The sequence below is a fragment of the Janthinobacterium sp. TPC_1 genome (genome assembly GCF_056037845.1).
Map to the genome: position 1 here is coordinate 400,295 of NZ_CP195157.1, position 57,460 is coordinate 457,754.

The 57,460-nt window shown below is 64.4% G+C and carries 48 protein-coding genes, 1 tRNA gene and 8 pseudogenes (2 of these 57 cut by a window edge); 34 read left to right on the plus strand and 23 right to left on the minus strand.

Translation table 11 applies throughout. From position 1 onward, the window contains the following. The 6 genes and pseudogenes from ACQVLG_RS01955 to ACQVLG_RS01980 all read right to left on the minus strand — a co-directional run. On the minus strand, positions 1-64 hold the start of the coding sequence (locus ACQVLG_RS01955) for a tetratricopeptide repeat protein (protein WP_474292592.1). Its footprint begins 677 nt before the window's first position; only the first 64 of its 741 coding nucleotides appear in the window; the start codon lies at positions 62-64; the stop codon falls past the left edge of the window. A 95-nt stretch (positions 65-159) separates the two neighbouring features. Next, a complete protein-coding gene (locus tag ACQVLG_RS01960) occupies positions 160-1,044 on the minus strand; it encodes an efflux transporter outer membrane subunit (protein ID WP_474292594.1) in 885 nt (294 codons plus the stop codon). A 55-nt stretch (positions 1,045-1,099) separates the two neighbouring features. Next, positions 1,100-1,537, minus strand: a pseudogene (locus tag ACQVLG_RS01965) (TolC family protein); the annotation flags it as partial. 24 nt (positions 1,538-1,561) lie between these two features. Then, complete coding sequence (locus ACQVLG_RS01970; RefSeq protein WP_474292595.1) at positions 1,562-2,731, minus strand: HlyD family secretion protein; 1,170 nt, start codon at positions 2,729-2,731, stop codon at positions 1,562-1,564. Beyond that, complete coding sequence (locus ACQVLG_RS01975) at positions 2,718-4,259, minus strand: MFS transporter (RefSeq protein ID WP_474292597.1); 1,542 nt, start codon at positions 4,257-4,259, stop codon at positions 2,718-2,720. Before ACQVLG_RS01975 ends, ACQVLG_RS01970 begins: the two co-directional genes overlap by 14 nt. A gap of 345 nt (positions 4,260-4,604) precedes the next feature. Beyond that, on the minus strand, positions 4,605-7,016 hold the full coding sequence (locus ACQVLG_RS01980) for a catalase (RefSeq protein WP_474292598.1): 2,412 nt from the start codon (positions 7,014-7,016) through the stop codon (positions 4,605-4,607). A 271-nt stretch (positions 7,017-7,287) separates the two neighbouring features. Here ACQVLG_RS01980 and ACQVLG_RS01985 point away from each other — a divergent pair, with 271 nt between their 5' ends. The 3 genes and pseudogenes from ACQVLG_RS01985 to ACQVLG_RS01995 all read left to right on the plus strand — a co-directional run bounded on the left by ACQVLG_RS01985 (position 7,288) and on the right by ACQVLG_RS01995 (position 10,743). Beyond that, the gene (locus ACQVLG_RS01985; protein WP_474295499.1) at positions 7,288-7,629 is read left to right on the plus strand and encodes a hypothetical protein; all 342 of its coding nucleotides are present in this window, start codon (positions 7,288-7,290) and stop codon (positions 7,627-7,629) included. A gap of 1,007 nt (positions 7,630-8,636) precedes the next feature. Then, positions 8,637-9,053, plus strand: a pseudogene (locus tag ACQVLG_RS01990) (winged helix-turn-helix domain-containing protein); the annotation flags it as partial. Positions 9,054-10,440: 1,387 nt separating this feature from the next. Next, positions 10,441-10,743 (plus strand): response regulator transcription factor, encoded by a 303-nt coding sequence (locus ACQVLG_RS01995; protein ID WP_474295501.1) that lies wholly within the window; start codon positions 10,441-10,443, stop codon positions 10,741-10,743. Positions 10,744-10,775: 32 nt separating this feature from the next. Here the strand turns inward: ACQVLG_RS01995 and ACQVLG_RS02000 are convergent, their stop codons facing one another. Next, positions 10,776-11,597 carry a substrate-binding periplasmic protein gene (locus ACQVLG_RS02000; protein ID WP_474292599.1) on the minus strand — a complete coding sequence of 274 codons (822 nt, stop codon included), beginning with the start codon at positions 11,595-11,597 and terminating at the stop codon, positions 10,776-10,778. Between the two features lie 887 nt (positions 11,598-12,484). Here ACQVLG_RS02000 and ACQVLG_RS02005 point away from each other — a divergent pair. The 7 genes and pseudogenes from ACQVLG_RS02005 to ACQVLG_RS02035 form a co-directional block, all read left to right on the plus strand. Continuing rightward, a pseudogene (locus ACQVLG_RS02005) lies at positions 12,485-12,607 on the plus strand (hypothetical protein); the annotation flags it as partial. 79 nt (positions 12,608-12,686) lie between these two features. After that, complete coding sequence (locus ACQVLG_RS02010) at positions 12,687-14,456, plus strand: LuxR C-terminal-related transcriptional regulator (RefSeq protein WP_474292601.1); 1,770 nt, start codon at positions 12,687-12,689, stop codon at positions 14,454-14,456. Between the two features lie 357 nt (positions 14,457-14,813). Beyond that, a complete protein-coding gene (locus ACQVLG_RS02015) occupies positions 14,814-15,614 on the plus strand; it encodes a GGDEF domain-containing protein (protein ID WP_474292603.1) in 801 nt (266 codons plus the stop codon). Positions 15,615-15,643: 29 nt separating this feature from the next. Beyond that, positions 15,644-16,324: a Crp/Fnr family transcriptional regulator gene (locus ACQVLG_RS02020; protein ID WP_230539847.1), complete on the plus strand. Its 681-nt coding sequence runs from the start codon at positions 15,644-15,646 to the stop codon at positions 16,322-16,324. A 106-nt stretch (positions 16,325-16,430) separates the two neighbouring features. After that, on the plus strand, positions 16,431-19,100 hold the full coding sequence (locus ACQVLG_RS02025) for a bifunctional diguanylate cyclase/phosphodiesterase (protein ID WP_474292605.1): 2,670 nt from the start codon (positions 16,431-16,433) through the stop codon (positions 19,098-19,100). Positions 19,101-19,179: 79 nt separating this feature from the next. Then, positions 19,180-19,458 carry a hypothetical protein gene (locus tag ACQVLG_RS02030; protein ID WP_474292607.1) on the plus strand — a complete coding sequence of 93 codons (279 nt, stop codon included), beginning with the start codon at positions 19,180-19,182 and terminating at the stop codon, positions 19,456-19,458. Then, positions 19,455-21,260, plus strand: coding sequence for a methyl-accepting chemotaxis protein (locus ACQVLG_RS02035; RefSeq protein ID WP_474292609.1), 1,806 nt, complete (start codon positions 19,455-19,457; stop codon positions 21,258-21,260). The genes ACQVLG_RS02030 and ACQVLG_RS02035 overlap by 4 nt, the downstream gene beginning before the upstream one ends. Before the next feature lie 83 nt (positions 21,261-21,343). Here ACQVLG_RS02035 and ACQVLG_RS02040 read toward each other — a convergent pair. The 3 genes and pseudogenes from ACQVLG_RS02040 to pepN form a co-directional block, all read right to left on the minus strand. After that, positions 21,344-21,419: transfer RNA gene (locus ACQVLG_RS02040), tRNA-Thr, on the minus strand. Positions 21,420-21,534: 115 nt separating this feature from the next. Beyond that, on the minus strand, positions 21,535-22,536 hold the full coding sequence (locus ACQVLG_RS02045) for a class 1 fructose-bisphosphatase (RefSeq protein WP_034747152.1): 1,002 nt from the start codon (positions 22,534-22,536) through the stop codon (positions 21,535-21,537). Between the two features lie 34 nt (positions 22,537-22,570). Further along, positions 22,571-25,224 (minus strand): annotated as a pseudogene (gene pepN, locus ACQVLG_RS02050) (aminopeptidase N). 198 nt (positions 25,225-25,422) lie between these two features. Here pepN and ACQVLG_RS02055 point away from each other — a divergent pair. After that, positions 25,423-26,052: a DUF4136 domain-containing protein gene (locus tag ACQVLG_RS02055; protein ID WP_474292611.1), complete on the plus strand. Its 630-nt coding sequence runs from the start codon at positions 25,423-25,425 to the stop codon at positions 26,050-26,052. 170 nt (positions 26,053-26,222) lie between these two features. Here ACQVLG_RS02055 and ACQVLG_RS02060 read toward each other — a convergent pair whose 3' ends face one another. The 5 genes from ACQVLG_RS02060 to ACQVLG_RS02080 all read right to left on the minus strand — a co-directional run bounded on the left by ACQVLG_RS02060 (position 26,223) and on the right by ACQVLG_RS02080 (position 31,177). Then, positions 26,223-27,212: a quinone oxidoreductase family protein gene (locus tag ACQVLG_RS02060; protein ID WP_474292613.1), complete on the minus strand. Its 990-nt coding sequence runs from the start codon at positions 27,210-27,212 to the stop codon at positions 26,223-26,225. A gap of 23 nt (positions 27,213-27,235) precedes the next feature. Beyond that, positions 27,236-27,625 (minus strand): methylglyoxal synthase, encoded by a 390-nt coding sequence (locus ACQVLG_RS02065; protein WP_230539855.1) that lies wholly within the window; start codon positions 27,623-27,625, stop codon positions 27,236-27,238. 29 nt (positions 27,626-27,654) lie between these two features. Next, positions 27,655-28,575, minus strand: coding sequence for a DMT family transporter (locus tag ACQVLG_RS02070; RefSeq protein WP_230539856.1), 921 nt, complete (start codon positions 28,573-28,575; stop codon positions 27,655-27,657). 117 nt (positions 28,576-28,692) lie between these two features. Further along, on the minus strand, positions 28,693-30,759 hold the full coding sequence (locus tag ACQVLG_RS02075) for an alkaline phosphatase D family protein (RefSeq protein WP_474292615.1): 2,067 nt from the start codon (positions 30,757-30,759) through the stop codon (positions 28,693-28,695). Further along, a complete protein-coding gene (locus ACQVLG_RS02080; protein ID WP_474292617.1) occupies positions 30,680-31,177 on the minus strand; it encodes a PhoD-like phosphatase N-terminal domain-containing protein in 498 nt (165 codons plus the stop codon). The genes ACQVLG_RS02075 and ACQVLG_RS02080 overlap by 80 nt, the downstream gene beginning before the upstream one ends. Positions 31,178-31,318: 141 nt before the next feature. On the opposite strand from ACQVLG_RS02080, the gene ACQVLG_RS02085 reads away from it, so the two are divergent. The 15 genes from ACQVLG_RS02085 (at position 31,319) to ACQVLG_RS02155 (ending at position 43,518) form a co-directional block, all read left to right on the plus strand. Further along, positions 31,319-32,047, plus strand: coding sequence for a YebC/PmpR family DNA-binding transcriptional regulator (locus ACQVLG_RS02085; protein ID WP_474292618.1), 729 nt, complete (start codon positions 31,319-31,321; stop codon positions 32,045-32,047). Positions 32,048-32,107: 60 nt separating this feature from the next. Beyond that, positions 32,108-33,376 carry a phosphoribosylamine--glycine ligase gene (gene purD, locus ACQVLG_RS02090; RefSeq protein WP_474292620.1) on the plus strand — a complete coding sequence of 423 codons (1,269 nt, stop codon included), beginning with the start codon at positions 32,108-32,110 and terminating at the stop codon, positions 33,374-33,376. Between the two features lie 129 nt (positions 33,377-33,505). Further along, positions 33,506-34,207, plus strand: a complete 702-nt coding sequence (locus tag ACQVLG_RS02095; RefSeq protein ID WP_474292622.1) for a hypothetical protein — start codon at positions 33,506-33,508, stop codon at positions 34,205-34,207. A 64-nt stretch (positions 34,208-34,271) separates the two neighbouring features. Beyond that, entirely contained in the window at positions 34,272-35,564 is a 1,293-nt protein-coding gene (locus tag ACQVLG_RS02100; RefSeq protein ID WP_474292624.1) for a hypothetical protein, read from the plus strand. A 4-nt stretch (positions 35,565-35,568) separates the two neighbouring features. Next, positions 35,569-36,216, plus strand: coding sequence for a hypothetical protein (locus ACQVLG_RS02105; RefSeq protein WP_474292626.1), 648 nt, complete (start codon positions 35,569-35,571; stop codon positions 36,214-36,216). Between the two features lie 142 nt (positions 36,217-36,358). Next, positions 36,359-36,823, plus strand: a complete 465-nt coding sequence (locus tag ACQVLG_RS02110) for a hypothetical protein (RefSeq protein WP_474292627.1) — start codon at positions 36,359-36,361, stop codon at positions 36,821-36,823. Next, entirely contained in the window at positions 36,793-37,023 is a 231-nt protein-coding gene (locus ACQVLG_RS02115; RefSeq protein WP_474292629.1) for a hypothetical protein, read from the plus strand. The genes ACQVLG_RS02110 and ACQVLG_RS02115 overlap by 31 nt, the downstream gene beginning before the upstream one ends. Positions 37,024-37,124: 101 nt before the next feature. Then, positions 37,125-38,039: an oxygen-dependent coproporphyrinogen oxidase gene (gene hemF / locus ACQVLG_RS02120; RefSeq protein ID WP_474292631.1), complete on the plus strand. Its 915-nt coding sequence runs from the start codon at positions 37,125-37,127 to the stop codon at positions 38,037-38,039. A 23-nt stretch (positions 38,040-38,062) separates the two neighbouring features. Continuing rightward, positions 38,063-38,719: a nicotinate (nicotinamide) nucleotide adenylyltransferase gene (gene nadD / locus ACQVLG_RS02125; RefSeq protein WP_474292632.1), complete on the plus strand. Its 657-nt coding sequence runs from the start codon at positions 38,063-38,065 to the stop codon at positions 38,717-38,719. After that, a complete protein-coding gene (gene rsfS, locus ACQVLG_RS02130) occupies positions 38,720-39,409 on the plus strand; it encodes a ribosome silencing factor (protein ID WP_230539865.1) in 690 nt (229 codons plus the stop codon). It abuts the gene before it with no gap. Between the two features lie 6 nt (positions 39,410-39,415). After that, positions 39,416-39,886, plus strand: coding sequence for a 23S rRNA (pseudouridine(1915)-N(3))-methyltransferase RlmH (rlmH, locus tag ACQVLG_RS02135; protein ID WP_034747108.1), 471 nt, complete (start codon positions 39,416-39,418; stop codon positions 39,884-39,886). 7 nt (positions 39,887-39,893) lie between these two features. Continuing rightward, positions 39,894-40,514: a Maf family protein gene (locus tag ACQVLG_RS02140; protein WP_230539866.1), complete on the plus strand. Its 621-nt coding sequence runs from the start codon at positions 39,894-39,896 to the stop codon at positions 40,512-40,514. A 43-nt stretch (positions 40,515-40,557) separates the two neighbouring features. Next, on the plus strand, positions 40,558-42,021 hold the full coding sequence (rng, locus tag ACQVLG_RS02145) for a ribonuclease G (RefSeq protein WP_086143927.1): 1,464 nt from the start codon (positions 40,558-40,560) through the stop codon (positions 42,019-42,021). A 2-nt stretch (positions 42,022-42,023) separates the two neighbouring features. Then, positions 42,024-42,815 carry an AraC family transcriptional regulator gene (locus ACQVLG_RS02150; protein WP_474292635.1) on the plus strand — a complete coding sequence of 264 codons (792 nt, stop codon included), beginning with the start codon at positions 42,024-42,026 and terminating at the stop codon, positions 42,813-42,815. 79 nt (positions 42,816-42,894) lie between these two features. Continuing rightward, positions 42,895-43,518: a LysE family translocator gene (locus ACQVLG_RS02155; protein WP_474292637.1), complete on the plus strand. Its 624-nt coding sequence runs from the start codon at positions 42,895-42,897 to the stop codon at positions 43,516-43,518. Here the strand turns inward: ACQVLG_RS02155 and ACQVLG_RS02160 are convergent. The 3 genes and pseudogenes from ACQVLG_RS02160 to ACQVLG_RS02170 all read right to left on the minus strand — a co-directional run bounded on the left by ACQVLG_RS02160 (position 43,494) and on the right by ACQVLG_RS02170 (position 45,128). Then, entirely contained in the window at positions 43,494-43,748 is a 255-nt protein-coding gene (locus ACQVLG_RS02160; protein ID WP_474292639.1) for a hypothetical protein, read from the minus strand. The two genes, ACQVLG_RS02155 and ACQVLG_RS02160, sit on opposite strands and share 25 nt — an antisense overlap. A 356-nt stretch (positions 43,749-44,104) precedes the next feature. Then, positions 44,105-44,715, minus strand: a pseudogene (locus ACQVLG_RS02165) (LacI family DNA-binding transcriptional regulator). Between the two features lie 38 nt (positions 44,716-44,753). After that, entirely contained in the window at positions 44,754-45,128 is a 375-nt protein-coding gene (locus ACQVLG_RS02170) for a LacI family DNA-binding transcriptional regulator (protein WP_474292640.1), read from the minus strand. Between the two features lie 207 nt (positions 45,129-45,335). Here ACQVLG_RS02170 and ACQVLG_RS02175 point away from each other — a divergent pair. From ACQVLG_RS02175 to ACQVLG_RS02195, 5 genes and pseudogenes are all read left to right on the plus strand, one after another. Next, positions 45,336-46,574: pseudogene (locus ACQVLG_RS02175) on the plus strand (malic enzyme-like NAD(P)-binding protein); the annotation flags it as partial. 254 nt (positions 46,575-46,828) lie between these two features. Further along, on the plus strand, positions 46,829-48,040 hold the full coding sequence (locus ACQVLG_RS02180; RefSeq protein WP_474292642.1) for an O-antigen ligase family protein: 1,212 nt from the start codon (positions 46,829-46,831) through the stop codon (positions 48,038-48,040). A 51-nt stretch (positions 48,041-48,091) separates the two neighbouring features. Further along, a complete protein-coding gene (gene msbA / locus ACQVLG_RS02185; protein ID WP_474292643.1) occupies positions 48,092-49,825 on the plus strand; it encodes a lipid A export permease/ATP-binding protein MsbA in 1,734 nt (577 codons plus the stop codon). 35 nt (positions 49,826-49,860) lie between these two features. Next, positions 49,861-50,403, plus strand: coding sequence for a hypothetical protein (locus ACQVLG_RS02190; protein ID WP_474292645.1), 543 nt, complete (start codon positions 49,861-49,863; stop codon positions 50,401-50,403). Next, a complete protein-coding gene (locus tag ACQVLG_RS02195; protein ID WP_474292647.1) occupies positions 50,376-50,960 on the plus strand; it encodes a glycosyltransferase family 9 protein in 585 nt (194 codons plus the stop codon). The genes ACQVLG_RS02190 and ACQVLG_RS02195 overlap by 28 nt, the downstream gene beginning before the upstream one ends. Positions 50,961-50,975: 15 nt before the next feature. Here ACQVLG_RS02195 and ACQVLG_RS02200 read toward each other — a convergent pair whose 3' ends face one another. The 5 genes and pseudogenes from ACQVLG_RS02200 to ACQVLG_RS02220 all read right to left on the minus strand — a co-directional run bounded on the left by ACQVLG_RS02200 (position 50,976) and on the right by ACQVLG_RS02220 (position 55,364). Continuing rightward, positions 50,976-51,587 (minus strand): response regulator transcription factor, encoded by a 612-nt coding sequence (locus ACQVLG_RS02200; RefSeq protein ID WP_230539874.1) that lies wholly within the window; start codon positions 51,585-51,587, stop codon positions 50,976-50,978. Then, positions 51,574-51,708, minus strand: a complete 135-nt coding sequence (locus ACQVLG_RS02205) for a hypothetical protein (protein ID WP_474292649.1) — start codon at positions 51,706-51,708, stop codon at positions 51,574-51,576. Before ACQVLG_RS02205 ends, ACQVLG_RS02200 begins: the two co-directional genes overlap by 14 nt. A gap of 118 nt (positions 51,709-51,826) precedes the next feature. Then, a pseudogene (locus ACQVLG_RS02210) lies at positions 51,827-53,173 on the minus strand (MASE1 domain-containing protein); the annotation flags it as partial. Between the two features lie 120 nt (positions 53,174-53,293). Then, a complete protein-coding gene (locus ACQVLG_RS02215) occupies positions 53,294-54,682 on the minus strand; it encodes an ATP-binding protein (protein ID WP_474292651.1) in 1,389 nt (462 codons plus the stop codon). Further along, positions 54,679-55,364, minus strand: a pseudogene (locus ACQVLG_RS02220) (response regulator). Before ACQVLG_RS02220 ends, ACQVLG_RS02215 begins: the two are co-directional and overlap by 4 nt. Positions 55,365-55,521: 157 nt before the next feature. Here ACQVLG_RS02220 and ACQVLG_RS02225 point away from each other — a divergent pair. The 3 genes from ACQVLG_RS02225 to ACQVLG_RS02235 all read left to right on the plus strand — a co-directional run. Continuing rightward, entirely contained in the window at positions 55,522-56,358 is an 837-nt protein-coding gene (locus tag ACQVLG_RS02225) for a MipA/OmpV family protein (protein WP_474292652.1), read from the plus strand. Between the two features lie 86 nt (positions 56,359-56,444). Further along, entirely contained in the window at positions 56,445-56,984 is a 540-nt protein-coding gene (locus tag ACQVLG_RS02230; protein ID WP_474292653.1) for a universal stress protein, read from the plus strand. Positions 56,985-57,033: 49 nt separating this feature from the next. After that, on the plus strand, positions 57,034-57,460 hold the start of the coding sequence (locus tag ACQVLG_RS02235) for a VirK/YbjX family protein (protein WP_230539880.1). The gene runs 569 nt beyond the window's last position; the window shows 427 of its 996 coding nt (coding positions 1-427); its start codon is at positions 57,034-57,036; its stop codon lies beyond the right edge, outside the window.

Genomic DNA, 57,460 nt, shown 5'->3' on the forward strand with positions numbered 1-57,460 from the left:
GCACCACATGAATCGCAAAGAATACCGCGATCAGGATGTGAATGCCTATGCCAAAAATCGTCATGCTGCGACCTCGTTCGTTCGTGATGGAAGCGGCTGGCACCATGCCGCCGCTTTTCCTGGTGAGAATATTACACTGGCCGCGCCATGCACACGCCCCTATTGCGCCTTGGCCGACCAGCCGCCGCCCATGGCGCGGTACAGGTCGACCGAGGCGACGAGGATGCGCGTCTTCAGCTGCAGCAGTCCCACGTCGGCGCTGTACAGGGTGCGCTGGGCGTCGAGTTCTTCCAGGTACGAGGCGTAGCCATTGCGGTAGCGGTTATGCGCGATGCGCAGGGTGTCCACCGCCGCGGCGCGGCGCGCGTCGTTTTCCACGGCTTGCTGCTGCAGCCGGTAGAGGGCGCCCAGGCTGTTCTCCGTTTCGGCAAAGGCGTTGCGCACCACGTTTTCATACGCGTACACGAGCTGGTCGCGCTGCGCGCCGGCAGCATCCGTCTGCGCCTGTACCCGCCCGCCATCGAACAAGGGACCGGCCGCCAAGGCCGTCAGGCGCCACAGGGCGGTCGGCGCATGCAGGAAATCGGTGAGGGTCGTGGCCTGCCCGCCGCCCACGGCCGTCAGCTTGAACGAGGGCAGCAGCTGGTCGCGCGTGGCGGCCAGGCTGGCGTTGGCGGCCGCCAGGTTGTGTTCCGCGCGCGCGATGTCGGGCCGCCGGCGCAGCAGTTCGGACGGCAGGCCGGCCGGCACGCCAGGCGCCGCCAGTTCGGCCAGGGGCAAGCCGCGCGCGATGGGGCCGGGATTGCCGCCGACGAGGACGGCCAGCGCGTTTTCCTGCTCAAAAATCTGCCGCTGCAGCTGCGGCACCTGCTCGGCTGCCGCATGGTATTCCGATTGCGCCTGCAGCCATTCCAGGCGCGAGCTGTAGCCCACCTCGAACTGCTTGCGCGCCAGTTCGCGCGACTGTTCGCGCAGCTGCAGGGTCGATTGCGTCAGCGCCAGCTGCGCGTCGAGTCCCCGCAGGTTCAGGTAACTCGTTGCCACGCACGCTGGCGGCGATCGACAGCGCCGCGGCATCGAGGCTGGCCTGCTCGGCGCGGTAGCTTTCCCCGGCCGCATCGCTCAGACTGGCCAGCCGGCCCCACACGTCGATTTCATAGCTGGCCTGCAGTTCGGCCTGGAAGACATTCGTCACGTACGGCTTGCCGCTGGAGGCCAGGGTGCGCGTGCGCGTGGGCGAACCGTCGAAGGCCAGGTTGGGCGCGCGGTTCGCGTCGGCCTGCGCCAGGCGCGCGCGGTACTCCTGCACGCGGGCGCGCGCCACGCGCAAGTCGCCATTGCGCGCCAGCGCTTCGCCCACCAGGTCGCTCAGCACGGGGTCGCCGAAGGCTTGCCACCACAGCTGCTCCACCTGGGCCTCAGTCGCCACCGGTGCGCCGATCGCTTGCGCGCGCCAGCCCGACGGCAGCTGCAGTGCCGATGCAGGCTGCGGCGGCGCTTTGGCGGCGCAGCCTGCCAGCGCCAGCGCGGCGGCCATCAGCAGGTGACAGGTGACGGCGCTTCATGGCTTGGCCTTCTTCGGCGGTGGCGGCGGCGCGGGATTGTCCGCCGAGTCGTTCAGCACGGCCGACGTGTCGACGCTGACCACCACCGACATGCCGGGCACGAGGCGGCGCGCATTCGCCTGGCCCGGATCGATGCGGATGCGCACGGGAATGCGCTGGGCAATTTTGAGGTAGTTGCCGGTCGCATTATCGGCCGGCAGCACGGAAAACTCGGACCCGGTGGCCGGCGAAATGCGCTCCACCTGGCCCGTCAGCACGGCGCCGTCGAGCGCGTCGACGTGGAAGGTGGCGCTCTGCCCTTCCTGCACGCCGTTCATCTGCGTTTCCTTGAAATTGGCGATCACCCACATCTGGCGCGGCACCAGCGCCATCAGCTGCGCGCCCGAATTCACGTATGCGCCCTGGCGCACCGTCACCTGGCCCAGCTGGCCATCCGAGGGCGCCACGATGCGCGTGTTATCGAGGTCGATCTTCGCCGCCTTGACGGCCGCTTGCGCGTTGGCCACGGCAGCCTCCAGCGCCTGCTTGTTGACCACCACCGAATGCACGCTTTGCTGGGCGATGTCGAGATTAGCCCTGGCTTGCGCCAGCGCGGCCGCCATCTGCGCCTGCATGGCACGCGACTGGTCGTGTTCGCGCTGCGACAGCGAACCGTCGGCCACCAGCTGCTCCACCCGGCTCAAGTCCGCGCTGGCCTTGCGCGCCTGCGCTTCCGCGTTGGCCAGCGCCGCCTCGCTGACGGAAATGCCCGCCTGCGCGCTGGCCTTCTGCTGCGCCCAGTTCGACAGGGCCGCCTGCTGCGCGGCCAATTGGGCCTGCGCCTGCTCGTAGCGCTGCTGGTAGATGCGGTCGTCGATGCGCACCAGCAGCTGGCCTTCCTTGACGTCCATGAAGTCCTGCACCGTCACTTCCACCACATAGCCCGACAGCTGCGTGCCGATGATCGTCACCTGCCCCCGCACGGTGGCGTTTTCCGTCGTCACGATGGGGCTGGTGAACGGCGGCAAACGCCATGCATACAGCACGATCAGCACGCCCACCAGGGCCACGGCGGCAAAGGCCAGCGCGGACAGCCACTGGTGGCGCCGGTCCGGCTGTGCCGTCGAAGGGGCGGCGGGTGCGGGTGCGGTGGGCGGTACTGGCGGCGTGGTGTTATTTTCTGTCATTGCTCGGTTCCGAATTGGTAATGGGGACGATGGCCATGGCCGTCTGCGCATCGCGCACGGGGCCGACCAGGCGGCGCGCGCCGTTGGTGATGCGGGTCCAGGACTGGCTGACCAGCATCCAGATCAGGGTGGCGATGGCGACGCCGGCGATCATCAAAAAGACGTCGTTGTAGGCCAGCACATTGGCTTCGCGCGTAGCGACGGCGCCCAGGCGCGCCACGCCCTGGGCGCTGCGCAGGGCCGGGTCCATCAGCACGCCGCCGTAGCTTGCGGCGCCGGACTGCACGCGCGCGGCCACCTGCGGGTCGAGCATGGTGAGGTGCTCAACCAGGTAGCTGGAATGGTATTTCTCGCGCGCCGTCTGGATGGTGCCGACGATGGCCGAGCCAAGGAGTCCACCCAGGTTCTGCGTCATGGTAAACATCACGGAAAAACTCACCAGGTTGCGCGGTTCGGCGATCACCGCGCCCATGCCGGCCACCATGGTGGGACCGAGGAAGTACGTGCCGCCAAAGGCCAGCAGAAACTGGCTGACGTACATGTTGACGGGGCGCGTCTGGCTGGTGGCGTGCGCGTCGATCAGGGCGCCGGCAGCGATCAGCAACAGCGCGAACATCAGCGAGCGGTGCAAGGTGGCCGGATTGATCGTCAGCGCGCTGACCACCAGGCCCGCCACGCTGCCCAGCAAGACCACGATGAACAGGTTCTGCATCTGGTCCGTGTTCAGGCCCAGCGCCTGCAAAAAGCCCACGGCGCCCGTCGATTCGGACAGCACGATGCGAAACAGCAGCACGGATAAAAACAGCTTGGCGATCTTGCCCGTGGTGAGCCAGCGCGTGTTGAGCAGCGGACGCGCGCGGTTATGCTCGATGGCCAGCGAGGCGGCGATCAGCACGATGGAGCCCGCCAGGCACACGCCCACCCACTCCGATTCCATCCACCACGCCGTGCGCCCCTGCGCCAGCACGGCGCACAGCAGGGCCACGCCGGGCGCGAACAACATAAAGGTGAGGAAATCGAGCGGCTCGAACGTCTGCACGCGGTCGCCGGGCGGCAGTTTCAGGGCCAGCACGCAGCCCAGCGCCAGCAGGGCCAGCCCCAGCTCGAACAGGTACAGGCCGTGCCATTCGCCGATCTGCAGCAGTTCGGACGTGAAGATGCGCGCCAGCGGCAGCGCCAGCTGGGCAAAGCCCAGGCCCAGCACCACGCCCTTCAGGCGGTGCCGCGCGGGAAACGCCTGCAAGGTGTAGTACAGCCCCAGCACGCCCAGCGCACCGCCCACCATGCCATGCGCGGCGCGCACGGCGATCGCCGACGGCAAGGTATTCGCATACAGGTGGGCGAAGGTGACGAGCGCATACAGCACCAGGAACGCTTCCGTAAACAGGCGCAGGCCGAACTGCTGGCGGAACTTCACCAGCAGCAGATTCATGGACACGATGGTCATCACGTAGGCGGCCGGCAGCCACTGCATCTGGTAGGCATAGGCGGCCAGCGAACCTTGCAGGTTCAGCAAATTGGCCGTCACCAGGCCGTTCCGAGTCCCCCCCCCGTCAGCGCGACGATCAGGCCGACGATGAAATACGCGACACGCTTGGGCGTCGAATGCTCGGGCATCGATGGCGACCCGGGCAAGGTCGGGCGTTCGCCCGGCCCCCAGGTGCGAGGTGTGTACTTGTCCATGCGGTAATCGCGATCCGGTTTGCTGAAGCCGTTCTTTTCTGCAGTGATAGAAATAGTTGCAAATGAACAGTTCTAGTCAGCAGCATATCATCGCAGGACGTTTTTATTGTTTACATTGTTGCGCACCGTCGTCGCACACGGTGACGCCAGCGGGGCAAGCCAGGCCTGCCCCCTGACGCTCACGCGGACATCATATGCGCGGCGGGTCCGTCTCGCGCGCAAACGCCCGGTGCGCGGCCAGTGCCTTTTTAAAGGCCGCCACGCCTTTCACTACGTCGCTCGAAGGCACGACGATGACGGCGGGATCGGGCTTGCCGTCAGGCAGGGTCACCGGCACGCCGGCCTTGTCCAGCAAGCCCTTGCCGGCGCCGATGGCCAGTAGCGGCTTGCAGTGGCGGTATTGCAGGCGCAGGAAGTCAAGCGCATTGGCGTCGCTGCCCAGCTGCTGCACGGCGCCCTGGCCATCCGGTACCACGACGGCGTCGAACAGCACGGACGGTCCCGTTTCCAGCGAGATTTCCACGGCCAGCGGCGCGCCGCCGCTCGTGTCGACTTTCCCCAGGTTGCTGCCCACCAGGCGCGGCACGGCGCCGTCCGCCAGCAGCGAGGCATAGATGCTGCGCACCTGCGCGCCATCGCTGCCCGGCCCCACGAGGATGGCCACGCGCAGGGTGTGGATGCCCGTCTTGCCAGGGCGGAAAAAGAGCGACAGCGCCGGCGACGGCGGATACGTGGGAATCGGCAGCATGGACACGGGCGGCATGACGGGCGGCAGCGCCAGGCCCAGCGCGTCGGCCAGGCGCTGCGCCAGGGTCTCGTCGACGTTGCGCAGCATGGCGACGATGCGCTTGCGGATGGCCACCGTCTGCACCTTGCTCAGTTCAAAGCGGAACGCATGCACGATATGGTCTTGTTCGACCGGCGTCTGGCTGATCCAGAACAGCCGCGCCTGGCCAAAGTGCTCGGCGAATTTCTCGGGCTTGCCGCGCACCTTGTCGCCTTCGGTCGGCGCGGGAAAACTGTTGAAGCCCTTCGCGCCCGCCTGGAACGGACAGCCGCCCGCCAGCGAATTGGGCTCGTACGCGACCCGGCCCCGGTTGATGGCCTGGCGGTGGATGCCGTCGCGCTGGTTGTTGTGCACGGGCGCCAGCGGAGAGTTGATGGGGATTTCATGGAAGTTGGCGCCGCCCAGGCGCGTGATCTGCGTGTCCACGTACGAGTGGATGCGGCCCTGCAGCAGCGGGTCGTTGGAAAAATCGATGCCGGGCACGATGTGCGCCGTGCAAAAGGCCACCTGCTCCGTCTCGGCAAAAAAATTGTCGGGATTGCGGTTCAAGACCATTTTCCCGACGGGGACCAGCGGCACCAGTTCTTCGGGAATCAGCTTGGTGGGGTCGAGCACGTCGAAGGCAAACGCTTCGGCCTGCGCTTCCGTGAAGACCTGGAAGGACAATTCATATTCGGGATATTCGCCGCACTCGATGGCTTCCCACAGGTCGCGGCGGTGGAAATCGGCATCGGCGCCGCTGAGCTTGACGGCTTCGTCCCACACCAGCGAGTGCGTGCCGGCCATGGGCGACCAGTGGAATTTGCAGAAGACGGACTGGCCCTTGGCGTTCACGAGGCGGAAGGTGTGCACGCCGAAGCCCTGCATCATGCGAAAACTGCGCGGGATGGCGCGGTCGGACATGACCCACATCAGCATGTGCGTGATTTCCGGCGACAGCGAGGCGAAATCCCAGAACGTGTCGTGCGCGCTGGCCGCCTGCGGAATGCCGTTATTGGGTTCGGGCTTGACGGAGTGGATCAGGTCGGGGAACTTCATCGCATCCTGGATGAAGAAGACGGGGATGTTGTTGCCGACCAGGTCCCAGTTGCCCTCGTCCGTATAAAACTTCACGGCGAAGCCGCGCACGTCGCGCGCCGTGTCGGTCGAGCCGCGCTCGCCGGCCACCGTGGAAAAGCGCACGAAGACGGGCGTGCGCTTGCCCGCCTTGGCGAACGGCGCGGCGCGCGTCAGCTTGCTTTGCTCCTTGTAGCATTCGAAATAGCCGTGGGCGGCGGAGCCGCGCGCATGCACGACGCGCTCGGGGATGCGCTCATGGTCGAAATGCGTGAGCTTTTCACGCAAAATAAAATCTTCCATCAGGGTGGGGCCGCGCAAGCCCGCCTTCAGCGAGTTCTGGTTGTCGCCCACGGGCACGCCCTGGTTGGTCGTCAGCACGCAGCCGCTGTCATCGCTGCGGGCGCCGTCGAGCGAGGCATTGCGCGCATTCTCGCCCAGGGCCGGCTGGCCATCGCCCGTCTTCGGCGAGGGTATCGTTTCACCCGTCGTGCTGGCCGTGGCCAGCGCTTCGCCCGACGCCACATGCACGCCTTCGGCCGGCGCGCGCGCCGCGTCGCCATACTGGCCGGCGAGATTCGGATTGTCGGGCATGCCGGCGGCCAGCGCCTGTCCGGCGGCAGCCTTTTTCAACAGCGCCTGCGCGGTGTCGCTATCGCTGCCCAGGCTGTGCGGCGGATCGCTCTCGGATGGGCCGGACATGCTGCTCAGTACTGAACCCGCACCGTCCGTGGACGGCGTTTTTTTATTGGTAGCCATTACGTCTCCTGTGAGTAGTTTGCCCCGGGAGAACGCTACAACTCCCTCATTCAGCGCACGAACAGGGCAATCAAAACAATGATGGGAATAGGTACACCAATCAACCACAACAAAATGGAGCGCATCTTCACTCTCCTTTACTGCCTGCTACTACCTTGTGCGCGTGGGCACTGTTTCCTCCGCCATGACGGCGAAGGGAACAGCGCCCACGACAAATACTTCCAGGAAAGCGTAAAACTTATTTACGCGAACCCAGCAGCTTCGACAGGCCATAACCGGCCGCTGCCGCAATCAGCAAGGACACGGCCGGGCGTTCGCGCACATAGCCGCGGCCCGTTTCGCCGGCGCGCTGGCAGGCGGCGCCCAATTGCTTGCCGCGCGCCATCAGGCGTTCGGAAGCCTTCGACATCGTGTCGCTGACTTGGTCGATGCGCTCGCCCACCTGGTCCACGCCGTCATGGGCACGCGTGGCGACCTTGTCGGCCAGGGGCTGGGCCTGGCTCGCCACCTTGTCGATGGCACGGTGCAATTCCTGGCGGGTATCCTGGGCGGCGCCGTTCATCTCGGAGCTGGTTTTTTCAATCGCGTTCATGATGGTTTCCTTCAAAGGTGAATAAATCAACCATGCTCGATGCCGTGACCGAATCATGATTCTCCTCGCTTCCGGGAAAAAGAAGCGGCTAAACGCTGCCGGGCTGAGCCATATCAAATGCTGGATCAGCAGCAAGCTGTTGCCACCACCTTAACCGCGCCCGCCGGGTGCCACCGTGCGGTGCCACACCTTGAAGCACAGACTTACATTCCTGATGGAAATAACCATCCCCGCCGGCCTGGCGGGGCGGGCGAATGCCTTGACAAAGCTGTCCCTGCTGCTGGCGCACAAGCCGGCCGTGCGACGCGAGTTCGTGTATAAGCCGACAAGGCAGGGGCAGGCAAGACCGTCCCCTGCCTCCCGCGCCGTGCTCCATCCTGTGGCAAAACGTCCACGGAAAACCCATGCCTGCCCCCTTGCCGACAATTTGATTGCTTGTCCGAATAGTTCTATGCGACGATACAAACCGCTTTGACCGTCCGCCCGGATGGCCGATTGCAGGCGCTTTCTTGCCAGCGGGGGACATGAATAAATTGTTAGACCTCAACACCCTCAAGCTTGCGCCCCCCTCTACCGCCCGCCCCCTGATGGAGCGGGAACAGGTGTTGCGCAAGCTCTCCTCCCTTGGCGCCTTCCGCCTGGTGCTGCTGCGCGCGCCGGCTGGCTACGGCAAGACGTCGCTGATGCGCATGATCCGCGCCGATGCCAGCGCGGCCGGAGGGAACGTGGCCTGGCTGACCTTCGACAGCAGCGACAACGATCCCGCCCGCCTGCTGCTGGGCATGCGCGCCGCCCTGCTCGTCACACCCGAGCCGCCGCAGGACAACTATGTCCGACTCGGCGATACGCGCGTCACCCACCTCTTCCTCGACGACGTGGAACTGCTCGACACAAGCAATATCGCCCTCGTGTTCACGCTGATCGCCGACGTGCTGCCGGCGCCGATGAGCGTGTTCATCGGCGCCCGCTCGCTGCGCGGCCACAGCGTGGCGGCGCTGAAAGCCAATGGCGCGCTGCTCGAGCTGGACATGGAAGACCTGCAGTTCAGCCAGGCCGAGACGGCCAGCTACCTGCAGCGCGCCCAGTTCGACCTGTCCGCGGCCGACGTGTCCCTGCTGCAGCGGACCAGCGAAGGCTGGCCCGCCGCCGTCGAGCTCATCGGCCTGGCCTGGAAACGGCTGCAAGGCCGCGGCCATGTTGCGTTGCCGCAATTGCCGGGCCTGCGCGACCTGGGCGAATACCTGGCCGAGGAAGTGTTCGAAGCGCAGAGCGACGACATCAAGGAATTTCTCATCGCGACGGCGGCGCTGAGCTCCTTCCACGCCGAACTGGCCGACTGCGTGCGCGCCAGCGGCGACAGCGCGCGGCTGATCGCCGCCATCCGCGCGGCCGGCCTGCCGATCCAGCCGCTGCAAAACAACTGGTTCCGCTACCACCCGCTGTTCGCCGAGCACATCGTGCTGCACCACCGGCCGCCGCCGGCCATCTATGTGCGGGCGGCGGAATGGCTGACGGGCCATGGTTACGCCTTCGAGGCGATCGATTACTTCCTCAAGGGCGGCGAATACGAACAGGCGGCCGATACCCTCGAAAGCATCGTCGGCCAGCTGCGCCTGCACGGCCAGTTCCCCAGCATCATCCAGTGGTGCGACCAGCTGCCCGACGCGCTGCTGCTGAAGCGCCGCCCGGCCCTCACCAGCGCGCTCGTGGTGGGCATGGTGTACTCGTCGCGGCGCGACGACCTGGCGCGCTGGCTCGACTACTTCCGCCAGCAGGCAGGCAAGCCGGACGCCGACCCGCTCTACGGCGAAGGCTTGCGCGCGCTCGACCCCGTGCTGGCCTTTCTCGACGGAGATACCGCGCGCACCATCGCGCTGGCGGACCGCGACTGGCCGCAGCAGCGCCAGGCCAATCCGAACGACCGCGCCACCCTGGCCTACGTGGCGGCCTACACCTGCCTGTGGCGCGGCATGCTCGACGAGGCAGCCGCGCTGCTCATCGAGGCGCGCCGCGCCTGCCGCGAATCGGGCACCATTTCCGGCCTGGCCATCGTCTACTTCCTGCAAGCCTACCTCGATGCGATCCAGGGCAATTTTGACGCCGCGCTGCAGCAACTGGCGGCCATCGACGCGCTGGCCCAGCGCCACAGCGACAAGATCTCGCCGGCCCTGCTGTACCCGTTCAGCGCGGGCCTGATCCTGCTGATCGACTATGAGCGCAACGCCCTCGACCTGGTGGCCTCGCGCCTGACCTTCGCCCGCAGCCTGATCCCGCTGGGCTTGCCATGGGACTCGCTGAGCGCCGTCTCCATCGTGCAGGCGCGCATGCTGGCCATCAAGGAAAATTCCGCCGCCGCGACGCGCTGGCTGGAAGGGCAGATCATGCAGGGCCATCCGCGCTCCGCCTCGCCCGCGCGCGCGGCGCTCGAGGGCGAACTGTCGCGCATGGCAATCCAGACGGTGCGCCCCGAATCGGTGGCCGGCTACGCCGCCCTGCTGCTCGATGCCAGCTGGCCCGGGCACGAACGCTGCATCGTTTCCTGCCAGGAAATCGACGGCGCCGGCATCGTCCAGGCGCGCCTGATGATCCATGCGGCGCCCGGCGAAGCGCTGGCGCGCATCGGCCAGTTGCTGGCGCACGCGCTGGCGGCCGGCGCTGCCTGTGGCGCGCACCACCAAGCTGCGCGTGCTGCTGGCGATCGCCTTGCAACGCAGCGGCTTGCCCAAGGACGCGCAGCGGGAACTGGCGCTGGCGCTGGAGCAGGCGGCGCGCTCGGGCATGGTGCGCAGCTTTCTCGACGAAGGCCCCGACATCCTTCCGCTGCTGGCGCACATGCAGGCCAAGTCGCGCCACCTGCTCAGCATCGCCGCCGCCGCCCACCTCGATGCCGTGCTACGGGCGGGCGGCGCGGCCACCGACGCCGCGCCGCCGGCGGTGACGCTGACGCAGACCGAGTACGCGCTGCTGTCACTGGTGGCGCAGGGCAAATCGAACCAGGAAATCGGCGCCAACCTGTTCCTCTCCGTGAGCACGGTGAAGTGGCATCTGGGGCAGATCTTCCGCAAGCTGGACGCCGGCAACCGGGGCCAGGCCGTCTTCAACGCGCGCCAGCTGGGCCTGCTGCCCCAGCAATAGCCTGTCCGCCCTGCCCCGGGAATCCGTCCGCCTCACTTCGCCGCCGTGCCGAGCCAGCGCCGCGCGATGGCATCATAGGCGCCGTCGCGCTTCATGCGCTCGAGCGTGCGCTGCCAGCGCAGCACCAGGGCAGGATCGGTCGACAGGGGGAAAGTGAGATAGCTGCCGATCGAAAAGATCGGGTACGCGAGTTCGACGGCATCGGCCGCCACGCCCGCCTGCTCCAGCAGGGCCGGCAGCTGTTCCTGGTCCAGCGCCATCAGCGGGTGCCGGCCGGCCAGCAGCATGGCCAGCATGGTGGCCGAGTTGTTCACCGCTTCCAGGTTGGCAAAACCGGCCTGCTGCAAGTAGCTATAGGAATAAAAGGCACGCGGCGCCATCACGCCCGACAGGGCCTTGGCGTCGTTCACACTGCCCAGATGGATGCCCGCGCCGCGCCTGGCATAAAAATTCGTTTGCGACACCAGCAGCGGCCCCACCCATTGGAATTGCCGCTCGCGCTCGGCAGTGCGCTTGGGGCACACCAGCACCACGTTGGCGCCGCTCTGCGCCATCAGATAGGCGCGCGCCCACGGCATCAGGCGCATCGGCGAGCGGTCGCCGAGGCGGCGCTGGATTTCCGCCACCACCTCGACGCAAAAGCCCGTCACCTTGCCATCCTTGCTGAAGGCCAGGGGCGCAATCTCGGCCGTCAGTATCTCCAGCGCCTGCGCGCGCGCAGCGCCGCACAGCGCCGCCGCCAGCAGCACGGGAGCCAATAACCACGTCGGCAACATCGCGTCCTCCTTTCCGCCGGCTCGCCGCCGGCAGAGACCGGCGCAGGCCGGCTTGCGCCACTGCCCACGCCCTCGCATCCATGATAGCAGCGTGGCCGGCGCGGCGCCAGGCGCGCCAAAAACCGTACTTTAGTAGGGCGCAAAGGACGCCGCATTTGACTATATTCGTCGCTTTTTCATCTGTCTGCCGCCACCTTGCTTCCCTGGAGCGCACACCTTGCCGTATCCCCATTTACTGAAGCTGACGCCGCCATTCGCAACGTCCCCCAGATGGAACGCGAAGTACCATTGCGCGAACTGTCCGCGGACGGCGCCTTCCGCCCGCCTGCGTGCTGCTGCGCGCCCCCGCCGGCTACGGCAAGACGGCGCTGCTGCGCGCCGCCCATGCCCGGCGCGCACGCGCGGGCGCCCACGTCGCCTGGCTGAACCTGGACCACGCCGACAACGATCCGGCCACGCTGCGCCGCAGCCTGCACGCCGCGCTGCGCCTCGCTCCAGTGCTCGCGCCCGACAACGACGCCCTGTTGGCCAGTTCAAGCGTCACCCATCTGTACCTTGATGCCGTCGAGCATCTCGACGGCGCGGCCATCCGCGACCTGTTCGCCCTGATTGCGTGTGTCCTGCCGCCCTCGATGCGCATCTACCTGGCGGCCCGCGCGCTGCACCACGGCGGCATCGCCGCGCTGAAGGTGGCCGGTACGCTGGTCGAGCTCGATATGGACGATCTGCAGTTCTCGCCGGCGGAAACGGCAAGCTACCTGCAGCAGCAAACGATCGATATTCCGCCCGATGATGTTGCCCTTTTGCAACGCGTCAGCGAAGGCTGGCCAGCGGCTATTGCACTGATCGCGCCGGCATGGAAAAAGCTGCGCCGCCACGAGGGGGCGGACAGGTTCATCCTTTCCGCCTTGCCCGAATTTAACGCTTACCTGCAGCGCGAAGTGCTGGGCGCGCTGGACGAGCCGATGCGCCGCCTGCTGACCACGGCAGCGCCGCTGGCCACCTTTTGCGCCAGCCTGCTCGAGGCGGCACTGGGAAGCGGCGACGGCGGACAACAGATGGCATGGCTGCAAGCGGCCGGCCTGCCCCTGCGGCAACTGCCGGGCGGCTGGCTGCGCTGCCATCCGCTGCTGGCCGGCCACCTGGCCCTGCGCCAGCCTGTGCCCAGTGCCGTGTACGCCAAGGCGGGAACCTGGCTGGCGCGCCAAGGCCACGTCGAGCAAGCCATCGATTGCTTCCTCATGGCCGGCGCCACACGCGCAGGCGGCAGACGCACTCGAGCGCGTCATCGCCGCGCTGTCCGCCGGCGGCCAGTTCGAGCGCATCGTGCACTGCTGCGAACAGTTGCCTACTGCAATGCTGCAACAGCGCCCGGCGCTGTCGGGCGCCTTGCTGGTCGGGTTGCTGTGCGCGGCGCGCGGCACCGAACTGGCAAACTGGCTGCATTTCTACCGCCGCCGCAGCGCCCTCATCGGCGCCGACCCGCGCTACGCCGCCAGCCTCGACGGCATCGCTCCGCTGCTGGCCTTTCTGGCCGGCGACACCGACCGCTGCATCGCACTTGCCGCAGGACACAAGTCGCACGCGACGATGGCGCCACCCGCCCCGGCCGATCCGCGCCACCTGGCCGTCTATACCTGCCTGTGGCGCGGCGAGCTGGCCGAGGCGGCGGCACTGCTGGTGACGGCGCGGCGCGATTGCGCCGCTTCCGGCTCGCCCATCGGCATGGCCCTGGTCGGCTTCCTGCAAGCGTATCTGGATGCCATCGGCGGCAATTTTGACGCGGCGCTGCAACAACTGACGGCGGCCGATGCGCTGGCGCAACAGCACGCCGAGCAGATTCCCCCCTTCTTCTTCCATGGCTACAGCGTCGGGCTGGCCCTGCTGATCGCCTACGAGTGCAACCGCCTCGACCTGGTGACGGCCCGCCTCGCGCTGGCGCGCAGCCTGCCCGCCGCCGGACTGCCCTGGGACGCGCGCGCCGCCATGCTGGTGATGCAGGCCCGGATGCTGGCGCTGCAACAGGGCCAGACGGCCGCGCGGCAATGGCTGGAAGCCGCCTGCCGCCAAGGGCGCGCACGGCTGCCGGCCCCCGCACGCGCACTGCTCGAAGCCGAACAGTCGCGCATGGCGCTACTTGCCGGCAACCACGATGCCGTCTCCTGGCACGCCTCGATCCTGCTGCAGCCCGTCTGGGCCGGCGATGAACGCTGCATCCTGCCCAGCCAGGAAATCGATGGCGCCGGCATCGCCCAGGCGCGCCTGCTGATACGGCTGGGGCCCTTGCCCGAAGCCGAGGCCCTGATCGGCCGCCTGCTGACGCATGCGCTGGCCACCGGGCGCCGCTGGCGCGCCACCAAGCTGCGCGTGCTGCTGGCCATCGCCCTGGCCCAACTGGGCAAGGCCAGGGAAGCGGAAGCCGAAATGGCCCTGGCGCTGGAACAGGCGGCCGCTTCCGGCATGCTGCGCCTGTTCCTGGACGAAGGCAGCGATGCGCTCGGCTTGCTGCGCATCATGCGCGGCAAGGCACGCCGCCTGCTCAGCACCCAGGCCGCCACGCACCTGGACGTGCTGCTGCGCGGCGCCGACACCCCCGCCGCCGCCTTGCCTGCGGCACAGCTCACGCCCACCGAAGCCACCCTGCTGACCCTGGTGGCGCTGGGCCGCACCAACGGCGCCATCGCCGACCTGCTGGACTTGTCCGTCAATACCGTGAAATGGCACCTGGGGCAAATCTTCCGCAAGCTCAGCGTCAGACAACCGCGGCCAGGCCGTCTGCAAGGCGCGCCGCACCGGTGTGTTGCCAATGCAATAGATGTTGCGGATCACGCAACAGATAGCGCAAATCCATACTTAAGTATGGTGACCCCCTACCGCCTGACAAATATGATTTCAATCACTTGCTGGCCAGTGCCAGCCGCCCCGCATCGCACTTAGTTCCTGAAAGAAACATGTCAAAAAAGACCACCATTCAAACGCGCCCGGCCGGTGCCGTCCAGCGGCCGCCGGCCGCCGCTGCGCCGCCGTCACCGGACGCGGCGAAGATGGAGCATCCTCCTGCCGCCCGGCCGCTGCCCGGCCTGCTCAAGAAGCTGGGCACCATGACAGCCATCCGTGACATGCAACTGGTAGAGAAGAGCTTGCTGCGCACGCTCGGGCCGATGCTGGGCGTGCTGCAGACATCGCTCTACCGCACCGACGAAAACCGCGACGTCGTGCGCGTGCTGCGCCATTCGCGCAGCAGCGGCCCGACCGCCCGACGGCACCGAACGCATCACCGAGCAGGTCGAAGAGGTGCGCAGCGGCGCCCATGTGCCGCCGCACGTGGCGCAATTGCTGGCCGACATGCGCCTGTTGGGCCGTTCCTGCAGCCGGGCGCTGGAGTCGCATCTGATGATCGGCTACCCCTTACATGGAGGCAACGAACTGTGCGGCTATCTGATCTTCGAGCGCAGCCACGCCGTCACCCCGGTCGAGGACGCCGTCATCCACGGCGTGCTGGAAGTGTTTTCCAACTATTACGCCTTGCTCGATACGAGCCAGCGCGACCGCCTGACGGGCTTGCGCAACCGCCATTCGCTGGAACTGAACCTGGAACGCCTGTGGGATGAACTGGCGGCGCAATCGGGCGACGCCGCCGAGGTGCCCGAAACCTATTGGCTGGGCTTGCTTGACATCGACCACTTCAAGCGCATCAACGACAACTACGGCCACATGATCGGCGACGAAGTACTGTTGCTGGTGGCGCGCCTGCTCGACGGCGCATTCCGCAGCAGCGACCTGCTGTACCGCTACGGCGGCGAGGAATTCATCGCCGTCATCGCCGCCAGCGACCTGGAGCAGGCCACGCTGGCATTCGAACGGGCACGCCTGACGATTGCGCAATTCAACTTTCCGCGCGTGGGTGCCGTGACGATCAGTGGCGGCTTTTGCCTGGCCAGTTCCGCGGTCCTGGCCAACGCCATCGTCAGCCGCGCCGACCAGACCCTGTACGAAGCCAAGCGCGCCGGACGCAACCGGATACTCCACTACGGCAGCCTGGTCGACGCCGGCATCCTCACGGAAGTCGAAGCCGGCACCATCGAGCTCTTTTGAGCCCGTTCCCCCGTTCTCATGGAGACACAATGAATAATTCTCAGCAAGCCTTCCTGGCGCAGCGCAAGCGCTTCGAGGCAGACATGCTTGCCCGCTACGACATCGATGCGGCCACCTACGCGGCCGTCAGCATCCTGCTGGCGCCGCTCGCCGTCGCCGTCTCGCTGGACAAGGGCGACTATCTGCAGCGCGCCGGCTCGCCGGCCAGGCACGTGTACTGGATTACCTCCGGCATCGTCTGCTGCGGCGTCAACACGCCTTCCGGCGACGATATCACGGCGGCCTTTTCCACCGAAGGCCACAACGCCACGCCCTACCACGACCTGCTGCAGGGCGCCAGCGGCTTGCCCGCGCTGCACTCGCTGACGGCCGAAACGGCGGTGGAAGCCTTTCGCCTCGATTGGGACAAGGTCGTCACCCTGCGCGCCAGCCACAGCGTGCTCGACGCTTATCACCTCAAGGTGATCGAATACATGCTCAAGCAGCAGTCGCGGCGCAGCCATGCCCAGTACGGCGCGTCGGCGCAAACCCGGCTTGCCTCGTTCCTGCGCGACTACCCCGGACTCGAGAGGCGCATCTCGCAAAAGACGCTGTCCTCGTATCTGGAGATCACGCCGCAATACCTGTCCCAGCTCTTGAACAAGGGCAGGCGCAAGGATGAACCCAGGCAAGACAGTCCCATCCGGCCCATGGCCAGGCTGATGGCATGACGCGCGCCGGCGCGCCAGCGCGACCGCGCTGAACCGCCGCCCGGGCTCCACGGAGACGACAAGGATGAACGCAAACAAATGGCGCAGTTGGACCGGTTCGCCTTACATGCGCAAGGTACTGAAGGTTTCCTTCAGCAACATTGCGTTTTATGCGCTGGCGGCCCTGACCCTGTTCCACAGCGCACGGCACTACGAAGAACAGGCCGCCCTCGCCACGCAAAACCTCGCCTACGCGCTCGAAACGAGCGTCGCCGAGGTCTTCGGCAAGGTCGACCTCGTCCTGCTCGGCATCCAGAGCGAGGCGCAACAGCAGCTCGCCGCGCACGGCATCGACGCCGCGACACTGCATGCCAGCATGCTGCAGCAGCGCGCGCAGATCCATGAAGTCGAAACGGTCGGCGTGGCCGACGCCAGCGGTGCCATCCTGTACGGCCCGCAGGCGCCGGCCGGGCAGCCGCCGCTGCGCCTGCGCGACGATATCCTGCGCGCCGCGCGCGACCCGCAGTCGCAGCTGATCATCGCCGCGCCGGGCAGCAGCAGCGCCAGCGGCAAGCGCGTAGTGCTGATGGCGCGGCGCCTGAGCCACAGCGATGGCAGTTTCGCCGGCGTCGTCTACGCGGAGCTGCCGCTGGACTACCTGGCACGCCTGATCGCCGCCTTCGACGTCGGCCGCCACGGCATCATTTCCCTGCGCAGCGCCGACATGGCGCTGGTGGCGCGCTTTCCCGAACAGGCGTGGAATCGGCTGGTCATCGGCAGCCGCACGGTTTCGCCGGCCACGCGCGCCCACATCGCGGCGGCGCCGGCGGCAGGCAGCTACCGCACCGTGGTCGCGCTGGACGGCATCGCGCGGCGCATGGCTTACCGCAAGAGTCCGCGCCAGCCCTTCTACATCTTCGTCGGCCTGGCCACGCAGGACTATCTGCAGCCCTGGTGGCAGCAACTGGCGGTGCTGTCGCTGCTGGCCGCCGCCTTCACCGCCTCGACCATCATCCAGGGACGCAAGGCTTACCGCCGGCGCAAGGCCGAACTGGCGGCGATGGCCGAGCTGCGCGGCAACCGGGAAGAGCTGCAGCACTCCGAATTGAAATTGCGCACCTTGTACAACTCGATCAGCGACGCCGTCTGGCTGGTCGACGCACGCGGCCTGCTCGACTGCAACCGCGCCACTCTGGACGTCTTCGGCTGCGGCAGCAAGCCCGCCTTCCTGGCCAACAGTCCCGGCGACCTGTCGCCCGCGCAGCAGCCATGTGGCAGCGGCTCGGTGGCCCTGTTCGAATCGCAGATCGCGGTGGCGCTGGCGCAGCGCGTCGTGCGCTACGACTGGGTCTACCGCCGCCTCGACACGGGCCGCGACTTCCACGCCGAAGTGCTGCTGAGCGCGATAGAACTGGAAGGCGCGCCGGTCGTCCAGGCCGTCGTGCGCGATATCAGCGAGCGCAAGCTGGCCGAAGAACGCATCCGCCACCTGGCTTACTATGACGGCCTGACCGATTTGCCGAACCGGCGCATGATAATGGAGCGCCTGGGCCAGGCCGTGGCCGTCAATCAGCAGGCCTACGGCGCCATGCTCGTCATCAACCTCGACAGTTTCAGGAGCCTCAATGACATCGAGGGGCGCGCCGCCGGCGACCGCCTGCTGTGCGAGGTGGCGCAGCGTCTGCGCGACTGCGCCACCCCGGCCGATACGGTTGCGCGCGTGGGCGCCGATGAATTCATCATCCTGCTGGCCAATCTCGCGTGCGACGAAGCGGACGCTGCCGCACAGGCCGGTGCCGTGGCGCAGCGCATCCGTGGCGAACTGTGCCACCCTTACCAGTTCTGCGCCGACGCCCAGTTCTGCCATGCCACGGCCGGCATCGGCATCACGCTGTACCGCGGCCAGCGCCTGTCCATCGACGACATCCTGCGCCAGGGCGAAGCGGCGCTGGCGCATGCCAAGCAGGGAGGACGCAATGGCATCTGCTTTTTCAACACGGCGATGCTGGCGGAGATCGAATCGCGCGCGCTGCTCGAGGCGGCGCTCGGCAAGGGCCTGCACCGCGATGAATTCCAGCTGTATTACCAGCCCCAGGTGGACCTGGCCGGCCGCCTGGTCGGGGCCGAAGCGCTGCTGCGCTGGCTGCCGCCGGACCGGCCGTCGGTGTCGCCAGCCCAATTCATTCCGCTGGCCGAGGAAAGCGGCCTGATCGTGCCGCTGGGCCTGTGGGTGCTGCATACGGCCTGCGCCCAATTGCAAGCCTGGGCCGGCGCGCCGGACAGCGCGCAACTGACCCTGTCCATCAACGTCAGCGCACGCCAGTTCCGCCGCCGCGACTTCGTCGAGCAGGTGCGCGAGGCGCTGCAGCAGTACCAGGTGCGGCCGGCGCTGCTGAAGCTGGAACTGACCGAGAGCGTGCTGCTCGACAGTGTCGACGACGTCATCGAACGCATGCACGACATCCGCGCGCTCGGCGTCAGGATGTCGATGGACGACTTCGGCACCGGCTTTTCCTCGCTGTCCTACTTGCGCCGCCTGCCACTGGACCAGTTGAAAATCGACCAATCCTTCGTGTGCGACGTCACCGCCAACGCCAGCGACGCCGCCATCGTCCACGCCATCATCGTCATGAGCCAGTCGCTCGGCCTGCACGTGATCGCCGAAGGCGTCGAGACCGAACCGCAGTACCGCTTCCTCGCGGAAAAAGGCTGCCATGCCTTCCAGGGCTATCTGTTCGGCAAACCAGTGCCCATCGCTCAGTGGCCCGCGCGGCAATTGATTCCCAACTTCAACTAGTTGATTTTTACCACGCCCAATTCTATTTAGACTGGGCAATACCACAGCGCCATGCGCGCCATCGTTACAGGAGAATGCATTGACAGACCATACGCAGAAGGCCATGCCAGGCCCGCCCACCGACCTCGAGGCGACGATCAGCCATCTGCTGCGCTTGCGCGACACGCTGGTCACCGCCGCGCAGACCCTGCGCGACATGCACTTTGAACAGAATACGCCGGCGCGCCGCGCCGCGCTGGAAGACACCAGCATGCTACTGGACAAACTGTCGCGCATGTATGGCGCGCCACCCGTTCAACAACAACAACAACAACAACAACAACAACAACAACAACAACAACAAGGAAGAAAACCATGAAATCGTCCAGCATCAAGTTCATGTTCGCCACGGCCCTGGCCGTCGTCGGCCTCGTCATTGCCCTGGTGGGTTTCGGCATCTACCGCGTCAGCCTGGCATCGGCGGCCGTCAGCGCCGCCCACGATTCGCGCTATGCCTCCTACCTGCTGGCGGACGAAATGCGTCAAAGTTCCGACGACCTGACCCGCCTGGCGCGTACCTATGTCGTGTCGGGCGAGCCGAAATGGGAACAGCAATACCTGGAAATTCTCGCTATCCGCAGCGGCAAGAAGGCGCGCCCCGCGCAGTACGAAAAAATCTACTGGGACTTCCGCGCCGCGGACATCGACCCGGGCAAGGGCTCGGACAAGGCCATCGCGCTGACGAGCCTGATGAAGGCGGCCGGCTTCAGTGAGGCCGAATTCGCCAAGCTCAAGGAAGCGGAAGTCAATTCCAACGAGCTGGTACGCACTGAAACGGTGGCCATGAACATGGTCAAGGGCCTGTACGCGGACCAGAGCGGCGCCTTCACGCGCCAGGATGCCCCCGACCTGGCCAAGGCGCGCAGCATGATGCACGACGCGGCCTACCATGCAGCCAAGGCCCGCATCATGCGCCCGGTCGACGAGTTCCTCGGCATGCTGGACCGCCGCACGAGCCAGGCCATTGAAGAAGCGGAGCAGGCCAAGCACTTCTGGTTCGGCGCGCTGAGCGCCGTCGCCGTGCTGCTGATCGCCACGCTGGCGGCGGCCCTCTGGTATGTGTATCGCCAGATCGCCGTTTCGCTCGACCACGCGGTACGCCTGTCCGACGTGATGGCTTCGGGCGACCTGTCGGCCGACATCCGGCGCCAGGGGCCGGCCGAAGTGGCCCGGCTGCTGGGGGCACTGGCCAGCATGCGCGACAGCCTGACTGCCGTGGTCGCGACGGTGCGCCACAACTCGGAAAGCGTGGCGCTGGGCAGCGCCGAAATCGCCGCTGGCAACCAGGACCTGAGCGCCCGCACCGAAAGCCAGGCCAGTGCACTCGAGCAGACCGCCGCCTCGATGGAAGAACTCAGCTCCACCGTCAACCAGAATGCCGATAACGCGCGCCAGGCCAACACCCTGGCGCAGCAGGCATCGCAGGTGGCACTGGCCGGCGGCGCCGTGGTCGCCCAGGTAGTAGAGACCATGCGCGGCATCCACGCCGCCAGCAAGCGCATCGCCGACATCATCAACGTCATCGACGGCATCGCCTTCCAGACGAATATCCTGGCGCTCAATGCGGCAGTGGAAGCAGCACGCGCCGGCGAGCAGGGACGCGGCTTTGCCGTCGTCGCTACGGAGGTACGCAGCCTGGCCGGACGCAGCGCCGAAGCGGCCAAGGAAATCAAGTTGCTGATCAACGACAGCGTGGCCCGCGTCGAACAGGGCACGACCCTGGTCGACCAGGCCGGCAGCACCATGACGCGGGTCGTCGACAGCATCACCCGCGTCACCGACATCATGGCCGAAATCAGCTCGGCCAGCGTCGAGCAGAGCGCCGGCGTTGCACAGATCGGCGAGGCGGTGACGCAGATGGATGAAGTGACGCAGCAGAACGCAGCCCTGGTGGAACAGATGGCGGCGGCAGCCATCAGCCTGAAGCAGCAGGCCGGGGAACTGGTGCAGGCCGTCAGCGTGTTCCGCCTGGCGGCGCCCGCTGCTGCCTCCACGCCGCAAACGAACGCCGTCCCTGCCCGGCGCCCCGGCACCACGCCCGGGACGCAGGTGGCGCGTATCAGCAGCGCCAGGCCGGCCACGCGCCGCAAGACCACGGAGCCTGACTGGGAAGAGTTTTAAGCGGCGGCAGCGATGAAGTGCCGATGGCCGGCAAACAAAAAACCCGCTGACCTTTGCAGGTAAGCGGGTTTTCTGATGAAACTTGGTGCCGTTGGCCGGAATCGAACTGGCGACCTTCACATTACGAATGTGCTGCTCTACCAACTGAGCTACAACGGCGAAGACCCACATTCTACAAACAATGCACAAAATTTGCTAGTGTCAACGCGAACTTTTTTCATTTTTTTTAGCGGCCCGGCTGCGGGCCGCTGAAAATCGCGGAAAAGTGCGGCTTTTACTCGGCGTGATACGCCGTCACGCGGGCCACTTCGTCCTTCGAGCCGAGGAAGACGGGCACGCGCTGGTGCAGCTTGTGCGGAGCGATGTCCATGATGCGCTGCTGGCCGTCGGTGGCCGCGCCGCCGGCTTGCTCGACGATGAAGGCCATCGGGTTCGCTTCGTACATCAGGCGCAGCTTGCCGGGCATCGAGGTGTCGCGCAGGTCGGCCGGGTACATGAAGATGCCGCCGCGGTTCAGGATGCGGTGCACGTCGGCCACCATCGAGGCGATCCAGCGCATGTTGAAATTGGTGCCGCGCGGGCCCGTGTCGCCGGCCAGCAGTTCATCGACATAGCGCTTCACGGGCGGATGCCAGTGGCGTGCGTTCGACATATTGATGGCAAATTCCTTCGTCGTCGGCGGAATCTGCATATTGCTTTGCGTGAGCACCCACGAACCCATTTCGCGGTCCAGGGTGAAGCAGTTCACGCCATTGCCGAAAGTCAGCACCAGCATGGTTTGCGGGCCGTACACGGCGTAGCCGGCCGCCACTTGCTTGCTACCTGCCTGCATGAAGTCCTGCTCGGTCGGCTGGCCCATGCCGTCCGGCGCCTTCAGCACCGAGAAGATGGTGCCGATAGAGACGTTGACGTCGATGTTCGACGAGCCATCCAATGGGTCGAACAGCAGCATGTATTCGCCCTTCGGATAGCGGTTCGGGATCGGATGGATCGATTCCATCTCTTCCGACGCCATGGCCGCCAGGTGGCCGCCCCATTCGTTCGCTTCCAGCAGGATCTCGTTGGAGATGATGTCGAGTTTTTTCTGTACTTCGCCCTGCACGTTTTCCGTGTCGGCCGTGCCCAGCACTTCACCGAGGGCGCCCTTGCCGACGGCGTGGCTGATGGTTTTGCAGGCGCGCGCGACGACTTCGATCAGCAGGCGCAGTTCGGCCGGAATGCTGTTGTTCGAGCGCTGCTCTTCAACCAGGTATTGCGTAAGACTGATGCGTTTCATGAAATCCCTTTTATTTTAATGAGTTATTGCAGTGTTAATTGGCCAATGCCTTGCTGACGACTTCCATCACGTCATTCGACAGGCTGGCCTGGCCGGCGACTTTTTCCAGCGCGTCGCGCATGTGGCTTTGCAGCGCCGGCACGTAACGGCGCCAGCGGTCCATGGAGCGCGCCAGGCGCGCGGCCACCTGCGGGTTCAGGGCGTCGAGCGCAATCACCTGCTCGGCCCAGAAGGCGTGCCGCTGCCGTCAGCCGCATGGAACTGCGATGGATTGCCGTTGGTGAAATTGAAGATCAGGCTGCGCGCGCGGTTCGGATTTTTCAAGGTGAAGGCCGGATGCGTCATCAGTTGGCGCACGGCTTGCACGTCGGTCGTCGGCGCGGCCGCCTGCATGGCGAACCACTTGTCGACCACCAGCGCCTCGTTCTCGAAGTCGGCATAGAAACTGCTCAAGGCAGCCTGCGCGTGCGGCTGCGAGCCGGAATGAATCAGCGCCGCCAGCGCCGCGGCGCGGTCCGTCATGTTGCCGGCATTATCGAACTGCAGCCGCGCCAGGTCCAGCTCCGCCGCTTCGGGCGCGATCAGCAAATACGACAGGGCCAGGTTTTTCAAGCCGCGCTTGCCGGCCGACAGGGCGTCCGGGCTGTATTCGCCCGGCGTCTGGTTGGCGTGGTACTGCGCCAGCAATTCAGGTTTCAGGGCTGCAGCGATGGTAGTGCGCATGAACTGGCGCGCCGCATGGATCGCCTGCGGGTCGACTTGCGCCATGCGCTCGGCGATGATGGTTTCCGACGGCAGGATCAGGGCCAGCTCGCGGAAGGCAGGATCGAGCGTCTCATCGGCCAGCAGGGCGCGCTGCGCTGCGATGAAGGTGTCGTCCAGCGCCAGGGCCTCGCCGGTGGCGACGGCGGCGGTCAGTTTCAGCAGGCGCTCCATGGCCAGGCGCTGGCCCGCTTCCCAGCGGTTGACGGGATCGCTGTCGTGGCGGAACAGGTGCAGCAGCTGTTCATCGGTGTAATCGTATTCCAGCACCACGGGCGCGGAAAAGTCGCGCAGCAGCGATGGCACTGGCGCTTCTGCCACGTTATTGAAGCGGAAAGTCTGCGACGCCTGCGTCAATTCCAGCACGACGCTGGTGGCGCCGTCCGACGCCACGCCATCCACGTGCAGCGGCAGGTCGCGGCCATCGGCAGCCAGCAAGCCGACGGTGACGGGAATGTGGAACGGCAGTTTTTTCGGCTGGCCCGGCGTTGCAGGACAGCTTTGCGCCAGGGTCAGCTCGAACGTCCGGCTGGCGGCGTCGTAGCGCGTAGAAGCGGTGACGACGGGCGTGCCGGCCTGGCTGTACCAGCGCTCGAACTGGGTGAAGTCGCGGCCATTCGCGTCCGCCATGGCGGCGCGGAAGTCGTCGCACTGGACGGCCTGGCCATCGTGGCGTTCAAAATACAGGTCCATGCCCTTGCGGAAACCGTCGCGGCCCACCAGGGTCTGGTACATGCGCACCACTTCGGCGCCCTTTTCGTAGATGGTGACCGTATAAAAGTTATTGATCTCCACAAAAGAGTCGGGACGCACGGGATGCGCCATCGGGCCTGCGTCTTCCGGGAACTGCGCCTGGCGCAAGGTGCGCACCTGGTCGATGCGCGTGACGGCGCGGCCCGTGTCCGTGCCGATCATGTCGGCCGAGAATTCCTGGTCGCGGAACACGGTCAAGCCTTCCTTCAGCGACAGCTGGAACCAGTCGCGGCACGTGACCCTGTTGCCGGTCCAGTTATGGAAGTATTCGTGGCCCACCACCGCTTCGATGCCCGCGTAATCGACGTCCGTTGCCACGCGCGGATTGGCCAGCACGTACTTGGTATTGAAGATGTTCAGGCCCTTGTTTTCCATGGCGCCCATATTAAAATCGCCCACGGCGACGATCATGAAGCGGTCCAGGTCCAGTTCCAGGCCGAAGCGCTCCTCGTCCCAGCGGATGGAGTTTTTCAGCGACTGCATGGCGTAGTCGGTCTTATCGAGGTTGCCCTCTTCCACCCACACTTGCAGCAGCACTTCGCGGCCCGACTTCAAGGTGTAGCGCTCTTCCTGGCACACCAGGCGCGCCGCCACCAGGGCGAACAGGTAGGACGGCTTCTTGAACGGGTCTTCCCACTTGGCGTAATGGCGGCCGTCGCCCAGGTCGCCCTCTTCGATCAGGTTGCCGTTCGATAGCAGCACCGGATAGTGTTCCTTGTCGGCGCGCAGCATGACCGTATATTTGGCCATCACGTCCGGACGATCCGGGAAGAAGGTGATGCGGCGGAAGCCCTCCGCTTCGCACTGCGTGAAGAAATTATGGTTCGACACGTACAGGCCGGACAGCGAGGTATTGTCCTGCGGCGCCAGCACGGTCTCGATATCGAGCAGCACCTCGTCCGGCGCCTTGGGGATGGTCAGCATGCCGGCCGTCAGCTTGTATTGCGACGGTTTCAGCTGCTTGCCATTCAGGCGCACCAGCACCAGCTCGATGTGTTCGCCGTGCAATTCGATGCTGCGGCTGGAGCTGGCCGGGTTGTGGCGCATGCGGATCCGGCTCGCCACCACTGTGCGGGCGGGATCGAGATCGAAACCAAGTTCGACGCTGTCGACCAGGAAGCTGGGCGGCGTGTAATCTTTGCGGTAAATCGTCTGAGGGCTGTCTGTGCGCATAGGGATTTGGGTGGGAGCGGAGGCAAAAGCCTATTTTACCAACACCAGCCCCCGATCGTCGCGATTCAGCGCAGGAATGTTGGATTCCCTTACACGGCGACATACCAGGTAACATTCTGTAATAATGAATGGAAACAAATAGAACTATTCTTATAATACTAAGCGATGAATTGCGTCTACTAATCAGGAGGTCATGCAATGAAACGATATCTCACCATCATGATGGCCGCATTGACCGTGTTGCTCACCGGATGTGCCACCACCATACGCAGCGATGTGACCGTTTTCCATGAGTGGCCTGCGCAATTGCAGGACAAATCGTACGTCTTCGAAGCGCCAGCGGCGGAAAACGACACGCTGGAATACCGCAGCTACCAGAACCTGGTGCGCGCGGAACTGGCCAAACACGGCTTCGGCGAAGCATCCGGCCCTGCGGCAGCCAATTTGCGCGTGGCGATGCATTTTTCCACCGTCGACTATCCTGAACGCGTGCTGCAAGCCACCGACCCATTCTGGTATGGCCCCGGCTACTGGCCTGGCCGCTATGGCTACCGCTACGGCGCATGGCCAGGCTATGGCCGCTTCGGCTACAACCCCTATTGGTATGGTCCGATGGATGTCGAGGAAAGCGTGCGCCACAAATACGAACGCGAATTGCGCGTGACGATCAATGACCGCAACGGCAAGAAACTGTACGACGTGACTGTGCAATCGACCAGCAACAAGCGCGCCACGCCGCAAGTGATGCCGGCCATGGTGGCGAGCGCCTTTGCCGACTTCCCCGGCCAGAGCGGCGTGCCCCGCAAGGTCGAAGTGAAAATAGAATAATTTCGTGGCAAGACAAAAAAGCCGGCTGGTGCAGCGATGCGCCAGCCGGTTTTTTTATGCCTACGAATAATACGCCTCGGCCGCAAAGGTCAGCGCGCCGATCAGGGCCACGGCCAACACCAGCACGATCAGCAGGCGGCCGAATTTCGGCGTGCCGTCATGTGGGCCGCTCATGGCACGATGACGGTCGAACCGGTCGTCTTGCGCCCTTCCAGATCCGTGTGCGCCTGGGCGATGTTGGCCAGGCTGTAGCGCTGGTTGATCTCGATCTGCACTTCACCGCTGCTGACGACGCCGAACAGCGAAGTGGCCATCTCTTCCAGGTTGGCGCGGTTCGAGGCATAGCTGAACAGGGCCGGGCGCGTGATGAAGAGCGAACCGCGCGATGCCAGTTCGCTGAGCGTGAAGGCCGGCACGGGACCGGAGGCGTTGCCGAAGCTGACCATCATGCCCAGCGGCGCCAGGCAGTCGAGCGAACCAATGAACGTGTCCTTGCCGATGGAATCGTAGACCACGGAGACGCCCTTGCCGCCCGTGATCTCGCGCACGCGCTCGACGAAGTTTTCCGTGTTGTAGTTGATGACGTGGGCCGCGCCGTGCGCCTTGGCCAGCGCCGCCTTTTCATCGGAACCGGCCGTGCCGATCAGGTTCACGCCCAGCACCTTGGCCCACTGGCAGGCGATCAGGCCCACGCCGCCCGCGGCCGCGTGGAACAGGATGGTGTCGCCCGCCTTCAGCGCCACCGTGCGGTGGAACAGGTATTGCACCGTCAAGCCTTGCAGCATCATGGCGGCGGCCGTATCGAAACCGATGCGCTCGGGCAGCACCAGCAGCAGGGCCGCCGGCAGGTTGCGCTGCTGCGCATACGCGCCATTGATGCGCGCCGCGTAGGCCACCCGGTCGCCGACCTTCACGTCCGTGACGCCCTCGCCCACCGCCTCGACGATGCCCGCGCCCTCGACGCCCAAGCCATTCGGCAGCGGTTGCGGATACAAGCCGGTGCGGAAATACACGTCGATGAAATTGAGGCCGATGGCCTCGTGTTTCACGCGCGCCTCGCCGAGCCCCGGCGGCGGCAGTTCCACATCCACGTATTCCATCACATCCGGGCCGCCCACGCGCTGTACGCGGATGGCTTTGGTGGTAATCGTTGCGCTCATGCTTATCTCCTTGTCTGGGTAAATCAGGCGGCAGCAACGGCCCGCGCCTGCAGCTGCGACAGCACCAGGTGCGCCGACGACAGATTCGTTGCGCACGCCACGTTGTGCACGTCGCAGGCGCGCACCAGGGCATTGATGTCCGGCTCGTGCGGCTGCGGCGTCATCGGGTCGCGCAGGAAGATCACGCAATCGATCAAGCCTTCCACCAGCAGCGAGCCAATCTGCAAGTCGCCGCCGAACGGACCGGAATGCTTGCGCTCGACCGCCAGGCCCAGCTCGTTGATCAGGCGGCCGCCCGTGGTGCCCGTGGCCGACAGTTCACAGCCCTTGAGAAAATCCAGGTATTCGCCCGCCAGGGTAATCATGTCATCTTTTTTCTTGTCGTGGGCAATCAGGGCGATGCGTGTTTTCATGGTGAGAACATTTTCAGTGGGTGGAGGAATTATTTCTTTTTCGACAGCAAGTAAATACCGGCCAATACCAGGCTGGTGCCAGCCAGTTGCCAATTGGTGATCGGTTCATCGAGGATCATGGCGCCCAGGAACAGGGTCGACACGGGGCCGATCATGCCGGCCTGCGAGGCGACGGGCGCCCCGATGCGCTCGACGGCGATCATCGTCATGAAGACGGGCATCACGGTACAAAAGATGCCATTGAGCAAGGACAAGCCATACACGGGCATGGGCTGGATCAGCAATTCGACGGGGCGCAAAATAAAAAATTGAGCGATGCAGGCAAAACTGGCCACGCACATCGCATAGCTGACCAGGCGCATCGAGCCGATGCGTTTCACCAGCTCACCGGAACCGAGCAGATACACGGCATACGAACAGGCCGAGCCCAGCACAAGGGTGGAACCGAGCGCCACATTGCTGGCGCCGCCCTGCAAGTCGTGCACGAACACCAGCACGATGCCGCAATACGAGGTGAACAGGGCCATCCATTGCAGGCGGCTGATGCGCTGCTTGAAGTACACAGTGGTAATCAGCAGCACGAAAGTGGGCGTGAGGAACAGGATCAGCCGTTCCAGACCCACGGAAATGTATTGCAGGCCAAGGAAGTCCAGATAGCTGGACAGGTAATAGCCGACCAGGCCCAGCCCGACCAGGCGCCAGCGGTCGCTGGTCGACAGCGGCGGCTCCGTGCGCATCTTCCACCAGGCGATGACGGCGAACACGGGCAGCGAAAAGATCATCCTGAAGGCGATCAGGGTGACGGCGTCGATCTGGTAGCGGTACAGCAGCTTGGCGACGATGGCCTTGGTGGAAAACAATACCGCCCCGCCCACGGCGATGGCCAGGCCACCGAGGTAGACGGAACGGGGAATAGATGGAGGGGTTGCTTGCGGGGAACTGGAGCTCATGCCCAGATTGTAATGGCAAAAGCGAAAGCAAGCTGATAACCCCAACGGCAAATACCGGGGTCGAACCCTGAGGATCCGACCCCAGCCTTCTTTGGGGTTGACGTTTAAGAAATAAGTTTAAGAAATGACCACCGCCGCCGCACCCGCCGTCACCGTCGCCGTCGTCACCCGCGCAATCACGTTCGCCGGCGCCGCCGTGCCGACCAGTTTATTCACCTGCTTGAACTGCGCCACCAGCTTGCCCGGCGTCAAGGTCACCACCGTGTAGCCCTGCGCATCCGTGTTCAGGTGCTTGATCCACGGGTTGTTACCCAGGCCGGATAATTGCTGCGCCAGGCCCAGCAGGGTCGCATTGAAGTCAGTGCTCGCTTTCAAGCCCGCCTGCATGGCAGCGACCGTCGCGTCCAGCTGGGCTTCCGGCACGCCCTTGGCGGCCAGGGCGCCGCGCAGTTGCACGCGCAATTGCTCCAGCAGGCTGTCGACGGTGGGAGCGGCCTTGCCCATGGTGTAGTCGAGCAGGTTGACGTCGAGATTGACGGTGCCCAGGCCCGTGACGGGAATGGCCAGCGGATAGCTGACGAGGGTGCCGATGTCGCCCATGGCGCCGGCGGCCGACTTCAGGTAGCTGAAGAAGGAATCGGAGCTGACCCCGGCCGAGACCAGGTCCACCATGACGGGCGTGCCGCCGCCGGCCGCGTCGAAGTCGTCGCTGACCGTGCCGGCAAAAAACGAGTGGATATCGCCGGTCAGCGCCACCACGTTGCCGATGGCATTGTTTTTCAGGTGCGCCATCAGATTCTTGCGCTCGCTGTTGTAGCCATCCCACTGGTCGCAATTGAGCAGGAAGCGCGTGAAAAATGGCGCCAGCGCCGTTTGCTGGCCGGAAGCGGCGACAAAGCTTGAGGCGGCGCCCTTGGCCTGCACATCCGGCTTGATCCAGCCGAAGGCGATCACTTGCGCAGCGGCCGCCGGCGAAGCGCTGTTGTAGGCAGCCACCGTGATGCCGGCCTGGGCCGTGCTCAAGCCGGCGCCCACGGCAGCGGCGCCCTGCGCGCCGGCATTGGCGGCCGCGCCGGCAATCGCCATGGCCGCCGCCTGCGCCACGGACTGCGATGCACCGGCCGTCGAGGCGGCGACGATGGCGCAGGCCAGCGGCACGCTGCCGCCCACCAGCGGCAGGGTGCTGGCGATGGCCTGGCCTACTTTCGACATGGCGCCCAGCGCCAGCAAGGTGGCAATCGCATCCGTGCCATTCAAGCCCATGCGCAGCAAGGACACTTCATTGCCCCACAGTTTCCAGGTGGACGTCGCCGCCTTCATCTTGCCCTTCCACCAGTCGCGCTGGGTGCTGCCCAGCATGCCGACGGCCGCCAGCGGGTCGGCGCCGGCCTTGGTGGCAGCCGCCATTTTCTGCCCTTCCACGCTGTCGAACAGCGCTTGCGGCACCAGGTAGCGGCTGCCGATGCTGCCCAGCGGCTTGCCCGTGGCCGGATTGATGGTCGATTCGGCGATTGCATGGTCGGCGCGGTACAGGCGCTCGTCCGTCATCACCAGCTGCATCAGTTTGCCGAACTGGAAATCGCGGTAGATCTGGATGTTCTGGAAGGTTGTCGCGGCGCTATCGAACGTGACGTCGGCCGGCATGTATTCGAACCAGGCCTGGTTGGCGCTGCGGCGGCGGGCCGGCTGGTGCAGGTCGCTGCCGTCGGCGGCCACAAGGCCTTCATAGGTGGAAGCGTCCTGCCAGGCGTCGTCCGTGAATTCATGGTCATCCCAGACGGCGATGAAGGCAAAGCGTTCGTGCACGGCTTGCAGACGTGCATCGGTGCGGTATTTCTTGTACAGGTAGCGGTAATCGGCCACGGTGGTCGCGTATTTCGCGCCAGAGTTGCCGTTTTTATACGTGCCGTCGGGCAATTTCAGCTGGTCGTGGCGGCTTTCCACGGCGCCGCTCTGGAAGGCCTCGCCCACCGTTTCATAGATGTAATCACCGAGGTGGACGATGAAATCGAGCGCTTCGTTGGCGGCGATGTGCGACAGCGCGCCCCAGTGGTTGATGCTCCAGTCCTGGCACGTCAGGTAGGCGAACTGCAGCTGGGATACGTCAGCCGTGGCGGCGGGCGCCGTCTTGAAGCGCCCCACGTTCGAGCGCACGTCGCCGGCGATGAACTGGTAAAAATACACCTGGCCCGGCTGCAGGCCGTGTGACCTTGTGGCGCAGCGTGTTGTCGAAATCGGCTTTCAGGGGCAGCTTGGCGTCGACGATGGGCGTGCCGGCCAGGGCCGTGTTGCCGCCCAGGGCGGACGTATTGTCGGCCGAACTGACGATCAGGCGCACGGCGACGTCGGACTTGCCGGCCACGGCGGGCGCGACGGCGTCGAAACTGGCGGGCACGACGCGCGTCCACAGCATGGCGCTGTCGGCGCGCGGATCGCCCGAGGCCACGCTTTGCGGGAATTTCCAGTCGCTGCCCGAGGCCAGCGGCACGCCAGGATCGCTGTAATCGGTGCTGCCGCAGGCGGCAAGGCCGACGGTGGCCACGGAGACGGTAATGAAGCCGCCCAATTTCAGAAATTGCCGCCTGTCCATTTGACTTGCCATGATGTCGCGCCCTCGATATGGTGAAAGCGCGTCACTTTAGCAACAGATTGTGTCATCCTGATGACGCGGCCATGCCGCTTCGCAGGGGGCCGATATGCTAATGTCGGCCACAATTGAACACCCGTCTAAGGAAGATTCGACATGGCAGGACATAGCAAATGGGCCAATATCAAGCATAAAAAGGCTGCCACCGATGCCAAGCGCGGCAAAATCTGGACGCGCCTGATCAAGGAAATCACGGTCGCGGCCCGCATGGGCGGCGCCGACGCCATCACCAATCCGCGCCTGCGCCTGGCAGTCGACAAGGCGGCCGATGCGAACATGCCAAAAGACAACGTCCAGCGCGCGATCAACCGCGGCAGCGGCGGCGTCGATGGCGCCAACTATGAAGAAGAAGTGCGCTACGAAGGCTACGGCGTGGGCGGCGCGGCCGTCATCGTCGAATGCATGACAGACAACAAGGTGCGCACGGTGGCTGAAGTGCGCAACGCCTTCAACAAGAACGGCGGCAACATGGGCAACGAAGGCTCCGTCGCCTTCATGTTCCAGCACTGCGGCCAGCTGCTGTTCGCGCCGGGCACCGACGAAGACAAGCTGATGGAAGCGGCCCTGGAAGCGGGCGCCGACGACGTCATAGCCGACGAAGAAGGCGGCTTCGAAGTGGTCACTCCCGTGCACGATTTCGCCGCCGTCAAGGAAGCGCTGGAAGCGGCCGGCTTCAAGGCCGAAGTGGCCGAAGTCATCATGAAGCCGGCGACGGAAACCGTGTATGCGGGCGACGACGCCATCAAGATGCAAAAGCTGATCGATGCGCTGGAGCTGCTGGACGATGTCCAGGAAGTGTTCACCAACGCCCTCATTGAGAATTAATCACTCTGCACACAAGGGCGGCACCGCCGCCCTGCAACCCACACTGAACGAACGGTCCCTATGAAAATTCTGGTAGTCGGCTCTGGCGGCCGCGAACACGCCCTGGCCTGGAAACTGGCCCAGTCCGAACGCATACAGATGGTGTATGTCGCGCCGGGCAACGGCGGCACCGCGCGCGATGCGCGCCTGGTCAATCTCGACATCAGCGACCCGCAATTGCTGGCCGATTTTTTTCAGCAGGAGCACATCGGCCTGACCGTCGTCGGCCCGGAAGTGCCGCTGGCAGCCGGTATCGTCAACCTGTTCCGCTCGCGCGGCCTGAAAATCTTCGGCCCGACCAAGGAAGCGGCACAGCTGGAGTCGTCGAAGGACTTCGCCAAGGCCTTCATGCAGCGCCACGGCATCCCGACGGCCGCCTACCAGACCTTCTCCGACGTCGCTCCCGCGCACGCCTACGTCGACGCCATGGGCGCGCCGATCGTCATCAAGGCCGACGGCCTGGCCGCCGGCAAAGGCGTGGTCGTCGCCATGAGCCTGGAAGAAGCGCACCAGGCGGTCGACATGATGCTGTCCGATAACCAGTTCGGCGACGCCGGCGCGCGCATCGTCATCGAGGAATTCCTCGCCGGCGAAGAAGCGAGCTTCATCGTCATGTGCGACGGCAAGAACATCCTGCCGCTGGCCACCAGCCAGGATCATAAGCGCCTGAAGGACCACGACCAGGGCCCGAACACGGGCGGCATGGGCGCGTATTCGCCGGCGCCCATCGTCACGCCGGCCATGCATGCGCGCGTCATGCGCGAAATCATCGTTCCGACCATCCAGGGCATGGCCAAGGACGGCATCACGTTCACGGGCTTCCTGTACGCGGGCCTGATGATCGACGACAAGGGCACGCCAAAGACGCTGGAATTCAACTGCCGCATGGGCGACCCGGAAACGCAGCCGATCATGGCGCGCCTGAAAACCGACCTGGTCACCGTCATGGAACACGCCGTCAACGGCACGCTCGACGCCGTGGAACTGGAGTGGGACCGCCGCACGGCCGTTGGCGTCGTCATGGCCGCCGCCGGCTATCCGGACGATCCCGTCAAGGGCACGCCGATCGGCGACATCCCGGCCGAAACGGTCGATTCCGTCACCTTCCATGCGGGCACCCGCATCGACGGCGAACGCCTGGTCACCAACGGCGGGCGCGTGCTGTGCGTGGTGGGTCTGGGCGACAGCATCAAGATGGCGCAGAAGCAGGCCTATGAAACCGTGGAAAAAATCCACTTCGACGGCGCGCAGTACCGCCGCGACATCGGCTGGCGCGGTTTGAAGCATTGATCGCTCCATAGCGATCACACGGCGGGCCGGCGCGGAATTGATCCGCCCGGCCCGTTTTCATTTTGATTGCCCCCATTCCCCGCCATGAGCATACCAACCGGCCTTGCCGCACCAGACTACGATGCCCCGGTGAGCCCCCTTGCCTGGCTGGCGCTTGCCTCGCTGCTCGTTGCCGGCCTGGCTTGGTACTGGTTCAGCAGCTATGCCGTGCCACGCTGCGACGCCCGACAAACCGTGGCCGCGGTCACGGATGGCAAATTCAGCCTGCACGATATCCAACAGGCCGGCTATGCCTGGTCGCAAAAAACCCGTGGCTGCCTGGCCACCGTCATCCAGGACGGCAAGCCCATGCAGTACGCCTGGACCATTTCGCGCGTGGAAGGCCGCCGCAAAAGCCGGCTGGCGTATGACCACGCGCATCCGGGCATCGTGCAAACGCGCTTTGCCGACATCGCCTGGCATGGCGGCTTTGCGCAGCAGGGCCAGCCCATCGGGCGCGATGGGCTGAAGCATGCGGTGCTGGCCGGCATGGATGCACTGCGCGGCAAGCCGCTCTACCATGCCAACCTCAACGCAGTGGTGTCGCCGCAGCACTACCGTGAAATTGGCGATATTGAAGCCCTGGCACCATGCAAGGAAGTATTGCCCGGCGTGGTTTCCTGCCGCCTGCTGCTGGCCCGTAACGACCTTGCGCCGGCTGCCGCAAGCAAGGTGCTGGCCGTCTCGGTGCTGCAGCAAGGCGACTTTACTTTCCAGCGCAGCAAAAATGGCAAGAACTGGTCAGTCACACCGCAGTTCAGGACAGAACTGGATCAGGCGCAACTTCAATAGTACGCTGGGGAAACGAGATTACATTGTAAAATTTATCATCTTGATTCTTGATAAAGTCCCTCCGATGACAAGCAATCTACCTGAGTCCACGCATACCTCCGTCGAAGCGCTGCATGTGCTGAAGCTGCTGACACGCCGCCAGCGCGAGCAGGCGCTGGCGCATCCCGACTTGCCGCAGCTCGCCATCGGCACGCCGCTACCCGACACTTTGCTGTGGCTGTACCGGCGCCAGATCGTTACGTCCGAGGATGTAACAAGGCTGTCGTTGAGCGTGGCGCGCCACTTCAGCGGCGACGAGCTGGCGCTGCGATTGTCGATCTTGCAGCAGGTGGTGGAGGTGCTCAATCGCGAATCGCTCGATCATCTGCGCGACGAAGCGATCATTACGCCAGAGCTTTATCAACAGGCGCTGCAGCACCTGCCGGGCGATGTTTTGCTGCCCACGCCGGGCGAGGCACTGAACTGGATGCTGCATGTGGGACTGCTGCCGCGCGCGCAATTCAAGTCCGTGGCCCAGCGCATCGAGTCCGGCGGCAGCGACGACGCAAAACGTGTGGTCCGGCATGCGCAAGGGCGCCAGGATGAGCACAAGAAGGCGGTACACGGCGTGATCCTCGATGGCCTGTTTCCCGGCTCGCGCCTGGCCTGGCTGATCGGCGCGCCGCTGGCGCTGGCCGGCATGGTCTGGTATGCGATGAGCGGCAATTCCGTGCCCGAGTGCGACTCCGCCAACACGCTTACCACCGTGACACGCATGCTCAATAACGCGGCGCCGGAAGGCACGGGCAAAGCAAGCCTGCACGACGTAAAAGAAGCGGGTTACGCTTCGTCACACCATATCCGTGGCTGCCTGGCCACGATAGCACTCGATGGCAAGAAGATGGACTATGCCTATACCGTCGCGCGCGACGACAGCGGCAGCAAGCGCCGCATCAGCTATGTGGGCGCACAGCCAATGCTGGTCAAGGCGCGCTTTGGCACCATCCAGGATGGCGACTTTGCCCAGCAAGCCACGCCCCTGGGACGCGAGGCGCTGGAAAAAGCTTTCCGCAACGGCATGGATGGCGCGCGCATCATGCCCCAGCCACGGCAAGCTTTTTCGCTGACGCGATCGATGCAGCGCACGCGCGAAATCGCCGAAATCGAACCGCTGGCGCCATGCAAGGAAATCTCGCCGGGCGTCTATTCCTGCCGCCTGCTGATCGAACGCAATGACGCCTTGCTGGGCATGCTCAACGGCGGCACGGCAGTGATGCAGGAAGGCGAGTTCACCTTCCAGCGCGACGCGAGCGGCAATGGCTGGTCGGTGACGCCGCAATTTGCCGCCGAACTGCGCCAGGCCAAGGTCACAGAGTAAGACCATGCATATCGAACCGCCCCACGCATCGCTGCTGCAGCTGCACCAGCTTGGCCTGATCACCGCGCAGGAACTCGACGAGGCCAACTCGGAACGCGATATCGCCGCCCATGAGCGCCTGCACCCGCCCGCGGAACCGGTCGACATGCCGGAACTGGCGCAGGATGCCGACCTGGTCAGCACCCTGGGCTGGCTGCTGCTGACCGATCTGCTGCCGAAAAATGACCTTGATAAGCGCATGCCCACACTGCCGCCCGGGCAGCAGGCGCTGCTGGCCGACGGCGTGCGGCACTATAACCGCCGCGAGGTCGACGCCTTGTACGAGCTCGATTTGCTGAACCCGTTCCAGCGCGATGCCGCGCACGCGGCGGTGCCAGCAGACCGCATGTTTTATACGCCCTGGATCGCCATGCGCTGGCTGGTGGTCAACGACATCCTGCCTGCGGCGCAGTTCGAGGCGCTGGAAGTGCACGTGCGTGAACATGGCAGCGCACTGGCGCGCGAAATCGTGGAAGCGTCCAGGCTGCGCCATGGTCACGACCGCATCGCGTACCAGCGGCCACCGGCCTGGAAAGGCGCGCTGATCGTGCTGGGGCTGATCCTGGTGATGTCCATGGTGTATGGCTTGTTGACCGGAGGCCTGCAGCCATGAGTACCGATCCGCGCCTCAAACCGCTCGGCGAGCTGCGGCAGCTGGATCTGATCTGATCAGCAGCGACGAATACGACGATACGCTGGCCGAACTGCAGATCATTGAGATCCAGCGCGCACACAATGCCGCCGAAGACATCGATGTGCCGGAACTGGCGATGAATGCCGGCCAGGTCAGGACGCTGGCCTGGCTGCTGAGCGCCGAACTGGTGCCCGAGGAGCGTTTCTTCAAGATGCTGCGCGAGCTGCCTGCCGACGAACCACGCCGGCAACTGGCCAGCGCCGCGCTGCAGCAGGTGAACCGCGAGGCGGTCGACGCGCTGTACGAGCAGAACCTGATCAACCAGTTTCAGCGCGACGCCGCCCACGACAGCCTGCCGGCCGGTCACCTGGCCGCCACGCCCGTCGCGGCCTTGCGCCATATGCTGAAACACGGCACGCTATCGCCGTTGCAATACAAGGCGCTGCAAGCGCGCACGCGCGCGAACGGCTCGGAACTGGCGCGCGTGATCGTCGACGCCGCTGGCAAACCGCCGACCCAGTATGGCCGGCCCCGCCCCCGCGCCCTTCCACCATCATGGCTGCGGCACTGCTGCTGGCGATACTGACGATGCTGACGTATGCAGGACGCGCATGGTTCAAGCACGAGCAGCCAGTGCCTGTGGCACCGCTGGCGCAGCCGGCCGACACGATCAAACGCACGGACCTGCAACAGCGCGCGGCAAGCATGGTGGAAGACGCCCGCCAGCCAAGCGCGGATGCGCCCCAATTCGAGGTGCAGGTAATACAGGACAAGCCGCCTCAATAAAGCAGGGCCGGCAACAGCATCGCCGGTTTTGCTATCACAAAAATCCGTAACAGGGTACAATCCGTCCTTACTTTTTTATTTCGGCCTCGTCGGCCCACGCGATGTCGTCAACTCCCTCTCCTTCGGCCGTCAAGGCTTATTTGCTCGATTTGCAAAGCCGTATCGTGCAGGCGCTTGAAGCGCAGGACGGCAAGCCCTTCCTGACCGATGCCTGGCAGCGCCCCGAGGGCGGCGGCGGCATTTCGCGCCTGATCGAGGAAGGCAATGTGTTCGAACGGGGCGGCGTGAATTTTTCGCACGTCACCGGCGCCGCACTGCCGCCATCGGCCGCGGCCGCGCGCCCTGAACTCGGTGGCAAGGCATGGGAAGCGATGGGCGTATCGCTGGTACTGCATCCGCGCAATCCCTACGCACCGACGGTGCACATGAACGTGCGCTTTTTCAGCACCGTGAATGCCGATGGCGCCCCCGTATGGTGGTTCGGCGGCGGCATGGACCTGACGCCGTATTACGGTGACGCGGGCGACGTGAAGCACTTTCACCGGGTGTGCCATGATGCGCTGGCGCCGTTTGGCGCGGAACTGCATCCGAAGTTCAAGCAGTGGTGCGACGATTACTTCTACCTGAAGCACAGGCGCGAAGCGCGCGGCGCGGGCGGGATCTTCTTCGACGACTTCAACGCCCTGGGCTTTGACGACAGTTTCGCCATGCTGCGCAGCGCTGGCGACGCCTTCATCAACGCCTATGTGCCGATCCTGGCACGCCGCAAGGACATGCCCTACGGCGAACGCGAACGCGATTTCCAGTGCTATCGGCGCGGACGCTATGTCGAGTTCAACCTGGTGTTCGACCGCGGTACCCTGTTCGGCCTGCAGTCGGGCGGACGCACCGAGGCGATCCTGATGTCGATGCCGCCCGTGGTCAAGTGGCGCTACGACTGGCACCCGGAAGCGGGCAGTCCCGAAGCGGCGTTGTATACTGACTTCCTCGTGCATCGCGACTGGCTGCAGGCGTGAGGGAAACTGGTACGGCGGGCAGTATGCCCTGTGTGACGCTGCTTGGCGGCAGCTACGATCCGGTGCATATCGGCCATGTCGCCCTGGGCAAGCATTTTTCCAGCCTGCTACACGCCGATGAACTGCGCGTGATTCCGGCCGGCGCGCCCTGGCAAAAGGGTAAGCTGGGCGCCACCGGCCAGCAGCGCGCCGAGATGGCCGGCCTGGCCTTCGCCGGCCTGCCCCTGCCCGTGGTGATCGACCGCCAGGAAATCGAACGCAGCGAACATGGCCAGGCCAGCTACACCATCGATACCTTGCGCCAGGTACGCGCCGAGCTGGGATCGCGCGCCTCCATCGTTTTCCTGATGGGTGCCGACCAGCTGCAGCGGCTCGCGACCTGGCGCGAATGGCAGCAATTATTTGAATACGCGCATATCTGCGTCGCGGCCCGCCCCGGCTTCGCGCTGAATGACGCCGCAGTGCCGCAAGTGGTCGCCGATGCATTTTCGCACCGCCTGGGGTCTCTGGAAAGCATCCGCAACACGCCGCACGGTCTGACTTATCTGGCACAGGACTTCGCGGTGGATATCTCCGCCACCGAAATACGTGCGGCATTACAACGGGGGAATCGGGCAAACCCGCTTGTTTCCCCGCTAGTGCTAGACTATATTGAACAACATAATTTATACAAAAGCTAAATGGATATCAAAAAACTGCAAACCCTCGTCGTTGACGCCCTTGAAGACGTCAAAGGCCAAGACATCGCCGTCTTCGAAACGAGTCACCTGACCAGCCTGTTCGACCGCATCGCGATCGTTTCCGGTACCTCGAACCGTCAAACCAAGGCGCTGGCCGCCTCGGTGCGCAACAAGGTCAAGGACGCCGGCGGCGACATCATCGGCATGGAAGGCGAGGACACCGGTGAATGGGTGCTGGTCGATCTGGGCGACATGATCGTCCACATCATGCAAGCACCTATCCGCGCCTACTACCGCCTGGAAGAAATCTGGGGCGACACCCCGGTCAAGCTGGGTGCCGCCAAGCGCGCGCCGAAAAAAGCCGCTGGCGACGAGCCGAAGAAGGTCAGCGGCCATCTGGCGGCAAGCAAGGCCAATGTGGAAGCTGCGCCCGTGATCGAAAAGAAAGCGCCAGCGAAGAAAGCCACGGCCGCCACCGCCGCCAAGAAAGCCCCGGCGAAAAAAGCCGCCGTTTCGAAAGCCGTCGGCAAGACCGTGAAAGTCGCGCCTACCAAGACCGAGACAGCCGCCGTGAAAGCGCTGAAAGCGCTGCCGGAGAAAAAAGTACGCGCCCCACGCGCGGCCAAGCCGGCAGCCGATGCTGCACCGGCAAAAACCGTGATCAAGCGTATCAAAAAAGTCGAAGCGTAAGCCTCGATGCAGCTCATCATCGCTGCGGTCGGCCATAAAATGCCGGCCTGGATAGAGACGGGCTTCGCGGAATACGCGAAGCGCATGCCGCCGGAATTGCGCATCGTGCTGAAAGAAATCAAGCCGGTGGAGCGTTCCGGCAGCAAGACCGCCGCCACGGCGATGGCGCTGGAACGCGAACGCATCGAAGCCGTCCTGCCCAAGGGCGTGCGCATCATCGCCCTCGACGAACGCGGCAAGGATCTGACCAGCGTCGGCCTGTCGCAGCAGTTGATGGCGTGGCAGCAGGATGGCCGCGACACCGCCTTTTTGATCGGCGGCGCCGACGGCCTCGATCCGCAACTCAAGGCGCGTGCCGAGGGCATGCTGCGCATTTCCAGCATGACCCTGCCGCACGGCGTGGTGCGCGTGATCCTCGCCGAGCAGCTCTATCGCGCCTGGTCGATCACGCAAAACCACCCCTACCACCGCGTCTGAACTCCCCATGAAAACGGCTGATCACAAGATCTACCTCGCCTCCAAAAGCCCGCGCCGGCGCGAACTGCTGCGCCAGATCGGCATCGATTTCGAATTGCTGCTGCTGCGCAGCGACGGCCCGCGCGGCGCCGACGTCACCGAGGAAGTCCTGCCCGGCGAATCGGCGCTCGACTATGTGGCCCGCGTGTCGAATGAAAAAGCCGCCTTCGCCTGGGACCTGGTGCGCCGCCGCCACCTGACCCCGCGCCCCGTGCTGGCAGCCGACACCACCGTCACCATCGACGGCATCATCCTCGGCAAGCCGGCCGACCGCCTTGAGGCCGTGGCGATGCTGCAGCAGCTGTCGGGCCGCACGCACGAGGTGCTCACCTCGATCGCCGTGCACTACAAGGATTTCGCCGAGCAGCGCACGCAAGTGTCGCAAGTGCGCTTCGGCGTGCTCTCGCCCGCCTCGATCGCCGCGTATTGCGCCACGCCGGAACCGTACGACAAGGCCGGCGGCTACGGCATCCAGGGCAGCGCCGCGCTGTTCGTCGAGCATATCGAAGGCAGCCATTCCGGCATCATGGGCCTGCCCCTGTACGAAACTGCACAGTTGCTACGGCTGGCAGGTTTGCCCCTGCCCTGATCCCGGGTATGATGTCATTCGTTGCCTCCACTCCCGCGCCCCCATGAACGAAGACATCCTGATCAATATCACGCCGCAAGAAACGCGCGTCGCCCTCATCCTGCAGGGCGCCGTGCAGGAATTGCACATCGAGCGCACGCTCACGCGCGGCCTGGCCGGCAATGTGTATTCCGGCAAAGTGGTGCGGGTGTTGCCGGGCATGCAGTCGGCTTTCATCGACATCGGCCTGGAACGCGCCGCCTTCCTGCACGTGGCAGACATCTGGGAAGCGCGCGGCCACGATGGCCAGAACGCCACGCCCGCTCCCATCGAAAAAATCCTGTTTGACGGCCAGGTGCTGACGGTGCAGGTGATCAAGGACCCCATCGGCACCAAGGGCGCGCGCCTGTCGACGCAGATTTCCATCGCCGGGCGCATGCTGGTGTACCTGCCGCAAGACAAGCACATCGGCATCTCGCAGAAAATCGAAAAGGAAGCGGAGCGCGAACAGCTGCGCGTGCGCCTGCAAAGCCTGCTGCCGCCCGACGAAAAGGGCGGCTACATCGTGCGCACCATGGCCGAAGACGCCTCCGACGCAGACCTGAAGGCGGACGTCGACTACCTGCGCAAGACCTGGAGCACCATCACGCACGGCGCGCGCACGCGTCCCGCCACCAGCCTGCTGCACCAGGACTTGAACCTGGCGCAGCGCGTGCTGCGCGACTTCGTCGGCGATGAAACGGCCACCATCCAGGTCGATTCGCGCGAAAACTACGTGAAATTGCGCGAATTCGCGGAAATCTATACGCCTAGCGAGCTGACGCGATTACAGCACTACACGGGCGAGCGCCCCCTGTTCGACCTGTACGGCGTGGAAGAAGAAATCCTGCGCGCCCTGGGCCGCCGCGTCGACCTGAAATCGGGCGGCTACCTGATCGTCGACCAGACGGAAGCGATGACCACGATCGACGTCAACACGGGCGGCTTTGTGGGCGGGCGCAACTTCGCCGACACGATTTTCAAGACCAACCTGGAGGCGGCGCACGCCATCGCGCGCCAGCTGCGCCTGCGCAACCTGGGCGGCATCATCATCCTCGACTTCATCGACATGGACAATGCCGAGCACCGCAACGCCGTGCTGGCCGAGCTGAAACGCACCTTGTCGCGCGACCGCACCAAGGTTTCGGTGAGCAATTTCTCGCCGCTGGGCCTGGTGGAAATGACGCGCAAGCGCACGCGCGAATCGCTGGCGCACATCCTGTGCGAACCGTGCCCCGCCTGCGCCGGCAAGGGGCAAGTCAAAACCTCGCGCACGATCTGCTATGAAATCCTGCGAGAACTGCTGCGCGAGGCAAAACAGTTCAACCCGCGCGAATTCCGCATCCTCGCCTCGCAGGAAGTGGTCGATCTGTTCTTAGAGGAAGAATCGCAGCACCTGGCCATGCTCGGTGACTTCATCGGCAAAAAAATCTCGCTGCAGGTCGAGAATGCTTACCACCAGGAGCAGTACGACGTGATTTTAATGTAGTCATGCCGGGCACCACCGCCTTCTGGCGCGACCCGTTTCTCCCCCACGTGGAAAGCCGGCGCGCCTGTCACAGCCGGGCGTGCTACAAGCCCCACAGCCATCCCACGTTTTCCATCGGCGCCGTCGACGCGGGCAGCAGCGTGTTTACGGGCAGCCACGGCCGCCAGGCAGCGCTGCGCGCCGGCAGCCTGGTACTGGTGCCGGCCGGCTGCGTGCACGCCTGCAATCCCCTGCCTGAGGCGTACTGGAGCTACCAGATGCTGCATCTCGATGCGCAGTGGCTGCAGGCGAATATCCCCCCGCTTTGCACAGACAGCGCCAGCGTGCTGCACGATCCTGCCCTGTACGCGCAGTTCTGCGCCATGAATGCGCTGCTGTTCTCGCCCGCGTCCCCGGCCGAGAAGCAAGCCGCGCTGCTGGCCTTCCTGCACGCCTGCGCCAGTGCCAGCGGAGCGACCTCCTTGCCCTCGCGCGCGGCTCGCATCCCCGCGCAGCTGCGCCAGGTACTGCAGGCGCTGCAGGAACAGCCCCTGGCCAGCCTGGAGTCCTTGTCCGCACTGGCCGGCATGAGCCGTTACCAATTGATCCGCGCCTTCCGCGCCACCACCGGCATGACGCCGCATGCCTACCAGCTGAACGCGCACGTCAACCGCGCGCGCAGCCGCTTGCAGGCGGGAGCGGCACTGGCGCAGCTGGCGCATGAGCTGGGCTTTGCGGACCAGAGCCATCTGCAGCGCGTCTTCAAGGCGCATGCAGGCATCACGCCGGGGCGCTATCGCGGCCAGGGCGGCTAGAACACCTGCAATTTTCTTCAATACAGGCTGTCGCCAGGCCCGGCATACTCGCGCATCGCCATTGCCGGAGCCGAACTCCATGCAGGATTTTCTCTTCATCGCCGCCGCCCACTTTCTTTCCCTGCTGTCGCCCGGTCCCGATTTTTTCCTGATCGCACGCACCTCGCTGGCCCACGGCTGGCGCGGCGCCGCCGGCACCTGCATGGGCATCACCGTGGCTAATGCGGTGTTCATCGTGGCGGCGTTTGGCGGACTATCGGTGCTGCGGGCAGGCAGTACGGCATTCATGGTGGTGCGGCTGGCAGGATGCGCCTATCTGCTGTACCTGGGCTGGCTGTTCCTGCGCCATGCGGGCAAGAGCAGCCTGGATGCAAAGCCCGCCAGCGGCAAGGCGCGCTGGCGCGGCGGTATCGTGATGGGGTTTGTCTCCGCCATCCTGAACCCGAAGAATGCGCTGTTCTATGTCAGCCTGGCCACCGTGCTGGCCAGCAGGCAAACGAGTCCCGCTGCGATGGCGGCGTATGGCGCGTGGATGGTCTTTGCCGTGCTGGCGTGGGATATGACGGTAGCGCTGGCCATCGGCAGCACCGCCCTGCGGCAGCGCTTTGCGCGCGCGCTGCCGTCACTGGAACGGCTGTCGGGCGTGGTGCTGATCGTACTGGCGCTGGTGCTGCTGGTTCAGGCGGGCAGCGGATCCAGGTAAAACACGGCATACACTTTCAAGGGCGTGGTTTCCGTGGCTTTTTCCGAACGCACGACGGAGCAGTCGTCTGCCGCCAGGCTGCGCCAGTTCTGGATGCCCGCCTTGGCAAACATGGCGTGCGCGGGCGCGTTGGCGGCCAGGTCCAGCACCAGGCAGGCGTTGCGCGGGCCGGCGCCGTAGTTGACGGCGCGGATCTCGATGCCGAAGGTCGTCATCCACGGTTCCCACAAGCCTTTTTCCTTCGGCGGCCATGCGCTCGAGCATTTCGCCAAAGCTCAAGCCCTTCTTGACGGTATCGCGCAATGCTTGCAACGACGGCGCCAGGCGGGGATCGGCTTGCTTGTTGCCGGCACGGATCTCGGCGATCGCTTTCAATTCCTTGATGATGGCCGCATCGCGCTCCGTGTAGTCGCGCATGCGCGCGTAAAACTCGGCATCGAGGAAAGGATTGACGGTCAGCTTGACGGCGCCCTCTTCGCGGCGTTTGGGGGAAGGCGTGTTGGTTTTGGTCATGGCGATGGAGGGGCAAAATACGTTGAGGGGCGCCAGTGTACCACCTTGCGGCGGCGCGGCCCCAGGCGCGGCATCAGCCCCTGGGAGCGGCCGTCGATTCGCGCACCACCAGTTCGGGTTTCAGGCGTACGTCGAGCACCGGGGAATCGGGCGAGGCTATGGTTTGCAGGATCAACCGGGCCGCTTCCGTGCCGATGCCATGGTGGCGGATGCGGATGGTGGTCAGGGCGGACGGATCATGTCCATGTACGGCATGTCGTTGTGGCCCACCACGGAAATATCTTCAGGGCAACTCAAGCCCAGTTCACGGATGGCGTCGTAGCAGCCGATGGCCACCAGGTCGCTGCCCGTCACCACGGCCGTCGTCTGCGGCGATTGGCGCAGCAGTTCCAGCAGGGCCGCCTTGCCGCATTCGCGCGAATAGCCGCTGCTTTCAAACACGAACGCCTGCGAGGGATCGAGTTCGCTGGCCTGGATGGCGGCCAGGAAACCGAGGCGGCGCACGTGGCCGGTGGACAGGTTTTCCGGACCGGCAATGTGGGCGATATGGCGGTGCCCCAGCGCCAGCAAGTGTTCCACGGCCAGTCGCATGCCGACCACGTCGTCGCTGACGACGCAGGACGCGACGCCCGTCTCGTCGCTGCGGTTGACGGTGACGACAGGCACATTCTGGTCGATGCACATCTTGATGACGGGATCGTCGCGCCGTGCGGTAGCCAAAATCAGGCATCGACCTGCTGCCCCAGCAGGCGGTTGATGACGAACAGCTGTTCCTCCTCGTCGGCGCCCACGTTGGCGACGATGGCCAGGTAGCCATGCTTGCGCAAGCCTTCCTCGATGCCCAGCAGGATCGGCGGGAAAACGGCATTCGTGATGTCGGGCAAGACCACGCCGATGATGCGCGACTTGCGCGTGACGAGGGTGGAGGCGGCGCGGTTCGGCCGGTAGCCGAGCCGGCCCGCTTCGGCCAGCACGCGCGCGGCCACCTCGGCGCTGACCATTTGCCGCGTTGCCGGGTTCATCACGCGCGAGACGGTGGAAAAGTGCACGCCGCTGGCCCGCGCGACGTCGCTTAAGGTGGGGTTCTTGTTTGTCATGGGCTTCCCGGATCGCAATACCGTGATTTTATCGCAAAAAATCCCCGCTCCGTCAAAAACCGAGCAAACGCTTGCATTGAAAGAATGCCGTTTCTCAAAGCGGTTTTGGTCGACTTAAGCACAATCCAGCCTTGACAGCGTGCAAACGCTTGCATACCATGGCTCGGATTGACCACTCGGGCCTTGTATGCCCCTCCAAGAATTCCTATGTCTACTTCGCACAGCAAGCACGCCGAACAGAACGGCGAAACTTTCAACCTGAAAGAAGCCGCCCTCGCCTATCACGCGGAACCCCGCGCAGGCAAGATTTCCGTCACGCCAACCAAACCGCTGGGCGACGCCCGTGCCCTGACCCTGGCGTACTCGCCGGGCGTGGCCTTCGCCTGCGAAGCCATCGTGGAAGATCCGCGCACGGCCGGCACCTACACCTCGCGCAGCAACCTGGTGGCCGTGATCACCAATGGCACCGCCGTGCTGGGCCTGGGCGACATCGGCCCGCTGGCCAGCAAACCCGTGATGGAAGGCAAAGCCTGCCTGTTCAAGCAGTTCGCCGATGTCGATGTGTTCGACATCGAACTGGCCGAAAACGATCCCGACCTGTTCATCGACACCGTGGTGCGCATGGAGCCGACCTTCGGCGGCATCAACCTGGAAGACATCAAGGCGCCCGACTGCTTCTACATCGAACAGCAATTGCGCAAGCGCATGAACATTCCCGTCTTCCACGACGACCAGCATGGCACGGCCATCATCGTCGCGGCCGGCATCCTGAATGGCCTGGAACTGGTGGGCAAGGATATCGGCAACGTGAAAGTGGCCGTCTCGGGCGCCGGCGCGGCGTCGATCGCCTGCCTGGACCTGCTCGTCTCGCTGGGCCTGAACAAATCGCTGCTGAAGGTCTGCGACAGCCAGGGCGTGATCTACCCTGGCCGCGATGCCAGCATGGAAGAGAACAAGGCGCGCTACGCGAATGACACGAGCGACCGCGACCTGGCCGACGCCATGGTCGGCGCCGACATCTTCATCGGCGTCTCGAAGGGCGGCGTGGTCAGCGCGCAGATGGTCGAATCGATGGCCGCCAAGCCCTTGATCTTCGCCCTGGCCAATCCGCATCCGGAAATCGCCCCTGAGAAGGTGCATGCCGTGCGTGACGACGCCATCGTGGCCACGGGCCGCTCGGATTATCCGAACCAGATCAACAACGTGCTGTGCTTCCCGTACATCTTCCGCGGCGCGCTCGACGTGGGCGCCACCACCATCAACGAAGAAATGAAGCTGGCCTGCGTGCGCGCCATCGCCGCACTGGCCAAGGAGCCATTGCCAGGCCACGAAAGCAGCGCGCTGACGCCGCTGCAACTGATTCCATCGCCATTCGATGAACGCCTGCGCAGCTGGGTCGCGCCTGCCGTATCGCAAGCAGCGATCGCCACGGGCGTGGCGACGCGCGTGCCCGCGACAGCCTGATGCGCATGGCAAGGACTTTCTTGCCTTAGCAAAATAACAGCAAGTTACCATTGCTTACAAAAAAACCATGGCTAAAAACCATGGTTTTTTCGTTTCTGCCCTTGGATACGGTCAAATCGTTATTAATAAGCACATTTCATGCGAGCGTTTTGGCATGAACCTTCGATTACAATGGCGGCTATTTTATGTTGCTACAGTTGCCATTGTGGCGACAACATGCGTTAACAAGGATATTCATGCTCGGCCTGACTACTGTTTCTGTTTTTCTTTTTTTTGCATTGGCGCTGGCTGTCAATAGCGGATATTCCCTTGGTGCACTGGTGCTCCTGCTCGCAAGCAGCTGGCTGCTATGGAAACGCCCCCGCCTGAACCTGCAACGCCGGGATTATCTGATGCTCGGCACACTGCTACTGTATTTCGCCATTTTTACGGCCAATATGCTTTATCACGCCGATCCGGCGCGCGAACTCGACATTCCCCTGCGTGCCCTGCTGGCCGCACCAGTGCTGCTGCTGCTGCTGGCATACCCACCCCGGCCGGAGGCATGGTGGAGCGGCCTGGTCATCGGCGCCATCAGTGGTACGGCTCTGGCTTCCTGGCAATTTTTCGCACTCGATGTATACCGCCCGCAAGCGGCAACCAGCAATGCCATCCACTATGGCAATGTCAGCATGCTGCTTGGCATGCTAGCCCTATGTGGCATGGGATGGGCAAGTAAGCAGCGCCACCGCCTGGCATGGAGCCTGCTCCTGCTAGCCGGTGGCCTGTCCGGCATTCTGGGATCCGTCATCAGCGGCAGCCGCAGCGGCTGGCTGGTGTTACCCGCCTGTGGCTGCCTTTTTTCATACTATTATTCGAAGGGCCGCGGCGCACGCTATCTGGCCGCTCTGCTCGGTGCACTGCTGGCGGCATTCCTGCTTGCCTATACACTTCCCAACTCCCGCATGCCCCAGCGCGTGGAAGTGGCTGTCAATGAGATCAAACAGTTCCAGGACAGCGACAATGTGACCACGTCGATTGGCCAGCGCATGGAAATGTGGCGCACCGCGATAGACATGTACCAGCAACGCCCCTGGACAGGCTTGGGCCGCAACGGTTACATGGAACAAAAATCGATGCTGGTGGATGAAGGCAAGGCCAACGTTGCCATACGCCGGCATACCAATGCCCACAACGACTACCTCGATACGCTGGTCAAGCGCGGCATCATCGGCGTAATGGCCTTGTTGGCGCTCTTCCTCGTGCCGTTGCTCCTGTTTGCACGCGCCCTGCGCCAGAGTGCCCCCGCAGCCCAGCCCTATGCGCTGGCCGGCGTGGTGCTATGCACCTGCTACATGATTTTTGGCCTGACGACGAGTTCGCTAACCCTGAATATCGGCATCATCATGCTGACCTTCCCGATGGTGATACTGTGGGCCATGTTGCGCCAGCAAGAACGCCTTGCCTGAGCTCGTTTTCCGCCTGACCGTTTTTGCTGTCCCTTGCAAGGAACCATACCGATGCTCACGCCCGACCTGAAGCGCCTCACCGCGCTGCACGCGCCCTATAAAAAACACCTGGCCCTGGCCCTGCTGGCGATGGTCGTCACGGCGGCGACGGAACCACTGTTGCCATATGCGCTCAAGTTGCTGCTCGACAATGGTTTTGGCGGCAAGGTCAGTTTTTCCTTCTGGCTGGTGCCGCTGATCGTCATCGGCATCTTTGCCATGCGCGGCACCTCGACCTTTGCCAGCAGCTACCTGATGAGCTATGTATCCACGCGCATCCTCAACGAGTTGCGGCGCAGGATGTTTGCCAGCATGCTCAACCTGCCTATCGACTTTTACAACACGCACACGGTGGGCAAGGTCATCAACTCCATCATGTTTGAGGTGCAACAAATCATCGAGATGGTGACCAAGGTATTTACCTCGATCGTGCGCTCCTCGCTGACCGTGCTGGGCCTGCTGGCCTGGCTGCTGTACCTGAACTGGGCACTGACCCTGGTGACCCTGGTGCTGCTGCCCGTGCTGACCATCGTCGTGCGCACCACGGGCAAGCGCCTGAAAAAACTCAACCGCGACTCGCTGGCCGTCAACGCCGAACTGACCCAGGTCATCGAGGAAACCACGCGCGCGCAGCAAGTGATCAAGATCTTCGGCGGCCAGCAGTACGAGAAGGCCCGGTTCGAGGAGCGTGCCGAGCAATTGCGCCGCTACAGCATGCGCATGACCACGACCTTTTCCGCCACCGTGCCCATTACCCAGGTGATCACGGCCGCCGCCGTGGCCCTGGTCATCGTGATGGCCCTGTTCCAGTCGGAACAGGGACAAATCACGGTCGGCGGCTTTGTCTCCTTCATCACGGCCATGTTGATGCTGCTGACGCCCTTGAAGCAATTGGCCGAAGTCAACGGCCCCCTGCAGCGCGGCATGGCCGCCGCCGAGGAAGTCTTCCAGCTGATCGACAAGACGCCGGAACGCACGGGCGGCAAGCCGCTGGCTGGCCGCTGCAGTGGCCGCATCGAGTTCAAGGATGTGAGCTTTGCCTATCCCGGACATCAGGAACCAGCCCTGCAACATATCGACCTGAACATTGCGCCAGGACAAACCGTCGCCTTTGTCGGCATGTCCGGCGGCGGCAAATCGACCCTGGTCAGCCTGCTGCCCGGCTTTTATTCAGTCAGCAGCGGTGAAATCTTGCTCGATGGACAGAATATTGACGACATCGCCCTGACCAGCCTGCGCAGCCAGATCGCCATGGTCAGCCAGCAGGTGGTGTTGTTCGACGATACCCTGGCCGCCAATATCGCGTATGGCGATGCGGCGCCGGACCGGCAGCGCGTCGAAGCGGCCGCCGCGGCCGCTTTCCTGTCGGACGTCATCGATGGCTTGCCCGACGGACTGGAAACGCGCCTGGGCGACAACGGCTCGCGCCTGTCCGGCGGCCAGCGCCAGCGCGTGGCCATCGCCCGCGCCATCTACAAGGATGCTCCCATCCTGATCCTCGATGAAGCCACCTCGGCACTGGATACGGAGGCGGAACGGGCCGTGCAGGCAGCGCTGGAGCACCTGATGCAAGGCAGAACGACATTAGTTATTGCTCATCGACTATCTACAATTGAACGCGCGGACCGTATCGTGGTATTGTCACATGGGAAAATAATGGAAACCGGCAGTCATCAGCAATTATTGGATGCCGACGGCGCGTATGCCAATCTGCATCGCCTGCAATTTTCCCAGCAAGTGGTTTGACACCATCGAATGAATACCTGAAATCGTACTGATACATGACGCCTTTGATTCCCGCCGAACTGTTACAAAAGTCGGACAAAATTCTTTTCATCGCCCATCTGGCGCTGGGAGACTTTACCTACCTGCAAAATGGTTTCCGCGCCTTTGCCGCGGCCTACCCCCATATTCAGATCCACCTGTGGGTCGACGAAGTACGCCGCACGTCCGATGCCAGGCAATGGGAAGGCTTGCGCACCTATTCGCTGTACGACTGGGTAGAGCAGTCGGGCCTGTTCGCCAAGGTATACCGCAAGACCTACAGCCCCGCGCTCTATGAAGAGTCGCTGCGCGAGGCCAAGGCGGAGCACTATCCTGTCGTCGTCTCGCTGGCCCACGTACGGCCACAGCAGTATGCGGATCTTGCGCGCGCAATCAGCCCGAACGGGCTGGTGATGGCACGCGCAAGCCGTTCAGCCCACTTCGCCCCTGGCATTACCTGGCCTACCGCAAGATCGATGCCGTACTGGCATCGTATGCGGGACAGGATGCCGGCGAGCACCATATCAGCAGCGTGTATGCGGACTGGTTCCATCAATTGACGGGACTCGACATTCCCGTGGCCGAACGCTACCCTTTCGTGCACATCCCCGAGCACGCACTGCAGCAGGCGCAGGAGCAGCTGGCCGCCTGGGGCTTTGCCCCGCGCCAGGGTCCTCTCGTACTCCTGAACCCGTTTGCCAAGTCACACAAGCGCGGCTGGCCGCTGGAGCGCATTGCCGAGCTGATCGCGCGCATGCAAGCGATGCCGAAATGGCAGCATGCCTGCTTCCTGATCAATGCCATGCCGCAGGAACTGGCCAAGGTGAATGCCGTCGTGCAGGCGCATGGCTTGCCGCGTACACACGCCTTCAGCGCCGTCGACAACTTCTTCCAGCTGCCGGCCATGCTGGCGCAATGCGACCTGATTATTTCGGTGGAAACATCAATCATGCACCTGGCGAACGCCGTGCATGTGCCCGTGGTGGCATTGATGCGCAAGAAGAATCCGGAATGGGCTCCCTTCGACAGCGCCAACAGCACCGTCATCACGGTGGCGCGGCGCAGCGACTGGGTCAAGGCGATCTCGGTCGATCAGGTATTGCAGACCATCGCCTAGACGGCTCTAGCGCGGCTAGCCGGTGCCCAGCATGCTGATGCGCACCAGGTCGGCCACATTATCCACACCGAGTTTGTCCATCAGGCGCGCCTTGTGCACTTCCACCGTGCGCACGGAAATGCCGAGTGCCGGAGCGATATCGCGGTTGTGCTGGCCCGTGACCACCAGCTGCATCACTTCGCGCTCGCGCGGCGTCAGGGTGCGCAGCAAGGCTTGCCCCGCCACCTGATGCTGCAACTGGCCGCGCGCATGCGCCTCGCGCGAAAACGCTTCCTCGATGGCGGCCAGCAGCTTGTCGTGGTCAAACGGCTTTTCCAGGAAATCGCTGGCCTGCGCCTTGAATGCCTGGCGTGCCAGCGCCACGTCGCCATGTCCCGTAATGATAATAATTGGCAACATGCAATCGAGCTCCAGCAGGCGGCGCTGCAGGCTCAGGCCATCCATGCCGGACATGCGGATATCGACCAGCAGGCAGCCGGCCCAGTCGGGCCGCCAGCTGTGCAAGAAATCCTCGCCGCAGGAAAACAGGGCCGTGCGGTAGCCGCGTATGCCCAACAGCAAACCCAGCGCATCGCGCACGGCGGGATCGTCGTCCACGATAAACACCGTCAAATTACTTGTCACCATACTCTCCTGTAGCGGCCGCGCTGGCGCGCGCCAGGGGCAGGATAAAACGAAAAATGCCATGCTTGCCCACTTCGGCCCAAAGCTGGCCGCCATGCGCTTCGACGATGCTGCGGCTGAGCACCAGCCCCAGTCCCAGGCCGCTGGCCTTGGTCGAGACAAACGGTTCGAACAGGCGTGCGTGCCGCCAGGCTATTGGAAATGCCGGGCCCGCTATCTTCCACGGACAGCCGCAACCGCCCGCCTTCGAGGCGCTCGGCCGACACCGTGATGCGGCGCTGGCCGCGCGGCTGGCCCATCACCGCATCCTGTGCATTGGCCAGCAGATTACGCAGCACCAGTTCGATTTGCAGGCGGTCGGCATTGACGGCCAGCGGCGACGGCGGCGCCAGCACCAGCTCGATGCCATGCTCGTGGAACAGCGGCGTGAACTGGCGCGCCATGCCCGCGATCAAGGCACTCGCTTCCACCGCTTCGAGCTGCATCGCGCCGGTACGGAAAAAGTCGCGCAAGCGGCGCACCACGTCCGCGGCGCGTCCCGATTCCACGATCATGTGCCCGATGGCGCCTTGCAGCAAGGCGCCTTTCTCGCCCCGTTCCAGCAGGTATTCGCACGCCTTGCCATAGGTCGACAAGGCCGTCAGCGGCTGGTTCAGCTCGTGCGCGAGCGCGGCCGCCATCTCGCCGGCGGCCGCCAGGCGCATCGTGTGTTTCAGTTCGTCAGCCACTTGCCGCATTTCATCGACGACGATACCGATAAAAAAGCCCACCAATGCCAGCACGGCATCGAGCAGCTGCAATTCATAAAACTGGATATCGACCGCATGCGTCCATTTCACCAGGGTAATGATGCAAAGTTGCAATACAAACACGGCCAGCATGGCGCCATGCAAGCCCTGGCGCGAGGCGGCCCAGATCACGGGGAGAAACAGGAAATAGAAATGCTTGTATTCGGAACGCACGATGGAACCGAAAACGCTCCACAGCACGAAGCTGGCCAGGGCCAGATACGCCAGGGTTTCCCAGCGCCAGACGGCGGCATGCAGGCGTTCGCGCCCCCGCTCGCTGAACAGCACCCAGATCAGCGGCATCGACACCAGCATGCCGACCGTGTCGCCGATGCCGAAACGCCATACGGCCGTCCCCCATTCGCCAGCCGGGATGCGCCCCGTCAGCGACAGCAGGGAAATATAGCCGAGCGCATTGAGCACGGTGCCAGACAGGACGATCCCCACCCAGGCGCTCAGGCGGCGCCGGTTGTCGAAGATATCGCTGCTGCTGAAACTGCAGCGCAGTGCCGCGCCGATACCGCCATAGCCGAGCACCAGCCACGCCGAACAGAGCAAGGTCAAGGGCAGTCCTGCCGGCATGCCGCGCACCAGCACCTCGCCAGCCACGAGGGCAATAAACCACGGCAGTGCCGCCTTGCGGCCGTGGATCAGCCAAAATACCAGGCCCAGCGCGGGATCGGGATTCCACGGGGTGATGTTCAGCCCGTACATCGGGTCGATATACGTCGCCCAGTCAAACAGCAGATACAGGCCGACAAAGGCGGGATACGGCAAGTAGCGGGACAGGAATGGGTGCATAACGGTGTTTTTTTAACTGTCCCGCATTATGCATCGCAAGCGTGCGCCACGCCATGCCATCTTGCGTTATAAGCACATGAAAATAATTTTCAGGCAATATCGCAAGCGCTGCCAGCACGATCAGGCCTCGGCCAACGGCAAGCGCACCTCCACCAGCAAACCCAGGCCGCCATTACCGCGGTGCAACTGAATCGTGCCGCCGTGCTGGCGCACGACGGAAGCGACGATGGACAAGCCCAGGCCGCTGCCTGGCTGCGCCTGCTGCGGCGCGCGGAAAAAGCGGTCGAACACGCGGTCATACAGCGCCGGCGCAATGCCCGGCCCCTGATCGGCCACATGCAGCACGGCCTGGCCCCGCTCCGCATGCAGCGACACCGTCACGCTGCTGCCGCGCGGACTGTACTTGATGGCGTTTTCCACCAGGTTGTCGATCAGCGAAACGAGGCTCTCGCGCTGTCCGGGCACACTGAGCGAGATGCTGGCTTGCAACTCAAGCTCGATCTCGCCCGCCTGGGCCAGGCCGGACAGCGCCGCCAGGCGGTCTTGCAACAAGGTATCGAGCGCCTGCCGCCGCGGCAGTTCGCCCGCGCCCGCCTGCACTTCGCTGCGCGTCAGCTGCAGCAGCTGGCCCACCAGGCGCGCGGCCCGGTTGCCGCTGTTCAAGATACCGTCCAGCAGCTCTTGCTGGCGCGCATCATGTACCTGGCCCTGCAAGGCCTCGACATTCACGCGCATGGCCGCCAGCGGCGTGCGCAGCTCATGCGTGGCATCGGCGATGAAGCTGCGTTCGCGCGCAGCGCTGGCATCGACCCGCTGCAGCAGGGCATTGATATTGTCGACCAGTGCCGCCAGTTCGCCATGCGGCGGCTTGAACTCCAGCGGACGCAAGTCCTGCGGCCCGCGCGCCGCCACCTCCTGCGCCAGCTTGCGCCAGGGGCGCATGGCCAGGCGGATCGACAGCCAGGCCGGCACCAGCAGGAACGGCAGGCTGATCAGCAACGGCAGCAGGTAGTAACCGCGTGAATTGATCGTAATGAACAATTGCCAGGCGCCTCCCGCTTCCAGCACCGTCACGCGCGTGTTGCCCTCGGCCAGGCTGCGGCTGCGCCAGGCCTGGCCCTTGATGTACACCACTTCCATCTGTTCCGGGCCGGCGCTGCGGATGCCGCTGGGCGCATCGGGCGACTTGTAGACCAGCTTGCCCTCGCGCCAGACCAGGATGCGCGGCGCCAGTTCCGGCACTTTTCCCGTTTCAAACTCCTCGCGCAAGGCTGCGTCAATGGCGCGCAAGCTTTGTTCCTGGCGCTGCGGCTGCTCGGCCAGATTATCGGCCACGCTGATAATGGCGTGCAGGACGCTGCGGCTCACCGTGCTCGCTTCGTCCGCTCCCTCGACCAGCACATACGCCACGGCCAGGCTCCACACCATGGTCAGCATCAGCATTTGCGCCATCATCAGGCGGCGCACCAGGGTAGGCTGGCGCAGCGTGGCCCAGAAACGCCCCATCATGCGCCGGCACCCGGCTGGGCCGATGTCTCGCCCTGCTGGTCGATGACATAGCCGACGCCGCGCACGGTACGGATATACCTTCGCCTATCTTGCGGCGCAGGTTACCCATATGCACATCCAGGGTATTGCTGGCATTGGCCAGCCCGCCGGGCAGGATATGCTCCTCCAGCACGCGGCGCGTGATGACCCGGTTGGCGCGCATCAGCAAGGTCTTCAGCAAGGCATATTCGCTGGCCGTCAGCTCCACCGGCCGCCCGTGCACGCTGACACGGCGCGTGGGCACCTGCAGCAGCAGGCCGCGCAGCTCGATGGTGTCGCCGTCGAAGCCATAGCTGCGGCGCGCCAGCGCGCGCACGCGCGACAGCAGCTCGGCCAGCACGAAGGGCTTCACCAGGTAATCGTCGGCGCCGCCATCGAGGCCCCGCAAGCGCTGTTCCAGCGTGTCGCGGGCGCTGAGGATCAGCACCGGCAGGCGGGCCGCGCGCAACCGGGCCAGCAAATCGAGGCCATCGCCATCGGGCAAGCCCAGATCCAGCAGCACCAGTTCGCAACTGTCGTGCTCGATGCTGCGCGCAGCGTCTTCCAGGCTGCGCACCCAGACTACTTGCATGCCCTGGTCGCGCAAGGCAATCCGCACGCCGTTGCCCAGGTCCATATCGTCTTCTATCAGCAGTATCTTCATGGTGAGTATTAAACCACCGCAAGCTGAAGAATGGGTAAAGAAGCCTTCTTCATGCAATCTTAATAAAAGGCTCATTTTTCCTTCATGGCAAGGACCGATACTGTCCGCAGTCAATCGAGCCACTCCGGACTCGGTTCTCCACCTGACGGAACACTCCATGCACGCACCCACAACCCTGCTGACCTCGCTGGCACTCGCCAGCGGCATGATCCTCAACCCGCTGGCCGCCGCGGCGGCCGAACCGCCAGCGGAAAATGTCTTCACCATCGGCGGCGGCGTCGCCGCCGTATCCAGCTACTCCGGCTCCGACAAGCTGTCGGCCTCGCCGCTGATCATCCTCGACTACGCCATGGCCAATGGCGTGTTCATCAGCACCTCGCGCGGCATTGGCTATGGCGGCCAGGCCGGGCCCTTCAGCTACAGCGCCGGGCTGGGCTACCGCGGCAAGCGCGAAGACCACAAGCGCACGGGTGTGAACGGTTTCGGCGGCAGCGATTATCTGAAGGGCATGGGCGAAGTCAAGGGCAACGCCAGCGCCCTGCTCAGCGCCGGCTATTCGCCATTGCCGGGCCTGTCGCTGAGCGTGTCGAGCGATATTCCCCTGTCGAACCGCGAAAATGGCGCGAATGTGCATTTCGGCGCGACTGGCCAGGTGTACGGCCGGGCCGATGCCAAGGGCGTGCAGCAAGACAGCGTGAGCATCGGCGGCCAGCTGAGCTGGGGCGAGCGCAAGTACGTGCAAACCATGTATGGCGTGACGGCCACCCAGGCCGCCAATACCTCGTTCAAGCAATACACGCCCAAGGGCGGTTTCTATGAGGCGCAGGCCACCATCAACTGGGAGCACCGCTTCGATGCGCGCTGGGGTATCAATACCCTGGTCGGCGTCGAGAGCGCCTGGGCGACGCGGCCAAGAGCCCCATCGTGCAGCGCAAGACGGCGCCGATCGGTGCCGTGTACGTCACCTACCGCTATTGAAACGGGGGCGGCATAAGGGGAACCCGTACGCTGTTTCGCCAATTTACAGGGGGGGAAGGCATGGATAAGATGACATGATTTTCCGACCAGATCCTCCCTGCCATGCATGCATCGCGTCTTGCCCCGCAACGCCACCGCGCCGCCGACAGCGCCGCGGGCGCGTGCGGCATGCCGGGCCAGGATACCTTGCTGCTGCTCCTGCCCGTCAAGCGCGCCAGCGACATCATCTACGGCGCGCGCTATGCCAGGCGCCTGCAGGAATGGGGCATCAAGGTTCGCGTGAACCTGTTGCACGTGACACCGGCGCCGCCACGCCAGGCCGACGGCCTGCCCCGGCACGGGTCCAGCGCATGCCAGGCACTGGACCTGGCCACGCAGCAGATGATGCACGAGGCAGGACTCTACCTGAGCCGTTCTCATCTCGCCTTCAGTACCCATATTTTCGCCGGCGAGCTGCTGTTTACGATACTCGATACGGCTGAATTGCTCGGTTGCCACGAAATCGTCCTGCCGGCCCTCCGGCACAGCCCCTGGCAGCGCCGCTTCGCCGGCGCGCTGGCGCGCAAGCTGGCGCGCGCCACGCGCAGCGCCACGGTATTGCTGGCCGATACCGACGGCATGAGCGGGCCGCCGCCCGCCTGAAGCGCCGCTGGCGCCACGCCCCATTCACATTCCTCATGGAAACTAATTAATGACACCAACCATCACCCTGCACGCAGGCTTGACCGATATGCCGCCAGGCATGTCGCGCACGCGCGAGCTGCTCAAGCTGCAATTGCGGGCACAGCTGCAGCGCCGGCAGACGCGCATCTGGCTGCAGCTGCTCAATTCCCATCCCGTGTTCCACGAGCTGCTGCAAGCCTATCCGCGCATGATGCACAAGGTGTACCGCCATTATCTGAGCACGAATCTGTCGTGCCGCCAGCGCGTCGCCATGCTGGTCGAACACTATGATTTCATCCTGCAACAAGGCTGGGGCAAGCTGATGGCGCAGGCGGCGCGCGCGCCGGTGCGGCTGGGCACCGTGCCGGGAAAGTCGGGCGCGCCCTACCATTTGCAGCTATGTTCGCTACAACCGATGGACCGCGAAGGCGAGATGGTTCTGCAACTGGTGCATG

Excerpts from the sequence above, each read along its gene's own strand:
- nadD (WP_474292632.1), top strand. The coding sequence starts at position 38,063 with ATGCCCTGTGTGACGCTGCTTGGCGGCAGCTACGATCCGGTGCATATC.
- ACQVLG_RS02070 (WP_230539856.1), bottom strand. The coding sequence starts at position 28,575 with ATGAGCTCCAGTTCCCCGCAAGCAACCCCTCCATCTATTCCCCGTTCC.
- purD (WP_474292620.1), top strand. The coding sequence starts at position 32,108 with ATGAAAATTCTGGTAGTCGGCTCTGGCGGCCGCGAACACGCCCTGGCC.
- ACQVLG_RS02065 (WP_230539855.1), bottom strand. The coding sequence starts at position 27,625 with ATGAAAACACGCATCGCCCTGATTGCCCACGACAAGAAAAAAGATGAC.
- ACQVLG_RS02200 (WP_230539874.1), bottom strand. The coding sequence starts at position 51,587 with ATGGTGACAAGTAATTTGACGGTGTTTATCGTGGACGACGATCCCGCC.
- ACQVLG_RS02170 (WP_474292640.1), bottom strand. The coding sequence starts at position 45,128 with ATGACAAACAAGAACCCCACCTTAAGCGACGTCGCGCGGGCCAGCGGC.
- ACQVLG_RS02215 (WP_474292651.1), bottom strand. The coding sequence starts at position 54,682 with ATGATGGGGCGTTTCTGGGCCACGCTGCGCCAGCCTACCCTGGTGCGC.
- ACQVLG_RS02105 (WP_474292626.1), top strand. The coding sequence starts at position 35,569 with ATGCATATCGAACCGCCCCACGCATCGCTGCTGCAGCTGCACCAGCTT.
- ACQVLG_RS01980 (WP_474292598.1), bottom strand. The coding sequence starts at position 7,016 with ATGGCTACCAATAAAAAAACGCCGTCCACGGACGGTGCGGGTTCAGTA.
- ACQVLG_RS02100 (WP_474292624.1), top strand. The coding sequence starts at position 34,272 with ATGACAAGCAATCTACCTGAGTCCACGCATACCTCCGTCGAAGCGCTG.
- rlmH (WP_034747108.1), top strand. The coding sequence starts at position 39,416 with ATGCAGCTCATCATCGCTGCGGTCGGCCATAAAATGCCGGCCTGGATA.
- rsfS (WP_230539865.1), top strand. The coding sequence starts at position 38,720 with ATGGATATCAAAAAACTGCAAACCCTCGTCGTTGACGCCCTTGAAGAC.
- ACQVLG_RS02115 (WP_474292629.1), top strand. The coding sequence starts at position 36,793 with ATGGCTGCGGCACTGCTGCTGGCGATACTGACGATGCTGACGTATGCA.
- ACQVLG_RS02045 (WP_034747152.1), bottom strand. The coding sequence starts at position 22,536 with ATGAAACGCATCAGTCTTACGCAATACCTGGTTGAAGAGCAGCGCTCG.
- ACQVLG_RS02020 (WP_230539847.1), top strand. The coding sequence starts at position 15,644 with ATGAATAATTCTCAGCAAGCCTTCCTGGCGCAGCGCAAGCGCTTCGAG.
- ACQVLG_RS02180 (WP_474292642.1), top strand. The coding sequence starts at position 46,829 with ATGCTCGGCCTGACTACTGTTTCTGTTTTTCTTTTTTTTGCATTGGCG.
- ACQVLG_RS02140 (WP_230539866.1), top strand. The coding sequence starts at position 39,894 with ATGAAAACGGCTGATCACAAGATCTACCTCGCCTCCAAAAGCCCGCGC.
- ACQVLG_RS02150 (WP_474292635.1), top strand. The coding sequence starts at position 42,024 with ATGCCGGGCACCACCGCCTTCTGGCGCGACCCGTTTCTCCCCCACGTG.
- ACQVLG_RS02080 (WP_474292617.1), bottom strand. The coding sequence starts at position 31,177 with ATGGCAAGTCAAATGGACAGGCGGCAATTTCTGAAATTGGGCGGCTTC.
- ACQVLG_RS01970 (WP_474292595.1), bottom strand. The coding sequence starts at position 2,731 with ATGACAGAAAATAACACCACGCCGCCAGTACCGCCCACCGCACCCGCA.
- msbA (WP_474292643.1), top strand. The coding sequence starts at position 48,092 with ATGCTCACGCCCGACCTGAAGCGCCTCACCGCGCTGCACGCGCCCTAT.
- ACQVLG_RS01995 (WP_474295501.1), top strand. The coding sequence starts at position 10,441 with ATGCAGGCCAAGTCGCGCCACCTGCTCAGCATCGCCGCCGCCGCCCAC.
- ACQVLG_RS02190 (WP_474292645.1), top strand. The coding sequence starts at position 49,861 with ATGACGCCTTTGATTCCCGCCGAACTGTTACAAAAGTCGGACAAAATT.
- hemF (WP_474292631.1), top strand. The coding sequence starts at position 37,125 with ATGTCGTCAACTCCCTCTCCTTCGGCCGTCAAGGCTTATTTGCTCGAT.
- ACQVLG_RS02230 (WP_474292653.1), top strand. The coding sequence starts at position 56,445 with ATGCATGCATCGCGTCTTGCCCCGCAACGCCACCGCGCCGCCGACAGC.
- ACQVLG_RS02085 (WP_474292618.1), top strand. The coding sequence starts at position 31,319 with ATGGCAGGACATAGCAAATGGGCCAATATCAAGCATAAAAAGGCTGCC.
- ACQVLG_RS02225 (WP_474292652.1), top strand. The coding sequence starts at position 55,522 with ATGCACGCACCCACAACCCTGCTGACCTCGCTGGCACTCGCCAGCGGC.
- ACQVLG_RS02000 (WP_474292599.1), bottom strand. The coding sequence starts at position 11,597 with ATGCGAGGGCGTGGGCAGTGGCGCAAGCCGGCCTGCGCCGGTCTCTGC.
- rng (WP_086143927.1), top strand. The coding sequence starts at position 40,558 with ATGAACGAAGACATCCTGATCAATATCACGCCGCAAGAAACGCGCGTC.
- ACQVLG_RS02055 (WP_474292611.1), top strand. The coding sequence starts at position 25,423 with ATGAAACGATATCTCACCATCATGATGGCCGCATTGACCGTGTTGCTC.
- ACQVLG_RS02025 (WP_474292605.1), top strand. The coding sequence starts at position 16,431 with ATGCGCAAGGTACTGAAGGTTTCCTTCAGCAACATTGCGTTTTATGCG.
- ACQVLG_RS02035 (WP_474292609.1), top strand. The coding sequence starts at position 19,455 with ATGAAATCGTCCAGCATCAAGTTCATGTTCGCCACGGCCCTGGCCGTC.
- ACQVLG_RS02155 (WP_474292637.1), top strand. The coding sequence starts at position 42,895 with ATGCAGGATTTTCTCTTCATCGCCGCCGCCCACTTTCTTTCCCTGCTG.
- ACQVLG_RS02060 (WP_474292613.1), bottom strand. The coding sequence starts at position 27,212 with ATGAGCGCAACGATTACCACCAAAGCCATCCGCGTACAGCGCGTGGGC.